A 57,671-nucleotide genomic window follows, 5' to 3' on the forward strand; every position below is an offset into this window, starting at 1 on the left:
CCTTAAGTGTTTTTGATAGCGTCACCCGAATCCGAGGTTGGCGATGAACAAGCGGCTCGACTGCGACGCGCACTACAAAAGAGGTTTCGATATTGATTTCTACGCGCTGCAACAGGCTGCGGCGCGCCAGAAATGGATTCTCGTCACGCCGCCTCTCGTCGTCTTCGTTTTGCTCTGCTTATGGTTTCTCCTGGTGCCGCCGACCTATACGGCAGTGGCGCGGATCGCCCGGCCAGCGCCTGAAAAGGTCGAGACCCTTGTATCGGAGCGTGAGCTGCCGCCCGAGCTCCAGGCTCAAAGCGATAATGAGCCCAACTCTCTCTCCGGGGACAGCGATGCCGGTTTGCATCCTGGCGGAGATAAACCACGGGATGATGGTCAGGCGCAGAGTGGCGCCTCGGCGTCTTTGATGGCCGCCCAAGCGGCCGCAGCAACTGCCACCATGGACCCAGCCGCTCTCTTGCGTAATCAGGCCGCCCGCCTTTCCTCCGAGGAATTTGCCCGCCGCGCCATTGCCCAATTGCGGGAGAGCACCGATTTTTCCGCCACCACGGACGCCATCGGATTTGATCTCGTGGCTGCTGAGGCCTGGCAGACGTTTGGAGCGTTCCTGCACCAGGCCGGGTTCAACGCTGTCATCGCCGGAGAGGCAAGGACCGGCGATCCTGCGCGAGACGATGATCTGGTCGCCTGGCTTCGCCGGAAATTGACCATTACCGTCAATGAAAGCGCGGGGGATATAGCCATCGCTTTCTCTGACAAGAACGCGATTCTTGCTGCGCGGATCGCCAATAAATTCGCCGAGCTTTTTCTCGACATCGATCCGCACGCGGGCAATGTCGCTGCCGCGGTTCCAGTGCGTCAGGCTGGCTTCGCGCAGGATCCGGCGCTTCTTGCCCTTGGCCCGTTTGCGGCCCTTCTGATGGGCGTCTCGGTACTGTTCACGCGCGAATGGCGTTCGGGCCGCCTTGTCGGCGGTGCTGATATGGTGCCACAGCGGCCCCGCGCGCTTGGCGAGGTCAAGCAATTGACACGCTTCGACCCTCTTACTCCCGCGCAAGGGGAAGATGCCGGCCAGCTTCTGCCGCTTCCCGCCGCACGCCGGGAGGAAACCGTCGATGTCGCCGATATTGCCGGGCGCATCCGCGCGAGCCGGCGTGACGGGCTTGCGGCGCATATCGTTTTTACAGGTGTCAACCTTGGCGGACGCAGCGGCCGTCCGCTCGTCGGGCTAGGGCGCCAGCTCGCGCAGGAGGGGCGTACGATCCTCATCGATCTTGGCGGCGTCTGGCAGAATGAGGCCACCGCCACGCAGCGCGATGGTGCGTCTCCTGGCCTCACAAAGGTGCTGAAAGGGGAAGCTTCGTTCGCGGAAGCCATCCGGCGCGATCCCATCTCGCGCCTGCATATTCTCTCCGGCGATCCCGAACAGCCTTTTGATCTCCACGCCTTCGATGTGGTTTTCGCGGCGCTCTCGCAAACCTATGATTATATTCTCTTGACGACACCACCGCTTGACCAGAGCCCGGTGGCGAGCAAACTGACCGCTCGGGCCGATCTGGTGATCCTGACGACGCTCGATCAGAACGAACGCATGGTCGCCTCGGCGCATAAGGAATTGTGCCAGAACGCGCATTGCGAGGTTCTGGTCATTGGTGTCGGTGGCAAGCTGATGCCGCGCCTCGTCGATACGGCCGCCTGATCCGGTTCAGCTGGCGTCCGGCCGTTCCATCCATTTGATGAGCGGCATGAGCGGGAAAATCCAGGCAATGCCGAGCAGGGCGTAGCCGATTCCCTGAAGGAGACCCGGCGCCTCCTGAAAGATGCGCGCCTGAGCCAGCGCCATGGCGACGAGCGCATAGGCGATGACGAAGCTCAGCATGAGCACGGCGCCGATGAATTTTCGCAGACGTCGGCGCATGAGGATCCTTTATCGGTTGCGCATGAGGGAACGCCGTCGCTATAGCGGAAACCACGCGGGGGCAAAAGCCGGTTCCCGCCTTTGCATGATCCAAACCCTCCGTCTTGCGGCATTTGACAGGTTGCATGTGCTGGTCGCGCGGATTATGCGTCGCGAGACTACGCCTATCCGCTTTTCCTGAATGGCTGCGCTCGGTCGCACAGATTCAGCCTGCGACGACCGCTTTGATCCATTTGCCGAACGAGATTTCATGAGCACTTTCGATCATGCTGCGCCGGAGCCCCTGTCTTTTCCGCGCGCGGCGACGGGCACCCGTGCCGTTGCCTTCTGGCTCTGGGTGCTTGCCGCCCTCGTCTTTCTCATGGTCATTGTCGGCGGCGCGACGCGCCTCACCGAATCCGGACTTTCCATCACTGAATGGAAGCCGATCAGCGGCGCGATCCCCCCGCTGACGGAGCGGGACTGGCAGGCGGAATTCGATAATTACAAGCGCATTCCTCAATATGCGGCGATCTTTCCGGATATGGATCTCGCCGGTTTCAAGTTCATCTTCTTCTTCGAATGGAGCCATCGGCTTCTCGGTCGGTTGATCGGGCTTGTCACCGCTCTGCCGCTCGTCTTTTTCTGGCTGCGCGGCATGCTGCCGCCGGGCTATAAGCCTCGGCTTCTCGCGCTTCTGGCGCTCGGCGGCCTGCAGGGTTTCGTCGGTTGGTGGATGGTGAAATCCGGCCTCTCCAACCGGATCGAGGTCGCTCAGGAGCGTCTCGCCATCCATCTGGTTCTGGCGTCGGTCACTTTCGCCTTCATCGTCTGGCTGGCCTCCGCTTTGCGCCGCCGTCCGCGTGAAATCGCGCCCTCGGTCTCCGCGCGCCTGAGCTTTGGCGCGGGTGTGTTTCTCGTGCTGGTACTGGCGCAGATCGGCCTTGGCGCGCTCGTCGCCGGTCTGCGCGCCGGGCGCGCCTATAATACCTGGCCGCTGATCGATGGACATTTTCTGCCGCGGACCGAAAGTCTTGCTCTCCTGCAACCTGTCTGGCGCAATTTCGTCGATAATCTGCTGACGGTGCAGTTCCAGCACCGCATGGCGGCCTATCTGGTGCTCGCTCTGGCTTTGTTGCAGGCCTGGTGGACCGTCCGCGAGATTGGCTCCCGGCTATCGGCTGCACGGCGGGCGCGGGCGCTCGCCGGTCTGACGCTCGTCCAGGTCCTGCTCGGCATCGTCACGCTGCTGCTGGTCGTGCCGCTTTGGGCCGGTCTTCTGCATCAGGCCTTCGCCATGCTGGTGCTCGGCATGGCGGTCGTTCATCTTCAGGCTCTGGTGCAAGGGCGCTGATCCGCTCCTGCTTAGAGCATGTTCGGATGTTTCCGAACTGCTCCACTTGGGAAAATTAGAGCGTTTTCAACTATTTTGAATCGCCTAGCGATGCAATCAGCACCAAAAACGCTCTAGGTCTTTCGCGTTTATGCCGCCAGCGCCTGATCGAGATCGGCAATAATATCGCGCGGATCCTCGATACCGATCGAAAGGCGGATCACTTCGGGCCCGGCCCCCGCCGCGATTTTCTGCGCATCGGTCAATTGCCGGTGCGTCGTCGAGGCCGGATGGATCACGAGAGAACGCGTATCGCCCACATTGGCAAGCAGCGAGAAGAGTTTCAGTTTCGAGACAGTCCGCAGCGCCGCTTCATAGCCGTCCTTGATACCGAAGGTGAAGACGGCTCCGGCGCCAAGCGGCGTATATTTCTTCGCCAGGGCATAATAGCGGTCCTCCGGCAGACCGGCATAGCTGACCCATTCGACCGCGCGGTGCTGGGCGAGATGCGTCGCTACCAGAAGCGCATTGTCGCAATGACGCTGCATACGCAAGGGCAGTGTCTCGATGCCGTTGAGCAGAAGGAAGGCATTGAATGGCGAGAGCGATGGCCCGAGATCGCGCAGGCTGAGAGCCCGCGCGGCAAGTGCAAAGGCGAAATGGGGGAATGTATCCGCGATGATGAGGCCGCCATATTCCGCATGCGGCTCACAGAGCATGGGATAGCGTTTGTCGCCGCGCCAATCGAACGTGCCGCCGTCGACGATCAGGCCGCCCATGGAATTGCCCTGGCCACCGAGGAATTTGGTCGCGGAATGGACGATGATGTCGGCGCCATGTTCGAAGGGCCGGATGAGATAGGGCGAGGCCAGCGTATTATCGACGATGAGCGGAATTTTATGGGCCTTGGCCACTTTCGCCACCGCTTCGAGATCGGTGATCGTGCCCCCGGGATTGGCGATCGATTCGACGAAGATTGCCTTGGTCTGCGGCGTCACGGCGGCGGCAAAGGCCTCGATGTCGTCGGTATCCGCGAAATTGACGTTCCAGCCGAAATTCTTGAACGAATGGGAGAGTTGATTGACCGTGCCGCCATAGAGCTTGGTCGCGGCGAGTATTGTATCGCCTGGCTGCATGAGATTGTGAAAGACGAGCAATTGCGCCGCATGTCCGGAAGCCACCGCCAGGGCGGCCGTGCCGCCTTCGAGAGCGGCGATGCGTTCTTCCAGCACGGCATTGGTCGGATTGGTGATCCGCGTGTAAATATTGCCGAATTCCTGCAAGCCGAACCGCGCTGCCGCCTGATCGGCATTGGCGAAGACATAGGATGTCGTCTGATAGATCGGGGTTGCCCTGGCTCCCGTCGTTGGGTCGGGCGCGGCACCCGCATGGACGGCAAGGGTTGCAAAACCCGGCAAGACTTCTGCGGACATGGGAATTCCTTGCGTTGACGGCGGCGATAGGGGTGAAAGGTTCAGGGCATGGGAGGCTTTTGCCTCGTGACGAGTTCAGCGAGTTGCGCAAAGGCGGCCATGTTGACGTCGCTTCCTCTTGGCGCTTCCTTTGCTTCTTGGCGCAGGACGATGAGCGGTACCTGGGTAAAACAGCACAAGGTTGCCAGCGTTTCATCAAGCGAAACGGTTGATGCGGCCGATTCATTGACGACGAGCGCGGAGAGCGTGAGACCGCGATGCTTCAGGACTTCGAGGGCGGTGAGACAATGGCTGATCGCGCCGAGATAGCTGCCGGTCACCAGGATGAGCGGATGGTTGAGGGCTACAATCCAGTCGAGCACCGTATGCCGCTCGTCTAAAGGCACCATGAGACCGCCGACGCCCTCGATCAGGAGCACGTCTCCGGCCTGCCTTTGCTCCTCGGCCTCTCGGCAGAAGGCGATGATCTCGTCGAAAGCGAGTATGCCGCCTTCCGCGCGCGCCGCCATATCCGGGGAAAGTGGCGCGCAAAACCGGAAGGGTGAAATGGCCTTGATAGATTCGAGCGTGGGCGTCAGACCCGCCGCTTCAATCAGCATGGCGGGGTCGCTGCCTGTGAAAGCCTCCGGATCGAAGCCGCTCACAACGGGTTTCAGCGCCGTCACGCGGCGGCCGGCCTTTATGAGAGCACGAATGAGACCGGCCGAGACATAGGTCTTGCCGATATCGGTGCCGGTGCCGGTAATGAAACATGTCGTCATGAAAAGCGTGCTCCGCCACGATCATGGCCTGTTGCCACCGTCCCGCGAAATCGGACGAAGGAAGGAAGTGGCAAGAAAAGGCGGAGGAGAATCAGCAGAGCCCGGAAAAGACATGAATCCATCATGCCGTTTCCATAAAATCTATCAAGTCTATAGATTTTTACTTATCGATTTTATCTCACCTTCATCCCTGCGACTGAAGGGTGGCGGCTTCCCGCTGAATCTCCACGATCCTGATAATTTGGATCATGGAGACGTGGCATTAATGGCACCGTCCTTCATCAAAGGCCCGACAGCCTCCGCAAGCCGTTCGATTTCTTCTCGAGGATGATTGGCGGTAAAGGCGAAGCGCAGCCGCGCTGTCCCCTCGGCGACTGTCGGCGGCCGGATCGGCATCACCAGAAATCCCTGGTCCGCCAGGCCGGACGCGGCTTTCATGACCCTCTCGACCGCGCCGAGAATGATCGGCACGATGGGGCTTTGCGCGGGCGGCAGGCCGAGTTTTGCGGTAAAAAGCCTTGCATTGGCGAGAGGTCGTTCGCTCAATCCCGGTTCGTTTTCGATAACCTCCAGCGCCGCCAGCGCGCCCGCCGCGAGCGCCGGAGGCATTCCGGTTGAATAGACGAAAGTGCGCGCGCGCGTCTTCATGAGATCGACGACCGGCTGCGAGGCGCAGAGATAGCCGCCATAGCCTCCGATTGCCTTGGACAATGTTCCCATCTGCAAGGGAATGATAGGCGGCGGATCGAAGGCATGCCGCGAGCCCCGCCCGCGACCGCGTGCGCCGAGCCCCAGAACACCGAGCCCATGGGCGTCGTCGCTCATCAGCCAGCAATCGTGAAGGGCGCAAAGCGCGGCGAGATCGGGCAGGGGAGCGAGATCGCCATCCATGGAGAAGACGCCATCGGTCAAAAGCAGCGCATGGCGATATTTATGGCGCTCACTTTTCAGCAGTGATTCGGCATGGGCGACATCGTTATGGCGAAAGATATGGATCGTTGCCGGCGAAAGCTGGGTGCCGGCAAACAGGCAGGCATGGGCGAGTTCGTCGATGAGGATCAGATCGCCTGTGCCGGCGAGCGTCGGCACGATGCCCGTATTGGCGAGATAGCCGGCGCCGAAGACGCAGGCCGCCTCGGCGCCCTTGAAAGCGGCGAGGCGCGCTTCGAGCTTTTCGAAAAGTGGATGATTGCCGGTGACGAGCCGCGACGCCCCGGACCCCAAGCCATAGGTTTCGAGCGCCTCGGCCGCCGCCGCCTTGACGGCGGGATGGTGAGTGAGATTGAGATAATCGTTGCAGGAGAAGGAAAGCAGCTTACGGCCTTCCACATGAATCCAAAGGCCATCTTCCCGAAAATTCGCGCGCAGGTTACGGCGCAGGCCACGTGTTTCGAGATCGGCCAGTTTGGCGGCGGCGAAAGCATCGAGCGAATTCATCAGCGGGCCCGGCAATCGTGAAAGATGGCTCGATGTAACGGGTTGGGCGCGCGCCTGGCAAACGGATCGGGGCTCGACTCTCGGCAGAGGCACTTTCTCAGGCCCCAATCGGGATCGATCGGCCAAAGCCAGAGCCGGACGGCACTATAGTTGGCAGGAAATTGACAGGCGATGACATTGGATTGGTTTCAAAAAGGCATGGCGCATATCTGGTTGCCCTATGCGCAGATGCAGACGGCTTTGCCCCCCCTGCCGGTTGCCTCCACGCAGGGCGCGCGTATCCATCTTGCCGATGGCCGCAGTCTGATCGATGGCATTGCGAGCTGGTGGACCGCTTGTCACGGCTATAATCACCCGGCGATTTTCGCCGCCCTTATGGATCAGGCTGGGCGTATGCCGCATGTCATGTTTGGCGGTCTCGTTCATGAACCCGCCCTGCGTCTTGCCACCCGTCTCTGCGATCTTCTGCCCGGCGATCTGTCGCATGTCTTCTTCACCGATAGCGGTTCCGTCGCCGTCGAGGTAGCGATGAAAATGGCCGTGCAATATTGGCTGAATCGGGGCGAGCGCGGGCGCAGCCGCTTCCTCAGTTTCAGACATGGCTATCATGGGGATACATTCGCGACGATGTCTGTATGCGATCCCGATGAAGGCATGCACAAACATTTTGCCGATGTTCTCATACACCAGCTCATTGGTGATCTGCCGCGTGACGATGAAGGGGAAGCGGCCTTGACCGCGCTGCTCGAACGTGAGGCAGGGACGCTCGCCGGCATCATTGTCGAGCCTCTGGTGCAGGGCGCTGGCGGCATGGTCTTTCATGATCCCACCACTTTGCGGCGTCTGCGCAAACTCGCCGATCGTTTTGGTCTGCTGCTCATCTTCGATGAAATCTTCACCGGCTTTGGACGCACTGGCACCCTCTTCGCCTGCGAGTCTGCCGCAATCGTGCCCGATATCATTACTCTGTCCAAGGCACTCACCGGTGGCACGCTGCCGCTGGCCGCCACGATCGCGCGGACACATGTTTTCAAGGCTTTTCTTTCTGACGAGGAGACCCATGCCCTGATGCATGGGCCGACCTTCATGGCCAATGCGCTCGCCTGCGCGGCGGCCAATGCCTCGCTCGACCTTTTCGCCAGCGAGCCACGTCTGCAGCAGGTGACAAACATTGCTCAATGGCTCGAGGAAGGTCTCGCGCCCTGCCGCGATCTGCCCTTTGTATGCGATGTCCGTGTCAAAGGCGCGATCGGTGTCGTCGAACTCGAAAGGATTGCCGATCTCAAGGGCCTGAAACAGGCATTGCTTGCGGAGGGTGTCTGGATACGGCCTTTTGGCCGGATCGTCTATCTGACACCGGCGCTGACGATCACGGAGGATGAGCTTGCCATTCTGACACGCGCGATTGTCACTGTGTTGAAACAGCGGGATTGGTCGAAACAGGGGTAGGCGTTTCGTGTGATAACAGGACGCTGCCTACGCGCAGGTTGTGTCAATTCTGCGGGATTGGCGGAATCTTCATCCAATGCGTCGCGCCGAAATAGGGCTCGGCATTGCGGTCGAGCCAGCTCTGCAGCACGAAGTTCCAGGAAATCATTTCAACGACTTCATCTGACCCGGCCTTGCAGGCGAGAATCTCCTGGCCATCCAGGGGTGCTGTGCCGATAGGTTGCCATTCGCTCATGGAAATCTCCGAAATTCGCTTCCGGGTGTAGCAAATGCCGTTCCCGTTGGGCCAGAGCGTTTCGGATATATCCGGAAACGCTCCACGAAAGAAAATTAGAGTATTTTCAAAACGATGGAATCGCGTAGCAATTCAACATTATCGGAAAATGCTCTAGGTAAGTCTTCAGCACGCGCATGCATTCGATCCGGCGGAACACATGCGCGTGATTCGATGACAATGTCATGATCGCTGTAGGCGGAGGCGCTGGCTACACATCAAGATTATGGACGTTGAGCGCATTATCCTGAATGAATTCGCGGCGCGGCTCGACGACATCGCCCATGAGTTTCACGAAGACATCGTCGGCGTCGTCGCCTTCCTTGATGCGGACCTGAAGCAGTGAGCGCGCCTCGCGATCGAGCGTGGTTTCCCACAATTGATCGGGGTTCATTTCGCCAAGGCCCTTGTAGCGCTGCATTTGCGAAATGCCCTTCTGACCAGCCGCCATGACGGCTTCGAGCAGGTCGGTCGGTCCGGCCACCTGTTTCTCGTCGTGATTGCGCAGGAAGACGGCCGGCTCGGCGAATGTTTCGTGGAGGGCTGGGGCCAGTTCGTTGAGCCGGCGCGCTTCCGCCGAAGCGAGGAGACCTGCATCGAGAATGGCTACCTGGCGGACGCCGCGCAAGGTGCGCTCGAACAGATAGCCGCCGTTGTCGATGCCACCGGTCCAACCGCGTTCCAATTCGTCGGCAAGGGCATCGAGCCGTGCCGCGACGGTCGTCGCGAGTGCGGGCGCCAGTTCCTCTTCGTTGGGGAGAATTGGCCGGAGAGCCCCGGCGATCGCCATTTGCTCGACGATGCGTCTGTCGTAACGGGAATGCAGCCCGGAGAGTACATGGCGTGCGACCTGCGCCTCTTCCACCAGTTTACGCAGATCGGCTCCGGCGCGGAGCTCGCCATTGGCGAGCCGCAGCATGGAATTATCGAGCCCGTTGTCGATCAGATAATCCTCGCGGGCGCGTTCATCCTTCAGATATTGCTCGGAGCTGCCGCGCTTGACCTTATAGAGCGGCGGCTGGGCGATATAGAGATGGCCGCGCTCGATCAGTGGGCGCATCTGGCGGAAGAAGAATGTCAGCAGCAGTGTGCGAATGTGCGAGCCGTCGACATCCGCATCGGTCATGATGATGATCTTGTGATAGCGCAGCTTGTCCGGATTGAAATCCTCGTGGCCGATGCCGGTGCCGAGCGCCGTGATGAGTGTGCCGATTTCCTGGCTCGACAGCATTTTGTCGAAACGCGCCCGTTCGACATTGAGGATCTTGCCGCGTAGCGGCAGCACCGCCTGATATTCGCGGTTGCGGCCCTGTTTCGCGGAGCCACCGGCGGAATCACCCTCGACCAGGAAGAGCTCAGCCTTGGCGGGGTCGCGTTCCTGACAATCGGCGAGCTTGCCGGGCAGGTTGGCGACGTCGAGCGCGCCCTTGCGGCGGGTCAGTTCGCGGGCCTTGCGCGCGGCCTCACGCGCCTGCGCTGCCTCGACGACCTTGCCGATGATCGCCTTGCCTTCCTGCGGATGTTCCTCGAACCATTGGCCGAGCTTGTCGTTGACGAGACTTTCGACGACAGGCCGCACTTCCGAGGAGACGAGCTTCTCCTTGGTCTGCGACGAGAATTTTGGATCGGGGACCTTGACCGAGAGAACGCAGGTGAGACCCTCGCGGCAATCATCCGGCGCGAGATCGACCTTTTCACGCTTGATGAGGCCGGAACGCTCGGCATAACCGGTGACCTGGCGCGTCAGCGCGCTGCGCAAGCCGGTCAGATGAGTGCCGCCATCGCGTTGGGGAATGTTGTTGGTGAAGGCGAGCACATGCTCGTGATAGGAATCATTCCACCAGAGCGCCGCCTCGACGGTGATCCCGTCGCGTTCGCCGCCGATCAGAATCGGCTGATCGAACAGGGAACTTTTGGTGCGGTCGAGGAACCGCACGAAGGCTTCGAGGCCGCCCTCGTAATGGAGTTCTTCGACTTTCGTTTCCGAGCCGCGGGCATCGGTCAGCAGAATGCGGACGCCAGAATTCAGAAAGGCGAGTTCGCGCAGGCGATGTTCGATCGTCGCATAGTTGAAATCGACCATGGTGAAGGTTTCGGGCGAAGGAAGAAATGTGACTTCCGTGCCGCGCTTCGGCTTGCCGTCGATGATGGGGGCAGGGCCGACGACCGCGAGAGACCCTTGCGCCACGCCATGCGCGAAAAGGATTTCATGCTCCTTGGCATCGCGCCAGATGCGCAATTTCAGCCAGGTGGAAAGGGCGTTGACGACGGAAACGCCGACGCCATGCAGGCCGCCAGACACTTTATAGGAATTCTGGTCGAATTTTCCGCCCGCATGCAGCTGGGTCATAATGACCTCGGCCGCTGAAACACCTTCCTCGGCGTGAATGTCGGTGGGAATGCCGCGCCCGTCGTCAGTGACGGTGACCGAGCCATCGGGATTAAGCGTCACTGTGACGCGGGTCGCATGGCCGGCCAGAGCCTCGTCGATGGCATTATCGACCACCTCATAGATCATATGATGCAGGCCGGAACCATCGTCCGTATCACCAATATACATGCCGGGCCGCTTGCGGACGGCATCGAGGCCGCGCAGCACCTTGATCGAATCGGCCCCATAGGCCTGTTCTTCAGTCGCGAGCGGAGCCGATGCGGGTTCATCCATGGAAATTGAAACTCTTATCTGGTTGGTGAGGTGCGCAAGCTTGTTCTTATAAACGGAAATGCGTCCCTGGTCATGTTTTCCAATATCGGCGGATAACATCCGGACCCTTGATTTATAAGGGAATAGGCTTGCCGGAAAATTATGCCTGCGTGAAATTTCCCCTCTTTGTTGCACCGAAATTGCTACGGCTGCAGGCGCAAAAAGAATGGGGCTGCCGCGCTTCTCCCCTTGAAATCCGCCCGGAACGACAGTGTATTCCTTCGGGACGATAGGCCGGGCATTTGAAACGTGCATCACGGGGGCGATGCCTTGCGTTTCGCTCCCCCGATAGACGGTCCGGACTGCGGGGGGAAGGGAGGCGCTCGAGCGTTTCGGAAGACGCTCTCGGGCGCATCGGTTCTCACGAATGCATCAGTCTGGTCTCAAATGGGCTTCATCCCGGACTTTGATGCTGAACCGACATGATTGTAAGGGAAACGACAATGACCGATGAAACAGAATATCCTGACGGCTTCTTTATCGATTGGGATGGCAAGACGAGGCCAATCGCTCATCCCGGCAAGGGCCTGCGTTGCGATGTCGATAAAAAATCCAAATATGTCATGGTCATGAATAAATATGGCGGCCTCGACCATGAATCAACCTGGTATCCGACGATTGCGGATGTCGAAAAGGCCGGAATCAAGGTCGTTCATGCCGATATCTCGGCTCCGATCAAGATCACGTCGCGGGATTGATAGGTGTAACAACCGCAAGGGCAGGGGAGGGGGATCGGGAATCCGGTCCGCTCTCTGCCTCCATCCTCTTTGGTGGACGTTATTTCCGGCCCATCATCCGGTCGCGCGGGCTGATGAACGGTTCCGGATGCGGTGCGTTGAGGCGGACCAGAAATTTGGTGATGCGAACCGGCGCGCCGACGGAACAGGAGACATCGGCGAATTTCACATCCATGTCGCCGGGGCCGGCGGAAAAGTCTGCGATGGTCACGCCGTCCGGCGTCAATGCGCGGACGAATAGCGGGACGCCGACATCCTGAGCTTTGGTGCTTTCTTCAAGGATTTTGATCTGGTCGCCTTCGAAAGCGGGAGAGGCGAGATGAAATTCCGCAAGGCAACGGTTGCGTTCGACGGATTTTTCGGGAGCAGCAGGCTGTGCGCAGGAGTAAACGCGCAAGGTGGCTCCGGATAGAACACTCTTGATCTCGTCGACAGTCGCTTTCGCGTAGGCTTCGGCCAGTTTCATCTTATGATCCTCTTCACGGGTTGCTCCTCTGAAGAAGGTCACGGTCCAAAGCCTAGATCAAGAGGCACTTGATTTCAAAGGGAACGACCAATGTCGCTCCCCTCGACGAATGTAGGCGGGTCGGCTTGCCCGTTCTCTTGCCCGACGATGATCAAATCCCCGGGCAAGCCAACCAAAAGGAATGATTACGCAGTCTTGCGCGACGCGAAGTCGGCATTCCAAGCATATTCCTTTTCATGGGAAATCTGGGTGAGGTCGAACTTTTCGACCATCTTGTCGCGCGGGCTGACCGGCATCACACCGTTTTCAGCGACGCGAACCTGGAACTTGGTGATCTTGACGGGGGCGCCCTTAGAGCAGGAAACTTCCGCAAGCTTGATGTCGGAATCGCCAGGGCCCGTGCTGAAATCGCCGATCACGGCACCGTCGGGGGTGGTGGCGCGGGAGAAAAGGGGTGTACCGACGTTCTTGGCGAGAACCGGTTCCTCGGCGACGGTTGCCTGATCACCATCGATCGAGCTGATCACGCATTCGGCAAGAAGGCCGTTGCGGATGATGGGCTTATCGGCATTTTCAGGCTGCGGGCAGGAATAGATACGCAAGGTCGCGCCAGCGAGCGCTGCCTTAACCTCGTCCAGGCTCTTGTTGGCATAGGCCTCTGCGAGCTGCATGTAAGCTTCTCCTCAATGTTGCAAGTTGCATTGTGGCGAGGCAAATAACAGACCAGGACCGGGCCAGCAAGGGCAAGTAATACATAAATTTGAAGGTTAAGGTGCCCGATTTTAAGCCGGAAAAACTAGTCCTTTGCTAGCAAGAGCGTCGTTTTTCCATAGCTATTCCCATAAGTATATCGCATGAATAGGGAAAGCCGCCCTTGAGGGCGGCTTTCCCATTGTAGCTGTACTTCAAACAGGGCTATTCAGCCGCTGCCGGCATGGGCTTGTCGCCAATCACAAGACCTTCGGGGCCGGCATTGATCGCGACGGATTCGCCATCGTGGATCGTGCCCGAGAGGATGAGTTCGGCCATAGGGTCCTGGACGTTCTTCTGGATGACCCGCTTGAGCGGGCGGGCCCCATAGGCAGGATCGTAACCCTTTTCCGCGAGCCAGGTCCGTGCCTCGGGAGAGAGGACAAGCTCGATCTTGCGCTCTTCCAGCAGTTTCTCGAGCCGCTGGAACTGAATATCGACGATCTTGTCCATGTCCTCGCGGCGCAGCCGGTGGAACAGAATGATTTCGTCGATCCGGTTGAGAAATTCAGGCCGGAAGTGATTGCGCACCACCTGCATGACTTCGTTCTGGACGGCCGAGGAATCCTCGCCTTCCTTCTGCAGCACTAGGAATTCGGCGCCGAGATTCGACGTCATCACGATGAGCACATTGCGGAAATCGACCGTGCGCCCTTGGCCATCGGTCAGACGGCCATCGTCGAGGACCTGGAGCAGCACGTTGAACACATCCGGATGTGCCTTCTCGATTTCGTCGAAAAGGACAACCTGATAGGGCCGCCGCCGGACCGCCTCGGTGAGGGCGCCCCCTTCCTCATAGCCGACATAGCCGGGAGGCGCGCCGATCAGCCGTGCGACCGAATGTTTCTCCATATATTCCGACATGTCGATCCGCAGCAGCGCCGATTCGTCATCGAACAGGAACCCGGCCAGCGCTTTCGTCAATTCCGTCTTGCCGACGCCGGTCGGGCCGAGGAACATGAAGGAACCGATCGGCCGGTTGGCATCCTGCAGACCGGCGCGAGCACGCCGGACCGCGGTGGAAACTGCCTTGACGGCCTCTTCCTGGCCGACGACGCGCTTGGCGAGAAAATCTTCCATATTGAGAAGTTTCTCGCGTTCACCCTCGAGCATTTTGTCGACCGGCACGCCCGTCCAGCGGGAGACGACCTGCGCGACATGATCAGCGGTGACGGCTTCCTCGACGAGGACTTCACCCCGTTTCTCCTGGATTTCCGCAAGCTGCTGTTCGAGCCCGGGAATGACGCCATAGGTCAATTCACCGGCGCGCTGGAATTCGCCGCGGCGTTGCGCCTGGGAGAGTTCATTGCGGGCGGCGTCGAGCTGTTCCTTGAGCTTCTGCTCGGAGCCCAATTTGTCCTTTTCGGCATGCCAGCGCGTGTTGAGCACGTCGGCGCGCTCCTGCAGCCCAGCGAGTTCCGATTCGAGCCGGATCAGGCGGTCTTTCGAGGCGCTATCATTCTCTTTCTTCAGGGCTTCCTGCTCGATCTTGAGCTGGATGATGCGCCGATCGAGTTCATCGAGTTCCTCGGGCTTGGAATCGACCTGCATGCGCAGACGCGAGCCCGCTTCGTCGATCAGGTCGATCGCTTTGTCCGGAAGGAAACGGTCGGTGATATAACGATTGGACAAGGTCGCGGCGGCGACGATGGCCGCATCGGTAATGCGGACACCGTGATGGACTTCGTATTTTTCCTTCAGGCCGCGGAGGATCGAAATCGTATCGGCCACGGTTGGCTCGGACACGAAAATCGGCTGGAAACGCCGGGCGAGCGCCGGATCCTTTTCCACATGCTTGCGATATTCGTCGAGCGTCGTTGCGCCGACGCAATGCAATTCGCCGCGCGCCAAAGCTGGTTTCAGGAGGTTCGATGCGTCCATGGCGCCATCGGTCTTGCCGGCGCCAACCAAAGTGTGCATCTCGTCGATGAACAGGATGATGCCGCCTTCGGCTGCGGTGACTTCGCCGAGAATCGACTTCAGGCGTTCCTCGAATTCGCCGCGATATTTCGCGCCGGCGATCAGCGAGCCCATATCGAGGGCGAGCAGGCGCTTGTCGCGCAGGCTCTCGGGGACGTCGCCATTGACAATGCGTAGGGCGAGACCTTCGACGATGGCAGTCTTGCCGACGCCCGGCTCACCAATCAGGACCGGATTGTTCTTGGTGCGGCGGGAAAGCACCTGAACCGTGCGGCGGATTTCCTCATCGCGTCCGATGACAGGGTCCAGCGCTCCCGAACGGGCGGCTTCGGTCAGATCACGGGCATATTTCTTCAAGGCGTCATAGGCATTTTCCGCCGTCGCGCTATCGGCGGTGCGGCCCTTGCGCAGAGCTTCGATCGCTGCGCCAAGGCTCTGCGGCGTGACGCCAGCCTTTTCGAGAATCTTGCCGGCTTCGGCGCTCTTTTCCATCGCGAGGGCGAGCAGAAGCCGTTCGACCGTCACAAAAGAATCACCAGCCTTCTGGGCGATTTTCTCCGCATTCTCGAAGACGCGCGCAGTGGTCGGCGCCAGATAAACCTGGCCCGCGCCGGAACCTTGGACTTTTGGCAGTTTGGCCAACGCCAGTTCGGTCTGCGTCAGCGCATCGCGTGAACGACCGCCCGCCCTGTCGATCAGGCCGGCAGCGAGGCCTTCCGGATCGTCGAGCAGCACCTTCAGGAGATGTTCGGGAGTAAATTGCTGGTGATTTTCACGCTGCGCCAGAGATTGCGCGCTCTGAATGAAACCACGGGTACGGTCGGTATATTTCTCGAAATTCATATTTATCCTCCAGCGCCATGAAAGATCCCGCAGCGATTATTCATGACGAACTAGACCTTGGTCCCTTACGGCAACCGTTGAGGGCCATGTAGGGAGCAGCTCACCTCTCGCCAAGTGGCGGAAAGCCGCGGCTGAAATATTTTCGCTTTAAAGAGGTATTTTATACCAAAGGGCGTTGAGCCTGACTCATCGCCCTTTGGTCCTCGCGACTCAAAGACGCTGAAATCATTTCAATTTTATGAGCCGTCCAGCAGGCGAAAAAGAAAACCCCGCCATTCGGCGGGGTTTCGCATAGCCGGGCAGGAAGACTGTCTTGAGACAGGGCTGCTGCCTATAGAACCTTTCCAAGTGGGGCACGTTCGGAAACATCCGAACATGCTCCAGATTTTCGATATCAATCGCTAACAGGGTCGGGGGCGTTCGCCTTGTCACTGGCGTAACCACGTTCCGCTGCCATTTCCGCCTTGGTGCGACGGCGGCGGCGCGGACGCAGATGAAACCCTGTGACTTCTTCGCTGCTATCCGCCGGAGAGCTGGCAAGGCCGGGAAGTGTATCCATGGCCTGATCCAGGCCCCGTTCCGGCTGCCGCGATTCTACCTGCCGATGCTCAGGCTGCCGATGTTCGGGTTGCAGACGGACCGGCGCGGTGATGAAGGCTGGAAGCGTGCCTTGCCCATCGGTGACCTCTGTCGGTACGGCCTCTTCCCGCTGCGCGAATCGCTCATTGCGCGCATTATCACCATAATAGTCACGCTGGTTGCGGCCACCGCGGCCACCGCGGTTTGTCTGTTCGCGCTGCGGACGGTCTTCACCGGCATTGCGCTCATCATTATGGCGCTCCCGCCGCTCCTGGAAGGAGCGTTCCTGGAACGAGCGGTCCTGAAAAGAGCGCTCCTGTCTCGCTTCCTGCCGGTGTTCCTGTCGATTGTCTTGCCGATTGTCTTGCCGCGGGCCGCGTTCGTGCCTCTCGCGCTCATTCCTCTCATAAGGCTGCCGTTCGCCATTGCTGCCGTAGAAGGAACGCTCCGCCGTATAGGGTTGGGCGCTGGCATGATGGCCCGTCGCGATCTGCGGTTGCGCCGATGGAAAACGTTCGAGGGGCGAAGCGAAACGATCCGGCACGCCGCCGAAATCATCCTCATCCTCATCCGTTTCGTCGATCTCATTATCCGCATTCGTGCGCTGGTAGCCGGTGGCCGCCTGTTGCTGGGCCAATTGCGCGGCAGCGATCAGACGAAAATAATGTTCGGCATGCTGGAGATAGCTTTCCGCCATGACCGGATCGCCGGCGGATTGCGCATCACGCGCCAGTTGCAGGTATTTCTCGCCTATATGATGAGCCGTGCCGCGAATTTTCACATCGGGTCCGTTCGACTCGTAGGAACGGGTGAGGGGATTGGGGCCCTTCCGGTTGTTCGGACGACCGCGCATGCGTTTATTCTGACCTGGTCTCATCGATGATCCTTGACTGGCATCGTAATCGCAACCTTTCAGCAGTGCTCCCGCTCTCTCTACCCTTCTCCGCTCGTGCCTTCGATAAGGACCCGGGCGGGGAATTGAGACGCGGCGGGCGTGTTCCACGCCGAGTTAAATGCTGGTTTTCGCCGAGGACGCCGGAACGTCCGCTTTGGCTCATCTTTAAGTAAGAAAATCAATGGGATGACATCATGTGTGATAAACACGCATAGAGACTGTCCCAAAGTACCTTCCTTCAGGATTGACTCCTGTATTATTCGAGTTTGTTGAAAACATTTTCTTTTGTCGTCTTGGAGCAGCACCGGGACAGCCGGCCTTGCTCTGAAGCATCAAACCGAAAAGGACCAGTCTTTCTGGCCATTTGGGCGCGTTTCAAAATCAAAGAGCATCGCTCTCGAGTTTGAGGAAGCAAATGGTGTTCATGCGCCCTTCCAATGCGCCTTTCGGTTGAACGGCATCGCTACGCGATCCTGGCCATCGTCTTGCGCATCTTTCTCTGCGGAGAATCGCTTCGCGATATCAAGGCATGAAAATACGCTACAATTTTCACACGGAGCGTTTCGGAAACTTCCCTAATGCTCCGGCTTGCCATGATCGCCCCGCCGATGATGGCGCTGGCCATGACAGACCTATTATCCTAGAGGGATCCGGCCTCACACGAAGGTTGCGTACTCGCCATAGCTTTGTTCCGCCGACAGTATTGCCAGCCAGAGAGAAGCATTGATTGTTTCAGCTCTCCTGAAAACATCCGTCAAAGTTCTGGGTGGACTGCCTGGGAACGCCTCGATCGAATCGCCAAACGTTCGAGTTCAATCTCTTCGCGATGCCGTTCCCAATTCTCTTCCTGTGATTCCCGCTCTTGTCTGTCCTGAGGGGGTGGATAGGGACCTGCCCAGCCGTTTTCAGAAATCACTCCGCTTTGAAACTTTTGCGCAAATCCAATTCGCTCGAACCGCATTAGCCGGAGCTAAAGAGGGTCCTCGTCCCCCGTGATTTGGCTTCGGAAGGCCGGCCTTGAAACGAATGTCGATCCTTTCGAGAGCGAACGGAGTTTAGCGCATGAAAAAAGAAGTCTTCATCACTCCGATGGAGGAAGCACATCTGGTTCGGCATCGCTAAGCGATCGGCTTGAGATGCAACCTGCTTTAACGACGAAAGCTTTTACCAAAATGGCGGTGGCTACCTCTACCGTTTGTGGAGATCATTCAATATCCGTACCAGAATTGCTGCGGTCAAGCTGAATTCCGAGTTACGTTGAGTACTCTCGACACTGATTACGGTAGAATATTGATCTCAAGCCGTTCCTTGGGGAAGGAAGCTAACTCTTTTCGGGGAAAACGCCAAGACCCTAATCGAGAATTTCTCACGCTCGCCGCAGTCGAAGATTTTCCTGATACGGATCGTCCAGATCCCCCAAGCCATCCCTTTAGGCGTCGAGTTCGCGTCCAATAGGAGCTCAATGAGCGTTCTCAATTGGAGCTCTCAGTTGGTGCTCCCAAGGGGGCGAGCAAGCACGACACGTTCGTGGCCGCCCAAATCAACTCCAACTGTGCCGGGCGTGAAGCCTGTCTGACGAAGAAGGTTCCGCAATTCCGGCATCTGGCCGGCGCCACATTCAAGCGCGATCAGTCCATTTTGAGCCAGAAGCGCGGGCAGCATTGGCAGCAGGGCCTGGTAGGCCGCAAAACCAATCCCGCCGCCATCAAGTGCCAGATGGGGATCGTGCAGGCGGACTTCCAGATCGAGCGTGCCGATTTCCTCCCGCGGAATATAGGGTGGATTGGAAACGATGAGATCGAATCGACCCTTGAGCGCGCTGCCCCAATCACCGCAAACAACGACGCTGCGGGAGCCGAAGCCAAGCCGGGTGAGATTGTCCGAGGCAATGACGCAGGCCATTGGCGAAAGATCAATGCCAATCCCGAAAGCCTCTGGCCATTCCTTTAGAAAGGCGGCGAGAATTGCCCCTGAACCGGTGCCGAAATCGAGAATCGTCGTGGGCCGTTGCCCGCTAGCCGCGACATCCTTCAATACGGTCTCGATCAGGGTTTCGGTGTCGGCGCGTGGATCGAGCACCGCCGGGCTGATCTGGAAATCGAGGCTCCAGAATTCGCGGTGGCCGAGAATGCGGGAAACCGGTTCATACGCCAGCCGGCGCAGGCAGAATTCGGCAAGCCGTCCGGCATCAGTGCCGAGCAGCCGATCTGGATCGCGTACGAGCGCCGCATGGTCGATGCCGAGCGCGCCACAGAGCAGCAGCCGCGCATCGAGGCCAGGAGTGGCGAGGCCCGCCTGGGTAAACAGGTTTGTCAGATGGCGCTGCGCCACGTCACGGCGCCACAAGGCTGCCCCTTCAAAACCCGGGGTGTTTGCCGGGAAAGAGGCGCCCGTATAGGCGCCTCTTTCCAATTTTGTTCTATCCTCTTGCATTTTCGCTTGCTCACACACCTGCTTTTTCGGCGGATTTGGCCGCCTTGAGCAGGATGCGGGTCAGGCGGCTCGCGAAATGCGGCGCATCGGCGGGCTGCTCTCCCTCCATCAGGCGCGCTTCATCGAAAAGAAGCCAGATGATGTCTTCAAGCTTCTCCTTGTCGGGACTCGCCAGGTCAGCATTCAATGCCTCGATCAGAGGATGAGCCGGGTTGACCTCGAAGATCGGTTTGGCGGCCTTGCCGAGGTGACCGTGTTCCGCCAGCATGCGCTCGACATGCCTGTCGGGGCCGAAATCGGAAGCAACGAGACAGGCCGGGCTTTCCGACAGGCGGTCGGAAGTGCGCACGTCCTCGACGTTCTCGCCGAGCGTCTGTTTCATGAAGGCGAAGAGCGCGGCGAGGCCGCCGGCATCCGCTGCGGCGGATCTATCCTCTTCACCTTCCGCGAGCGGTACGTTCTTGATATCCGCGGCACCCTGGGTGACCGATTTGAACGGCTTGCCGTCGAAGCCGACCGCCGTAGAGACCCAGAAGGCGTCGATATGGTCGGCAAGCAGCAGCACTTCGATCCCCCGCTTGCGGAAGCCTTCGAGTTGCGGGCTGGCGGCGAGCCGCTTCAGATCATCGCCAAGAAGATAATAAATCGCCGTCTGGTTTTCGCGCAGATTGGCGGCATAATCCTTCAATGCGCGTCCGCCATCGGTATGCGTCGAGGTGGCGAAGCGCGCGATCTTGAACAGGCCGTCGCGCCGCTCGGCGTCCTCGTACAGGCCTTCCTTGATGACGCTGCCGAAATGCTCCCAGATGGTGGCGAATTTTTCCGGCTCGTTTTCCGAGAGTTTCGTCAGTTCCTGAAGGATGCGGTTGGTGACGCCCTTCTTGATCGCCGCGAAGACTGGGCTTTCCTGAATCATCTCGCGCGAAACATTCAGCGGCAGATCGTTCGAATCGACGACCAGGCGGACGAAACGCAGCCAATGCGGCACAAGTTCGGCGTCCTGGGTGATGAGAACGCGGCGGACGTAAAGCCGTCCGCGCCCCTTGCGCGCGGGATCGAAAAGATCGAACGGCCGCAAGCTCGGGATGAAGGCGAGCACCGTATATTCATGGCGTCCTTCGGCCCGCCAGTGAATCGTCAGTGCGGGCTCATCGAACTGGCCGGCGACGTCGCGATAGAATTCCGTATATTGTTCAGGCGTGATAGCGCTTTTGGGCTTGGTCCATAGCGCGGCGCCATCGGTCAGGCGGCGTGTTTCCTCGCCCTTATTCTCTCCAGCCTTCTCGCCTTCTTCGGTTCCCTCTTCAGGCTTGGCTGGTTCGATGATTTCGATCGGCACGGCGAGGGCGCTTGAATGTTCCCGTACGATGCGTTCGATTTCATAAGGTTCGAGATAGTTTTGCGATGCATCGTTGATATGCAGGGTGACGCGCGTACCGGGGGCCGGCGCGTCCTCGAGCGGGACCGGCACGATGGTAAAGGTGCCCTTGCCGTCGGAGCTCCAGTTGAATGCCTGATCAGAACCAGCACGGCGGCTCGTGACATCGACTTTGTCGGCGACCATGAAGGCGGAATAAAAGCCGATGCCGAACTGGCCGATCAGATCGCTCGCAGGGCCGGTCTTCTGCGGCCTATCTGCCTCGGCCTCCCTTTCGGCCTCTTCCTGGACCTCAGCGGTCAGGGTGTCGAGGAAGGCCTTTGTTCCCGAGCGGGCGATCGTGCCGAGCGAATCCGCGAGATCCTCACGCGTCATGCCGATGCCATTGTCTTCGATCGTCAGCCGGCGATTTTCCTTGTCGGCCTTGATCTTGATCGCGAAGGGAGCGGGCGCGCGTTCGGGATGAGCTATGGCCTCATAGCGCAATTTCTCGCAGGCATCGGCGCCGTTCGAAAGTAATTCACGTAAAAATATATCACGGTCGGAATAGATGGAATGCACCATAAGATGCAAGAGCCTGGCGACATCGGCCTGGAACGCTTGCGATTCTCCAGACTTGTGCTCTGCCGCTTCGGTCATGGTCCGCTATCTCCTTTAAATAACACAATATGCAAATATGGCATTGACCAAGTTGGCACCGATCATGCGATGATGCGTGAAAGGATCGTCAGTGCCATGGACGAGTTCCGCCGCACGAAGCGACATATTGCGCAAAGTCCATGGATTCAAGGCTACAGCGTTTTGGATCTATCCGGAAACGCTCCAGTCAAAAAACAAGAGTATTTTCAAGGCTATGGAATCGCGAAGTGATTCAACCTTATCGGAAAATGCTCTAGCGCCTCTTCGGCTCGCTCCGAAACATCCTGTCGAGCAAAAGGAGTGCTTTTTCAAGATGTTTAAACCGCGAAGCGGTTTTAGCAGATTGAAATATGCTCTAAACAGCCTTGTGTGAAAAAACCAAGACTGATCTTGGTTTTTTCTTGTGCGCCATCAATGCAGCCGAGAACCTTGATGAAATCAGAATTTAAAGAAAGTTGCTTCTCATAAATCTCGAACTGCGCCATTTACTCGATTGATTCCTTTGGAGATATATCCTCGCAAGGCAGGCCGCGTGTGGGCGGAATCTCCTCGATCTTGACCGCTATGATAAGACATTGAAGCAGCGCCGCATATTCCACCGGCCGGCATATCGCTGGCGCCATAAGGTGGCCGCCAAAATGCGGGAATGTGTTGCGAGAGACCCCTTACGGCGGGGAATAATGTTCAACTAAGCAAGACAACAGGTTCGTTTCGTAACACACTGATTCATCAACCATAAGGCGTTTTGGTACCTGCCAAAGCGATGCGACAGGACAAGCGAATTGCGTATTCTCATTTCGATCCATCACGAGCTCGACCGGAATGCGGGAGCGCCCGGAGCGACCTGGCGCCTTTCCGAAGCCTATCGCGCGCTAGGCCATGATGTCGATCTCCTGTGTTTCGACGATATGACTGGCTCGGAAGGAACGAAACGATACCGTTTTCCGTGGTTCATCGCGTCGGAAATCGCGAGGCGCCCTGCCTATGATGTCTATGATCTTTCTTCGGGTGATGGATGGATTGTCGAAGCGTTGCGGCGGATGATCCTGCATGAACGCCCGGGCCAAAGCTCGCTCGTCGTCGCGCGCAGCCATGGTCTTGAACATGTCGTGCATGAAAGTCTGGTCGAAGATGCCCGTCAGACAGGTCAGAAATTGTCCTGGAAATATCCGATCTACAACGGCGGTTTCCGTTTGTGGGAATGCCGGCAATCCTTCAGGAATGCGGACCTTTCCCTTTTCCTCAACCAGTTCGATATTGATTACGCTGTCGAGAAACTGAAGGTTCCGCGCGAACGCACGGCGCTGGTGATCAATGGCGTCGATGATCCATTCATTCGGCGCGCACGAGAACTCGTGGCTGAGGGGAATATGGATCGTCCCCCCGTTGGCCCGAGACATGTTGCCTTTATCGGAACCTATATCGATCGCAAGGGCATTCGTTTTTTGCGTGATGCCATGGTTTCCGTGATGACGCGCTATAGCGATGCAACCCTTGGCTTTTTCGGCACCGGTGTCGATGATCAGACTATTCTCGATGATTATCCCGAGGCGCTCCGGGAGCGGATCAAGATCACGCGCCGTTACAACAATCAGCAATTGCCGCAACTCCTGAAAGATTACCATATTCAGGCTTTTCCGTCGCTCACGGAAGGTTTTCCTCTGTCGCCGATCGAGGCGATGTCCTGCGGTCTCGTCCCCATCATTTCCGATATTCCCGGACCGACAGGCATTGTCGCGCAGGAAAAGAATGGATTGGTCGTGCCTCGCGCCGACACCGAAAGCCTCATCGCCGCGATAACGCGATTGATGGATCATCCCGACCTCTGGACGCGACTGCGCGCGACGGGCCTTGCCGGAATCGGCAAATTTGCCTGGAAAACCATCGCCGTGGATACGCTCAAACTTTATGAGCAATTTCTCCACGACCGATCGCGATGAGGGAAAGCCGTCGCGATCAACGCGCTTTGGGGCGATGCGAATTGGCCCTTGGCCTGGAATTGGCTTTGGACTAGCATCTTATTTTTCAAGGCGATTTCGCTCGAAGAGGCTTGGGCAGGAGGCTGAGAGTGCTTTCGATCCTGATGGATCGTTTCGCATTCCAGCTTGTTGAAAATGCTGCGAGTTTCTTGGTGGAGCGGTTCCAGATCCATCGGAAACGCTCTAACTTGGGCCGAGAATGCAGGACAGGCCGATGAACGATATGTCGGAGGGCGACGATAAGCAGCCGCTTGGCCTCAACCGGCCAAAATCTTCCGCCAGGCTAACTGGTGTCCCTTCCGATCCCGCCGGGCAGGCAAATGCGGCTGAGATCGTTTCCTTCGATCGCAATGAATTGCGGGAGATTCTCAATCTTTACGGCCGCAAGGTGGCCGAGGGCGAGTGGCGCGATTACGCCCTTGATTTGATGCCGCAAAAGGCGGTTTTCTCGATTTTCCGCCGTGCCTCTGAAATGCCTCTCTACCGTATCGAGAAAAATCCAAAGCTTGCGCGAAAGCAGGGTGCCTTCAGCGTGATCACGCAGACGGGCCTCATCCTGAAGCGCGGCCATGAATTGAAGCGGGTGATCGATGTTCTCGACAGGAAGCTGAAACTGGTCTCGGGATGAATGCGCCTTCGTCGCTGACACCGGGAATTCACGAGAGTTTGTTGCGGTAAGCATCAATGAAAAAAGGCCCCGGTGAGGGGCCTTTCATTTTTCGGATTTGCGCCGGAGGATTAGTCGTTGCGCGTGCCGGTCAACATCAGCAGCGACTGGAAGATGTTGATGAAATCGAGATAGAGCATCAAAGCGCCATTGACCGATTTCTTGGTCGCGACTTCATAGCCGTCGCTTTCATAATACATCGACTTGATCGCCTGTGTGTCCCAGGCGGTGAGGCCGGAGAAGATCAGCACCGAGAGGATCGACAGGCCGAACTGGAAGGCGGTGCTCTGGACGAACAGGTTGACGAGGCTGGCGATGATGAGGCCGATCAGGCCCATGACCAGGAACGAACCGATCGGCGAGAGATCCCGCTTCGTGGTGTAGCCATAAAGGCTGAGGCCGCCGAAGGCCGCCGCCGTGATGAAGAAGGCCCGCGCGACCGAGGTGCCGGTGAATACCAGCAGCAGAGTCGAAAGCGACAGACCCATTGTCGCGGCAAAGGCGAAGAACAGCGTCCGCGCGGTCGAGGCCGCCATCTGTTCTATGCGGAAAGAGAAGAACAGGACGAAGCCGAGCGGCGCCAGCATGACGAGCCATTTCAGCGGTGTCGTGTAAAGGGCCTGACCGAAGGGCGTGAGGCCAATGATATGGCCGCTTGCGTCATGGACCACCGCCAGCATGTTCGCGCCGAGCGCGACAAGACCGGTGAGGGCAAGACCAATGACCATATTGTTGTAGACGCCCAGCATATAGGCGCGCAGACCCTGATCGATTGTGGTGCGACCGGCCCCTGCCAGACCCTGCCCCCAGCGGGCGCTAACGTTGCGGTCGAAATCAGACATGATTTCCTCAAAAGTTGACGAGGTTGGAGCGTCAAACCCTTTTTGCGTCGACGCCAGACCGAAACCAGAAGCATGGAGCCCAATATTTCATGCGCATCATGCCCGGTGCCATCGATCATTTACCTCTATGGCTCTATATCAGAGATAATATGGCGCAAACCCTCATGGAGACAAGTACCCGCTCCATGAACTCTCCTTAACCTTGGCATGATGTTACCGGCGGAGAAACCGTCGGGCATGTTTCGGGTTTCGCACGCATTCGCCAAAGCCTTGCGGGGGCAGGAGAATGCACGCCGTCAAAGATCGCGTAGATAGGGGGCAGGCTTCTGGCCAAGAACGCGCCACGTTCCGATCAATCCCAGAATGATGGTGAGCACTAGCGCTCCGAAGGCGGCAGCAAGCGCCTGAGGCCAGAGCCAGACGAACGAAAGATGCATGAGTCGCGTCGTGATCAGCGAAGCGGCGAAGCCGCCCGCGACAACGCCAAAAAGGGCCGTCAGCAAACCGATCACGCCATATTCCAACAGCAATATGGCAAGCAGTGTCTGACGCGTTGCGCCGAGCACTTTCAGGATGACGGCATCGCGTAGCCGCGCCTGGTGTCCTGCGGCCAAAGCACCTGAAAGGACGAGGACGGAGGAGAGAAGCGCAATGCCCGACAGGCCGCGAATGGCCAGCGCCAACTGCGACACGGCATTGCTGATCGCGTCGAGCGCCTCCTTCACCCGCAGGCTGGTCACGTTCGGAAAGTGTGCCGCCGCCTGGCGGGCGATTTCGGCGGCTGCGGGATCGTCGGGGCCGCCGGGCAGCGTCAGGGTCGCGAGTTCCGAAATCGGCGCGCCGGCGAAGCTCGAGGGAGAAAAGACCAGCACGAAATTGATGCCGAAACTTTGCCAGTTCACCCGCCGCAGATTGGCGATTCGTGCCTCGATTTCGCGCCCGAGCACATTGACGGTCAGGATATCGCCGACCTTCAGTCCCAATCCATGAGCAACCTCGGTTTCCATCGAGACAAGTGGCGGCCCCTTGTAATCCTGGGGCCACCATTGCCCTTCGGAGAGCGTGGAGCCTTGCGGCAGCGTCTCGGAGAATGTGATGCCGCGATCGCCCTGCAGCGCCCAGGCCGCTTCCGGCGCCGGGGTGACACTTTCGGCCGGCCGGCCAGCGAGAGCGATGATTCTGCCCCGCAGCATGGGAACGAGTTCAATATCTCCTTCGGGAGCGCGTTGTTCGAGGAATTCTATGAAGGACGGGACTTCGGCGCTCTGCACATTGATGAAGAAGAGGCTCGGCGTCTTCTGCCGCAACCCATAGTCCAGTACATTATGCAGATTGCCGTCGATGAGGGTTAAAGCGACGAGCAGCGCCAGCCCGAGGCCGAGAGAGAGCACGATGGAAGGGGTCGGTGCACCGGGCCGGCCGATATTGGCGAGCGCCAGCCGTTGCACGAGATAGGGCGCATGGTGGATTCTTCTCGTGCTCCACATGATGAGGAAGGCGACGGCCCGCAACAGAAGGAAGGAGCCGATAACCGCAACGGTAAACAGCAAGGTCACGCGCCGGTCGATGGAAAAGCCGAACAACATTGCAAAGAGCAGGAGACCCGTGAGCGCGGTCAGGGCGAGATAAACCGGTCTTGGCCGGGCAGGCAGCGGATCGATTGTTTCCCTGAACAGAGCCGCCACCGGTATGTCATGCGCTCGCCCGAGCGGCGCGAGCGAGAAAAGAAGCGCCGTCAAAAGGCCATAGAGGGCGCCGCTGACAATGGTGCCGGGATAAAAGCCGGCTTCGGCCGGGAAGGGCAGTACGGCCGAAAAGAGCGGCAGGAGGAAGGGCAGGGCCGTGCCGATCAGGGCTCCGATAGCAATGCCAATCAAAGTGATCAGCATGACTTCCGTCAGCATGAGCAGGAAGACGGCGGAACCCGGAGCCCCGAGTGCCTTCAAAGTGGCGATCACCGGTTTTTTGCGGGCGATGAAGGCATGGATCGCATTGGCGACACCGACCCCGCCAATCAGCAGCGAGGTGAGTCCGACGAGCGTGAGGAATTGCGTGAACCGCTCAAGGTTCCGGTTGAATTGTGGGGAGATGTTCTCGCGCGTGCGAATTTCCCAGCCGACACGCGGAAAATGCTCCTTGGCGTCGGTGACGAAACGATTGAGCTCCTCGGCAGAGGCGAGGGAGGCGGGATTCCCCGGGGCGGCAGGAAGAATGATGCGATAAAACCAATGGACCAGTGCGCCGGGAGCGAGCAGGGAAGTGGACCGCAACGCGGCTTCGCTCATGAGGACACGCGGGCCGAAGCCGAGACCGCCGGTGAGACGATCAGGTTCGCGCGTCAGCGTCGCACGCAGAACGAAGGTTCGATCGCCGATTTGAACAATGTCTCCGGTCTTGAGGCCGAGCCGCGTCAGGAGCTCCGGATCCGCGGCTATGCCGAAGGCTCCGTCGCGATTCTCCAGAATCTCGGACAAGGGTTGCGCGGGATTGAGCGAAACCGTGCCCGTGAGCGGATAGGCATTATCGACGGCCTTGATCTCGATGAGTAGAGCCTCGCCGGAATCGTTGCGGGCCATCGCGCGCAAAGTCGCGATCCGGGACAGTCTTCCGTGGCTGCGTAGAAAGTTTTCTTCCACTGCTCCCAGCTCATGCTGGACTGTCTCGAAGGTGGCATCCCCGCCAAGAATGATGCGCCCCTGCGCTGCGAGACCAGCTTCGAGCGCTCGCGACAAAGCCGAAACGCCGGTGATGGCGCCGACCCCCAAAGCGATACAGGTGAGGAAGATTCCAAACCCGCGAAGGCCACCGCGCAAATCACGCAGAGCGAGCCGCAGCAGGAGCCTGTATCCGTGCGCCGGCCGGGAAAGAGACAGGAACATTATGAGGCCTTAGGCTCGACCGATGGGAAAGTAAGGATCAATGCGGCGCCGTGGCGGAGGTCACGGCAGTGGTGGTGGCGTCGGTTTCGATTTCTCCCGAGCGTAGTGGAATCTTCCGGTCGCAGCGCTCGGCAAGGGCGAGATCATGAGTGACGAGGACCAGGGTCGCGCCCCTTTCGCGCCGCAGCGCGAACATCAGATCGATGATTTCGGTGCCCGTCGCACCATCGAGATTGCCGGTGGGTTCGTCTGCGATGAGAATGGACGGGGCCGGCGCCAGAGCGCGGGCAAGCGCGACGCGCTGCTGTTCACCGCCTGATAATTGCGCCGGATAATGATCGCGCCGGTGTGCGAGGCCGACGGCGGCGAGTTCGGCGGCAGCCTGTTCAAAGGGCCGTGGCCGCCCCGCGAGTTCGAGCGGAATTGCGACATTTTCAAGCGCGGTCATGGTCGGAATGAGGTGGAAGCTTTGAAACACGATGCCGATTTTCTCGCCGCGGAAACGGGCGAGCCTATCCTCATCCAAAGTCGCGAGCGCCTGTCCGTCGATTTTGAGGTCTCCGCGATCTGGACGTTCCAGCCCAGCCATGACCATCAGCAAGGTGGATTTGCCGGAGCCTGATGGCCCGACGAGGCCGATGGTCTCCCCCTGAGCGATCTGCAGGCTGATTCCCTTCAGAATATGGACGCGGGCCGCTCCCTGGCCCAGGCTCAGATGCACGTTGTGAAGTTCGATGGCGGCCGGCCCTGTCTTTTTGGCCTGTTGCATCAATGGTGCGTCCACGGCAACCTCATCGTCATTGGAACAAACTGTTTCAGCAATTATTTCGGGATCATCACTTCGGGATCTTCCCCCTGCAAGCGTTCCGGGGCTCGCCTGCAGGGTCAAATTTCCGTCAGCGCTGGTTTTGCTTTGAAATAACGAAATCAATCGTGTTTTTGATCTGTCACACTCTCGCGCGGTGTCCGCCGACCCAAGGCGCCTCTCAGGATGTGGGAATGACAAAGGGCGCACTATCTTTGCCACAGGCTATAGCATGAACCGGGATCTTTGGCTCGTGTGGGAAATGACCCTGTTTCCAAAAGACTCGATGCAATGGTCCACCCGCCGCAGATATCGCATTCAGCGGAGATCATGGCATTCTTTAGGAAAGGCAAAGGATTCGATATGCGAAACACAGAGAAGCTCAAGTTCACACGTGATGGCATAGCTTATCAGCGCCGCGCCTTTTTTTCCCTAGCCCTGAATGTATTGTCTTTTTCGGTGCTTTTCGTCGGCTTTGGTTCGACCATGAGTATGAGTGCTCCTGAACGTCCGCTGAAGATCATTGCTCTCGGCGACAGCCTGACGGCAGGTTATCAGCTACCGGGCTCCGCGGCTTTCCCGGCGGTGCTCGAAAAGGCCTTGCGCGCTAAAGGCTATGATGTGCATTTGGTCAATGCCGGTGTCTCGGGAGATACGGCCTCCGGTGGCCTTGCGCGTCTCGACTGGAGCCTTGGCGACAGCGCGGATGGCGTGATCCTCGAGCTCGGCGCCAATGACATGCTGCGCGGCGTCGATCCAGCCGCGACCAAGAAAGCTTTGACCGAGATCATGAGCCGGCTACGTAGCCACGGCATCAGGATACTCCTGGCCGGCATGCGCGCCGCACCAAATCTCGACAAATCCTATCGCGAGCAATTCGAAGCGATCTATCCTGCCCTCGCCAAGGAATTCGACGTTCCGCTCTATCCCTTTTTCCTTGATGGCGTCGCTGGTAATCCTTCATTGGAACTTGCGGATGGATTGCATCCGAATGCACAGGGCGTCGACCGCATTGTCGAAAAATTCCTGCCGATTGCCGAACGTTTTCTACAAAGTTTTCAAAGCTGACATTCGGCTTGAAAGCGGGTCCCTGCAAGTGTGGTCCGTCGCGATGAATGGGTCTCGTCGAGACCCGGTATCAGTTGGGAGTTGAGGCATGCCGCGTTTGTTCACTGGCCTCGAAATCCCTGCCGAACTCGCACAGGATTTATCGCTCATGCGGGGCGGCCTTACGGGCGCTCGCTGGATCGATGCCGAGAATTACCACTTCACCCTGCGTTTCATTGGCGATATTGATGATGCCATGGCGCGTGACGTTGCCGCGACGCTCGATCTGATCCGCAAGCCACCTCTAGCCGTCACGCTCGACGCCCTCGATTCCTTCGGCGGTGACAAACCGCGTTCGCTCATCGTCAAGGCGCGCAGCAACCCTGTTCTGAACGAATTGCAGGCCGAGCAGGAACGGCTGATGCGCCGTATTGGTCTGCCGCCGGAGCCACGCAAATTCACGCCCCATGTCACGCTGGCGCGGTTGCGGGCAACGCCTGCCGACGCGGTCGCACATTATATCGCCGAGCGGGGCTTGTTTGCGGCGCGGCGGTTCGAGGCGCGGCGTTTCGTGCTCTACTCGTCGCGCGCCTCGACGGGTGGCGGACCCTATCGCATTGAAGCGGCCTATCCATTAGGTGAGGAAGAATAAAAGAGACAGGCTGCCGTAGCGCGACGCGACAGACGCTTTCAGGCGCGGCGGCGCATGAGCATCGGCATACCGCCTTTTGGCCGCAAGGTGATGTGCTGGACCGGCTCGGCCTTAAAACCCTGTTTCGTGGAAAGACGGAACTCGCGCAGAATATGCGCCAGCACGAGTGTCGCCTCCTGCATGGCGAAGCCTGCGCCGATGCAGATACGCGGACCGGCTCCAAACGGGAGAAAGGCGAAACGATCGATCTTCTCGCGCCGCCCGGGCAGGAAGCGGGCAGGGTCGAAGCGATCCGGATCCTCCCACAGATGGCGGTGCCGGTGCAGGACCCATTGTGAAATCATGACGACCGTCCCCTTGCGGATACGGCGGCCGGCAAGGTCGTCATAATCCAGCGCCACGCGGCTCAGGCTTGCGACAGGCGGGTAAAGGCGCATAGCTTCTTCGACCACGGCTCGGGTCTCGTAAAGATGATCGGCCTGCTCGTGGAGGGGGCGCTCAAGGACCACCTCCGCTTCCTTTTCAAGCCGGCGGCGCCATTCCGGTGAAAGGGATAAAAGATAAAGTGACCATGTGAGCGCATTGGCGGTCGTTTCATGGCCCGCACCGATAAAGGCGATGATATTCGCCTCGATCTCCTTCTGCGAGAGCCCGCTATTGGTTTCGGGATCCTCGGCTTCGAGCAGAAGCGTAAGAAGATCGTGTGGAATGGTAGAAGACGCTCCGATGGCGTTTCCGGCCATGAGCCGCCGACGGCGCGCGATGAGCCCCTTGACGGTCTCGCCGAGGAAATCGAGCGCTGGCTGCGCGCGCCATTTTGTCGGACGCGGCAGCCATTCGGGAAAATCAAGAAGGTCGAAGGGATCGAGACTCCCGATTGTTTCGAAATAGTGCGTCATGGCTGCGGTAACTTCCTGCGGCTGGCGGCCAAGTCCGTCCGCGAACAACGTGCGGCCCAGGATCTCGAGGGTCAGCTGCGTCATTTCCGCGTGAATATCAACCATGGATGGTTGCTCGCGGCGTTTCCACCGCGCGAGCATCGCTGCGGTGCAGGCCTCCGTCGCCCCGGCGAAGGTTGCCACCATTTTTGGGGTGAAGAGCGGCGCCAGAAGGCGCCGCTGACGGCGCCAGTCGGCATCCTCCGCGGTCAGAACACTTTGGCCGAGCCCCGGCCCGAGCACGCGCTTCTGCAGCCGATCCTTATGATAATTGGCCGCATTTTCGACCAGGACGCGGCGAATGGCCGAGGGATCATTGATAAGGGCCATCTCGCCGATAATCGTCCGGCCCATGAGAATCGGCAGTTCGAAATGGGCCTCCGTCCAGGTTTCGATCGGATTGCGGCGCAAGTGGCGAAGCGTCGCAAAGGGGCCGAGGGGCGCTTTCTGCGGCTTTGGGGCCGGAGGATAGACGGGTTTTGCGGCGGGATGGAGCTCAGGCTCGGAACGCATCATGGGAGGGATGACCTTTGCCTCGGCATTGGGGACGTAGCCGCAGCCTCGTCCGGAAATTTTTGGGGATTTCCGATCAGATAAGTATCACGACTCAAGATAAGGAGATTGGTGGGAAACAATGAGTTTATCGCGATGAGAATGGGAGGCGAAGGTTTTGATCGTGCGACCGGGCTTGCCTTCGGAATCGGTGACCGTGACTAAAAAGCAGCCTGATGCGGTATCTTGCATCAACGGGCCTAAACGGGCTTGCGACTTGACCCCGCCCGTAATAAAAGCATTCATCTTCGATACGCTCCCATCGTCTAGCGGTCTAGGACGTCGCCCTCTCACGGCGAAAACAGGGGTTCGAGTCCCCTTGGGAGCGCCATATTTCCGCAAGATCAATTAGATATTTGCGCGGTATCTATTCGGTTGTCCACGCGGTATTACGTCGGCGGCGTTTTCTTTAGCTTCCTAGGCTCGCGCTCCGCCTTGACGCTGTAGCGTTTAGCCTCTTCTTTCGTGTCATGGCAAAATGCCGACATTGATTGCCTCGTTGTTCCTCCACTTTCGACGATTCGCTTGCCGAGGGCTTTCGAAGTCCATGGAGCGTGCATCCGGATATGAACGAATGGCTCATGCCATCAGTTCGAAGCTTTCCCCTCGCGTAATGAACGGATGCGCCCTGGCCCGTCTTGAAAATATTGCGCATGAATCACGGACATGAATCACGCATACGTGGATTGCTCCACACAATGATGTGACCCGGTGCCTGTGAGTGGTTGCGCTGGCGTTTTGTGCCGCGTCGGTAAGCATCTTCGCTTGCCCGTCGCATCTTGCCGGCACCTGCGTGCCATTCAGGTCGGTGTCAGCTTCGCGTGCTAGCTCACCCTCAACATACCTCTCTGCATAATCGACAGAGGTTATGAATGAGGTGAGAGAATGACTATAAGTAAGATTGATGACATCAAAAGCATGCGAATGGGCGGGCCGCTGGTCCTGATACTCTTCGCTGCCTTTTTGCAGATTTCCTTCCTGCAAACCCAGGCAGCGGCGGAGGCCCGCGCAACCTGTCGGACGGCCTGTCCAGTCAACATTGAAGTGGTGAGCGACTTTTATGGGGCATCGGATGATGAAATCATCGCGATCGTCGATTCCGCGCTTGCCTGTCACAAGGAAAGTGCCTCCCCGTCGCACAAATTTCCAATATCATTGAATGTCTATGTTTCGAGTTCGCCTCCACCACAGGCGCGCGGATATATCTCTATGACTTTGTACAGGAACGGCAGTATCATCGCCCGGCAATGGAAGACATTGTCTGCACTGGCGCAGGCAAGCCCGCATTTGCTAAAGGGCGATATCAGGGGGCTGGTAAAGAAGTTACCCTGGAGCTCTGTCGGAAATTGTGTCCCGTGAAATTATAGTCCCGTATGACACGTGATCCCTCGGCTCCTTTATTGCCCAGATCGGATAAATCAGTACGTATGACGATGCTCGCGACCATTCGATCTTTTGTGCCTTGTCTGGTGATGATTCTGTCGTGGCAATTATTGCTGCAGGGCCGTCTTCACGCGGCGCCCCTCACTTTTGAGCAGGCCGTTGAACTTGCCTGGAAGATTGACCCTGTCCGCCTGAATCTCCTCACCAACCGGCAATCGGCCAATGCCCGTGCCAAAGCTGCTGATTCCCTGTTTCCGGGTGGTCCTGTCGTCACCGGTGATTATTATTCCGATCACTTCGTTGGTAGTCGCCAGGGCTATGCGACATGGCAGGGAGGTCTCTCCGTTCCGCTCTGGCTCCCGGGGCAGAGCGAAGCCACCGTGCGTGTTGCGGAGGCGGAATCCGCGACGGTTCACGAACGTCTCGATGTCGAACACATGTCATTGTCGGTCCGTCTCCTCGATGCGACGGGTGCCGTCGTTGTCGCGCGGCGCAAGCAGGAGAGTGCGCGCCGTCTGCTGAATGCGATCAAACAGATCGCCGGATCTGTTGCCGATATGGTGAAGAGCGGGGAAGCGCCTTCGACCGACAAGGACGCGATCGAGGCCGAACTCGCAAATGCCAAATCCGAGCTTGATGTCGCGATCGAACAAACCTCCGTCACTTTGGCCAGCCTTGTGGAAATCCTCGGTCGCACGGACGCTCCGAATATTTCGAGCTTCGATGCGGCCGCGCTGCGCAAGGCGAAACTCGATCCGGCACGGCTCGATCCAGATAATGATCCGCGTGTACGCGCGGCCCACATGGCGGTGATGGCGGCGCGGGAAGGCATGCATCTCGCGCAGAAATCCTTCATGCCCAATCCGCAGATCGGGGTCGCCGCCATTCGCGATATCCAGTTCGGAAGCCCGTGGGATACGCGTACGGGTGTCACTTTGACCTTGCCCCTGCCGAGCGACGCGCAAAACGTGCCGCTGCTGGCAGAGGCGCGCAACAAACTGTCTGCGGCTGAAAGCGAGGAAAGTTTGGCGCGCCGTATGGTGCGCGTCGAACTCACTCAGGTGAGCGCCCGTCTCAAGGCCGCCACGGCGACTCTGACGAATGCGAAGACATCGGTGGATGCATTGAACCGGCGCGCTGCCGATTTCGAGAAGGCGTGGAAAGCCAAGGAAACGTCGCTGATCGAAACCTTGCGTGCCTATCAGGGTGCCTATGCCGCCATGCTGACGCATGATCAGGCTGAAACAGCGTGGCATGTCGCCATTGCGCGTGTGTTCATTGCTTCGGGACATTTGCAATGATGAAGAATGATCGACACGCAAATTTCCAATGGCTGTCGCTCGCAGCCGTGGGTCTTTCCGTATGTGTGGGATTTCAGGCGTCTTCCATGTCAGCGCAGGAGGCGGGTAATTCCGCCGCTTCGTCGAAGCCTGCTTACCGGCAGGTTCAGCTGGGTAAGGAGGCGCAGGAAAATGCCCAATTGACGAAAGTCATTGCCCATTCGGGCCAGCTCTCCCGCAGCATTCCGGCTCTGGCCTCGATCATGGCCGATGATACACGCATCATTCATCTGCGTCCCGCCGGTGCGGGAAAGGTCACAAACATTCATCTCGTCGTGGGCGCGCGCGTCAGAAGGAATGACGTTCTTCTGGAATACAGAAACAGTTCCCTGCGCGTGGCGAATGTCGAGCTTCTCCAGGCGGAAGCGGGACTCGCTTCGGCGCAGGCTCAGGAAGCGGAGGCGGAATCCTCCTATCAAAGGGCGAAGCAACTGGCAGGCGGTGCCTTGTCACGTGGTGAGGAACGCCGGCGTTATGCCCTTTTGCAGCAGGCAAAGAGCACGCTCGCCATGCGTGAGGCCGACATGACGAATGCGTCCAACCGCATCAAGGAATTCAACACGACTACGGAACGTGGAGATCAGCTCCAGACCTCGACGCTTGTCGCGCCGGTCGATGGTCTTGTTCTTTCGGTCAATACATCGATGGATGGCGATCTCACGCAAGGACAGGATGTCGCGACGATCATCGATCTGTCCTCCGTCTGGATCGTTTCGGAGATATTGCCGAGGGATGCGGCTTTCATCACCGTTGGGGCACGTCAATGGACTTCCCTTCCGGGTTCTCCGGAAAAGAAAATCGAGTCGACCGTCGAGATGATCGATGGTGTCGTCAATCCGGCGACGGGTCTCGTTCGTATCCGCAGCCATATTCCCAATGAGGATTATTCCCTGCGCCCGGGCATGATGCTCAATGCGCATGTGCAATCCACGACGAGGATCGACGGTATCATCATTCCCTCGGAAGCGGTTCAACGGATCGATGGCGTGGATGTCGTGTTCGTGCCGGTGGGTGGCGACAGTTTTCGGATGCGTCCAATCAAGATCGGCCTCGAAAGCGACGGATCGACGGTTGTCCTCGAGGGGTTGAAAGAGGGAGAACCCATCGTCACGCGCGGCAGTTTTACTTTGAAATCGGTCCTGACCCTGGCTGACGCGGCGGGTGGTGATTAAGGTGACACAATTTCTTTCCCGCTTACAGGACCATCGTCCGATCGTCATCGGACTCCTCATCATTCTCTGCCTCTTCGGAATCGCAGACATCAGCCGCCTGCCGGTTGAATCCGTGCCGGATATTTCGCCGCAGCAGGTTCTGGTCTCCGTCGTTGCGCCGGGCCTCGCCACCGAGGAGATCGAAAAACTCGTCACCTTTCCGATCGAGGCGGCCATGTCCGGTCTGCCGGATCTGGTCGATTTGCGGTCCGTTTCGCGTTCTGGCGTGAGCGTCGTCTATGTCCAATTCGCCGACGATACCGATATCAATCTCGACCGAACGCTTGTGTCGCAGCGTATTCAACAGGCGCGCGCCAATATTTCGGTGCCGGGCCTTTCGGTCAATATGGGACCCCTTGCGACGGGGCTCGGCGAGATCATGCAGATCGAGATTCGTGGCGCGGGGCAGACGCTCATGGATCTGAACCGTATCATGACATGGACTGTCGCACCGCAGTTGAAGTTGATAGCCGGTGTCGCCGATATCAATGTCAATGGTGGGGCGGAGGAAACCTTCGAGATTTCGCTCGATCCGTTGCGTCTCAACGCCTTTAATCTCTCCGTCGGCGATGTTTTCCGCGCCGTCGACGAGAACAATGCGGCCGCCGGCGGGGCCTGGATCGAACATTATGCGGAACAGCAAATCGTCGCCGGCCGTGGTCTCGTCCGCGATCTCAACGATTTCGGCGCCATTTTCGTGCGCACCGGTCCGAATGGCACGGCGCTTTATCTGCGCGATCTTGGAACCATATCGAAGGCGCCGCGAACCCGGCTCGGTGCGGTGACGCGTGATGGTGAGGGGGAAATCGTCACCGGAACCGTGATGATGCTCAAGGGTGCGAATTCCGGTGAAACCATCGCCGCGATTGAGGAAGCGCTGCCTTCCATCCAGAAATCGCTGCCTGCCGGTGTGATGCTCGAACCTTATTACAATCGTGGCACATTGACCGGGAAAACCATTCAGACGGTGAAGGAAAATCTGATCATCGGCGCCGCTCTGGTTCTGTTCGTCCTTCTCGTCGTGATCGGCGACTGGCGCGCCTCCTTGGTCATCGCTTCCGTAATTCCGTTTTCCCTGATCTGCGCCATGGTTGGAATGCACCATATCGGCATTTCCGCCAATCTGCTCAGTCTCGGGGCGATCGATTTCGGGATGATTGTCGATGGTTCGCTCGTCGTCGTGGAAAATACGATGGCGCGCCGCCTGTATGACCACAAAAAAGATTTCAGGGCCCTCGTCGTCGGCTCTGTCGCCCAGGTGTTGCGGCCGGTCAGTTTCGCCATTCTCATTATCATGATGGTCTATCTACCGATTCTGACCCTGAGCGGTATCGAGGGCAAGATGTTCCGGCCGATGGCGCAGACCGTCATCATCGCCTTGATGGCGTCCCTCATCTATGCGATCCTCTGCGTGCCGGTCCTGACGAGCCTGGTTCTGCCCTACAGCAAGCCGCATGGCGATACTCTCTTCATCAGAATATTGCGCCGCCGCTATGTTCCTCTGTCGCGCTGGTGCGATGCTCATCCTGTCATTCTGTTTGGCTCGACGCTCGGCATTTTTCTGTTTTCTGTATTTCTGGCGACGCGCCTTGGCGGCGAGTTCATTCCGCAACTTCAGGAAGGGTCACTCACCGTCAATCAGGTGCGCCTGCCAAGCGCCTCACTGGCGACATCGTTGCGCGCCGTGACGCTCGTCGAACGCACCTTGAAACGTTTTCCGGAGGTGCGCGCCGTCGTCAGCAGTACGGGCACGGCCGCCATCCCGACCGACCCGATGGGTTTGAACGAAACCGACACATTCGTGTTTCTCAAGGATTCCTCCGAATGGACGACCGCATCCACTCAGGAAGAATTGGTCACGATTTTTGATAAGGCTCTGAGGGAAGCCGTGCCTGAAGCGCAGCTTTCCTGGAGCCAGCCGGTTCAGATGCGCATGGATGATCTTCTGTCGGGCGTGCGCACCGAGATCGCCATCTCGATCTATGGCGATGATCTCGGCGTTCTTCAGTCGATCGGCAACAAAATCGTTGCCGTGCTCAACACTATTCCCGGCGCGGCGGATGTTGCTTCCCAGGGCAGCGGCAGCGTTCCCTTCGTGCATATCGATGTCGACCGGCTTGCGGCCGCGCGCCTCGATGTGCGTGTTCAGGATGTTCTCGATAGTGTCGAAGCGATAGGCGGTCATATCGGCAAACCTGTCGTCGTAAACAATGCCTTGATCAATACGCAGGTGCGCATGGATCCGCAGGCGGTGGCATCGCCGGACGAGATTGCCCATCTGCGGGTGAAACGCATGAATGGTGATACGGTCCTTCTATCGCAGGTCGCCAACATCACCGTCGAAGACGGGCCGCCGAGGATCACCCGCGACAGGATACAGAGGCGCATGATTGTTCAGGCCAATGTCCGTGGACGCGATCTCAATTCCTTCGTTCAGGAGGCACAGCGGGCTGTCGCGAAGGAGGTTGCGCTGCCACCGGGCTATCGGCTGTTCTGGGACGGCCAGTTCCGCAATCTGCAATCGGCCGTGCAGCGCCTTTCGATCGTGGTCCCGATCGCTTTGGCCCTTATCTTCTTCTTACTCGTTGTCGCGCTCGGTTCTGTCCGGCTAGCCCTGCTTGTCTTCGTCAACCTGCCGATCGCGGCGACAGGGGGAATCATCGCGCTGGTCCTGCGCGGGCTGCCGTTCAGCATTTCCGCAGGTATCGGTTTCATCGCGCTCTTCGGTGTCGCCATCCTGAATGGCGTCGTCTTGATCAGCTATGTGCAACAGCAGCGCCGCTCGGGCAAAAACGCCGTCGAGGCGGCCTTCATCGCAGCGGAAGAACGGTTTCGGCCTGTCATGGCCACGGCTTTGGTCGCCAGTCTTGGCTTTTTCCCGATGGCTTTTTCCTCCAATGCGGGGGCGGAAGTTGAACGGCCTCTGGCGACCGTCGTCATCGGCGGTCTTATCTCATCGACCTTGCTGACGCTGCTCGTCCTCCCATCTCTCTACATACGTTTCATGAGAAACAGTTCTCAGGAGAAAGTCCTTGAGGACGAATCTTTGAGCGCGCATTCGTGAATAATAGACGCAATTCCCGTGTGCCCCATGGGTCCCTTGTGTCCATGATCTTCGGGAAATGGTCATGCGCGTTTTGATCGTCGAAGACGAGGAAGCTTTGGGTTCGGCCGTGCGGGACCGTGTCCGTCAGGCCGGTCATACCGCTGATTGGTTAACGCGGCTCGATGAAGCCGAGGTCGCGCTCAAGACCACCCATTATGATCTTCTACTGTTGGATCTCGGGCTCCCTGACGGCAATGGGCTGGATCTTCTCAAGAAGATCCGCGCGGGCAAGGGGAGAATTGCGGTATTGATCGTTACCGCGCATGACCAGATCAGCGATCGCATCGCCGGTCTTGCCGCAGGGGCCGATGATTATATCGTCAAGCCTTTCGATCTCGACGAGCTTGTGGCCCGGATCGATGCTGTCTACCGTCGTTACATTCCCGTTGCCGAAAAGAGCCTGAGGATTGGCGATATCTCTCTCGACCTGCAGAGAAAAAATGTCATGAAAGGCGAGGTTCCGATCGAACTGACGGCGAAGGAATGGGCGATCCTCGAATTTCTGGCGCGTCATCCGGATATGATCAGTTCGAAGGAACGGATCGAGGAATCTCTCTATGGTTTCGATGAAGAGATTGAAAGCAATGCCATAGAAGTTTTCGTCAGCCGCATCCGCAAGAAGCTTGGCTCCTCGATCATCCGGACGGTGCGGGGCCGTGGCTATAGCCTCGGGAAATAGGACACAGCGGGAACAATATGAAACATTGGAGCCTCGCGGCGCGGATCATTGCCAGCGTTGTCATTGTCATTACAGCTTGTATCATTCCGCTGGCAATATCCGTTGGCTGGTTTACGCGCTATGAAGTCACCGAACGGCTGGATAATTCCCTGCAGGAAGTGGCGGAACGTCTCGAATTCGTCGCCGCCTCCATCCAGAAAAAGCCGGCGATGAACCAGGTTGCGTTTCTGCCGGGTATCGATCCGCGCTCGCTTGCCTATCAGATCGTGGATCCTGCCGGTGCGGTGTTACTCCGGTCGCAGAATGCGCCGGAAAGCGCCTATCAATGGCCGGTGGAGGAAGGTTTTCTCGATGCGAAACATTTCCGCGTTTTCGTGGCGCATTCCTCATCCACGCCCTATTATATTTTCGTCGGTGAGCCGCACCTTCATCGTTATGGCGCGTTGAGGCGGGCGGCTATCATTTCCATCCTGCCGATCCTGTTGTTCCTGCCCTGTGTTTGGCTTCTGGTCCGCTGGAGCGTTCATCGCGCCCTCAAGCCGTTGATAGAGCTGCAGGGGGAAATTGGCAGACGCGGCGACGCCAATCTCGAGCCCATTCCAGCCCTTGATCTTCCCGATGAAATTGCGCCGATCCGTGCCGCCGTCAATCTCCTTCTTGTGCGTCTCAAGAAAGCACTGGCGACCGAGCGTATGTTTGCGACAAACAGCGCGCATGAATTACGCAATCCCATCGCCGGGCTTCTGGCGCAGGCTCAGCTTCTCAACGAACAGCTTCGGACAAGTGAATTTGCGCCTCGCGCCCTTTCCATCTTCAATCAGGCGAAAAGAATTTCCCGGCTGACGGAAAAACTGCTGCAGCTTTCACGGGCTACTTCTGGCATTACGCTGAAAAGCGAGCGGTTCGACCTGCTTTCGGTTCTTTACGTTCTGGTCGATGAATATTCGGGTACGCGTCCCGGCAATCGGCAAATCAGGATCAACGAGAGTGATATCAAGCATTTCTACATTCAGGGCGATTTGGATACGGCGGCGATCCTCTTACGCAACCTGATTGAAAATGCCGTCAATCACGGCGATGTAAATTACCCGATCGATGTTACCGTTTCCGCGGATGGTTGCATCGAAGTCGCGAATGAATCCACGCCTATCAATCCCGGCCTCTTGACCGCACTGACGGATCCTTTTGTGCGTGGAAATGCTTCTTCGGAAGGCGGTGGTCTCGGGTTGGCGATCGTCTCCAATATCGTGTCACAAATGAACGGGCATATGACGATCAACTCGCCGATACCCGGAACAAAAAGCGGATTTTCTATAAAGATTTGTTTTCACCAGGTCACGATCATCAAGAATGATGATGTCTCGAATGATTTCAATGAGACTGCATCCAATTCGGTACAATAACGGTATTCTGTGGAAAAAACTTCAAGGTGTCAGCGCGACCATCCAGGCCATTGTTTCCTTGCCGATGAACGTTCATGCATGGAATGGCCTGTTTCTCGAGAGTGACTTGGATCGGAAGGTTGGAAATCGGCATGCGACGAGAGCAACATTATATCGATCGTATCGGATGGCTGCGCGCGGCTATCCTCGGAGCCAATGATGGGATCATCTCGACATCCAGCCTCATTCTTGGCGTTGCCTCGGCGTCAGTCCCGCAACAGAATATTCTTTTGACAGGCGTGGCCGGCCTGATCGCCGGTGCCATGTCGATGGCCGCTGGAGAATATGTCTCGGTGAGTTCGCAGGCGGATACGGAAAAGGCCGATCTCGCCCGTGAAAAGCGCGAACTTCATGATGATCCCGAATTCGAAAAAAAGGAGCTGGCCCGCATTTATGTCGGGCGCGGCGTCGACGCTGGTCTTGCTCAACAGGTTGCGGAACAGCTCATGGCCAAGGATGCGTTGAGTGCGCATGCGCGGGACGAGCTTGGCATTTCAGACGCAAATGGCGCGCGGCCCCTTCAGGCGGCCTTGGCGTCGGCCGTCAGCTTTTCAGCAGGTGCGGCCGCGCCGCTCCTGCTGGTGCTTTTTTCACCGCCGCACATATTGATGTGGGTTGTGGGTGGCGGCTCGCTCATTTTTCTGGCGGCGCTTGGCGTGGTCGGTGCAAAGGCTGGCGGTGTGCCGGTGCTGCAGCCCACGGCCAGGGTTACCTTTTGGGGCGCCTTTGCGATGGCGATCACGGCTGCGATCGGCGCCTTGTTCGGCACATCGGTTTAAGAGTGCTCAGGCCGACAAGCTCGGTGTCGGTCAGAGGAACATTCCGGCCACGGCCCCGCTCATACAGGTGGCCAATGTGCCGGAAATCAGGGAACGCGGCGCGAGATTGGCGATCTCCTTTCTGCGTTCCGGAATCATCGCGCTGATACCGCCGATCATAATGCCGAGACTGCCGAAATTTGCGAAACCGCAAAGAGAATAAGTGAGAATGATGCGGGAGCGCGGCGTCAGGCTCTCGGACGGCAGATGGGCAAGGTCCAGATAGGCGACGAATTCATTGAGGACCGTCTTGGTGCCCATGAGCCGGGCGGCCGTCTCTATATCCTCGCCGGGGATGCCGATCAGCCACATAATGGGCTTGAAGAGCCAGCCGAACAGCGCCTGAAGCGTGAGGGGCTCGGCCAATGACAACGGCAGCGTGGCGAGACTGGCGTTGACGAGCGTCACCAGGGCGACCAGAACGATCAACATTCCAATAATGCCGGCGAGGAAGCCGACACCGTCCAAAGTGCCTTGCGCGATCGCTTCCATGCTGCTCGATGCCGTTTCGAACTGTTGGAGCGTTGCTTCTTCGCCCTGTTGTGGATTGAAAGGAACCATCAGCGAGGCGACAGCAAGCGCCGCCGGCGTCGAAATCAGCGAAGCGATGAGAATATTGCCGAGTGCCTCGGGGATGACGGGTTCCAGCAGGCTTGCATAAATGACCATGACCGTGCCGGCGATGCCCGCCATGCCGCAGCTCATCAGAGCGAAAAGTTCGCCTCGTTGCATGGTTTTGAGATAGGGGCGCACGAGGAGCGGCGCCTCGATCATGCCGACGAAAATATGTACGGCTGCTCCAAGCCCGAGTGCGCCGCCGATGCCGAGGCTGCGCTGCAGGCAGAAGGCGAGGGCTCCGACGATTTTCTGCAAAACACCCCAATAGAGCAGAAGCGATGCGAGCGCGCTGATGACGAGGACGAGTGGAAAGGCGCGAAAACCGAGCAGAAAACTTGCGCCTGGATTAACCTCCGTAAAGGGAAGTGTCCCGCCGGCGAGATAGCCAAAGACGAGACGTGTTCCCGCATCGGTCGCCTCCTGAAGCGCATGCACGCCTTTGGTGAGCCAGGCGAATAATGTGAGTGCCGGGGGAAATTTCGCCAAAAGCAGCGCGAGGGCGATCTGGAGGGTAACACCGCCAAGCACAAGCCGCGGCCGGACCTTCCACCGATCCTCACTGAAAAGCCAGGCGATGGTCAGCAGGCCAAGAAGGCCGAAAAACCCATGAAGTAGAGCCATTGAGGAAGCCGGAAAGAATGTCGGGCCGGTACGGCGGGCATCATCTTCGAACAAAAGCCAAGATTATGCCAGCTCTGTACACGGAGCTTCCGGAATCAACCTCCCCGATATCAAGTCTCGATATTCCAATTTATTGGGATTATTGAGGTCCGGTGGGAAGCCACCCCCGTAGTTGCCGGGGCCAAGTCGCGGGCCAAAGCCGCAATGAATCATTCTCATTACGGTTTGGTATCAAGCCCACCGTGACATTCGCTTCTCAGCCGCGGCCGACGAAGGGCATTTTCGTCGCCATGACGGTCATGAACAGTACATTCGCATCGAGCGGCAGGCTCGCCATATAGGCCACGGCGCGGGCGGCTTCCTTTACATCCATCACCGGCTCGGCCCGCACCGACCCATCGGGCTGCAGAATGCCTTTCGCCATCCGCTCAGTCATCTCCGTTGCGGCATTGCCGATATCGATCTGGCCGACGGCGATATCATAGGCGCGTCCATCGAGGGATGCGGATTTGGTGAGGCCGGTCACGCCGTGTTTCGTCGCCGTATAGGGTGATGAAAAGGGGCGGGGCGCTTCCGCTGAAATGGATCCATTGTTGATGATGCGGCCGCCGCGCGGCACCTGTTCCTTCATCAGGCGGAAGGCCTGCTGAATGCAGAGAAAAGTGCCGGTGAGGTTGACGTCCACAACCGCGCGCCATTGAGCATAGGTGAGCTCTTCAAACGGCACCGGCGGGGCGCCGGTGCCCGCATTGTTGAACAGAAGATCGAGACGGCCGAATCGGGACCGACAGGCTTCAAAGGCGACCACGACCTGTTCGGGATCACTCACATCGGCGGCAAAACAGGCGATATCGGCTTTTCCGGTTTGAGCGGCGATTGCTGCTGTCTCATCGAGTTTTTCAAGCCGGCGGCCGACGAGAAACAGGGAATAGCCTTCCCCATGCAGGGCGAGCGCGACCGCGCGGCCGATGCCGGAGCCCGCGCCCGTGATCAAGGCGATTTTGCCGGTGCCGCTTGCGCCCATAAGTTTAATCCCGTTTTGATGCTGTGAGAGCCGTGAGCCAGGAAAGGCCCTCGCGTGTGCCGGCGCGCGGTCGGTATTCGCAGCCGATAAAACCGTCATAGCCAAGACGGTCGATTTCGTCGAAGAGAAAAGCGGCATTCAGCTCTTCGCTAACAGGTTCGTGACGCGAGGGCACGCTCGCCACCTGAATGTGACCGATAAGGGGTATGAGTTGCCGAAGGGCCATGGCGACGTCGCCGTGAAGAATCTGGCGATGATAGATGTCGAATTGCAGTTTGAGATTAGGCAGGTGGAGCCGCTCGATGAGGGCTGCGGCATAGGCGAAATCATCGAGGAAGTAACCCGGCATGTCGCGCCGGTTGATGGGCTCGATCAGCAGCGTAATGCCTTTTGGTTCCAACTGCCCGGCTGTATGAACGAGCGCCTCTTCGTAAGCATGGCAGGCTTTCGGATCGTTACGGTCGGCGATTCCTGCCATGAGATGCAGCCGTTTCGTTCCTGCGGCTTCAGCATGGCGCAGAGCGTTGTTGATCCCCTCACGCAGACGCGTCGCGGCTTCGGGAAGCGCGGCAAGACCGCGCTCGCCCGCCGCCCAATCACCGGGTGGCAAATTGAAGAGTACGCAGGTGAGCTTGTTGGCGACGAGCCGCGCCGCGACCGCTTCCGGGTCTTCCTCATAGGGGAACATATATTCCACAGCCGTGAAGCCGGCATCGGCCGCCGCATCGAAACGATCGAGGAAGGGAAGTTCGGTGAAAAGGAATGACAGATTGGCGGCGAAGACAGGCATGCAAGCTCGCTGGGAATGAGCCTTGATCTGGATAGGGATCGGCCAAGGCTCAGGAGCTATAGGCTTGGCGTCACAGGCATTTTTTTAGCCGCGATTTCGTCGTGCGAACGGCTGATGGTGCCGTCAGCTTGCGGGCAGGCCGTTCAAATGAGACCGATCAGGCGAGATTGAGTGACGCGACGGCGTGCCACAATTGATCGTAATGGCTGATGACTTTGTCCGGCTTGTAATAAGCGATTGGTTGATCGGTATAGCCAAAATCCACGGCAATGACCGGCACGGCCGCGTTGCGTGCTGTCTCGACATCGACTTTCGTGTCGCCGACCATGATTGTCCGGTGCGCATCGCCTCCCGCCCGCGCGATGGTCTGCAACAGCGCCCCTCCATCCGGCTTCGAGACCGCGAAAGTATTCTTGCCGCAGATGGCCTTGAACCTTTCCTTGACGCCGAGTTGATCGAGGAGAAGCCTTGAGGGATGTTCGATTTTGTTGGTGCAGACCGCGAAGATCCAACCGTTCTGCTCAAATCTGTCGAGTGCCGCAGAGACACCCGGATAGAGCTGCGTGGCGTCGCAAATATGCGCCTCGTAATGCGCCAGATAGGCGTCGAACATTTCTTCGAGCTTGGCTTCCGAAACGGTGACGCCGCTGGCTTTGAGGCCGCGCTCTATGAGTGCTCTGGCTCCCGCGCCCACCATCGGCCTTGCCTGTTCCGTCGGCAGCGGAGGCAGATTTTCCCGGCCGAGAATGACGTTCAGGGTGGCGATGAGATCGATCGCCGTATCGGCCAGAGTGCCGTCGAGATCGAACACAAGGAGTGGAGCGGAACGGATGTCGGACATGCCTTGAGCGTAGTGTCGAATTGTCGCGGGATCAACCCGTCTGCTATGCGGGAAATGCAGCTATAGGGTTCCCTCCGGTCTCGTGCCTTCCGGGGCAGAGGGCCCAGGTGCACAAGGTAGAGGGACACAAAGCAGGAGGATCCTTGAGGGTTCTCATTCTGAAGAGCTGATATAAAAGGCGATACGGCCGATGGCCGTTGGAGAAGCACCCGGATAACAGACGATGAGACCATTCGCCTCTTTTCTTTCCAGCTTTTGTATCTGCCGGAAACCGCTCGCATTATTGGCTTTGGCCGCAATGGTTGCGAGTTTTGCGGGGCCCACCCGCGCGGCCAATTATGAATTCCTTGCCGCTCCCGATATCGCGCTCAACCGAATTTATCGTCTCGATCGCGCCACCGGCGAAGTAGGGGCTTGCCAATATGGGCTGAGCGAGAAGGAAGGCACCGTTGGGGTGACGCTCTGTTATCCCCCGGGCCAGGGTGCCGGACCGCAGGCATCGAGCGAATATGCATTGATCGCTTCGCATCACGAAAAAGAAGGTGGCGTGTTTCGTGTCGACGTGCGCACCGGCACGATGTCGATCTGCTATGTTCTGAACGATGTCGTCGTCTGCACCGCCCAAGCGCGATAATGCCGGATCTCATAGGGCATGATTCCTTGAGACTGACCTCATCGCGACCTGAAGCATTTTCCCTTTTCGTTGAATCGCCTCGCGATTTCATACCTTTGAAAATGCTTTATTTTCTTCCATGAAGCATTTCCGGATATATCCGAAATGCTTTAGCTCCCCGCAACTGCGGGGTGGTGGTTCACAAGCCCGACCGTATGGATTCCGATAAATTGGGATTCATGAGCCTTGGTATAGGCCGTTTGTCTTGGTGACTGCCGTCACCGTTTGCAACGGGGGGCTTGACGGAAGCGGGGTTCCGGCGCAAATGCCTCGGCGCAAAGGGGACTTGCGAGGCACTCTGTCTTGTGCTCCTTTCACGGCCTCCCTTTCGAGAACCATCATGGCCTCCCTGAATCCCGACGACGCGAAACGCCTTGCCGCGGCCAAGGCTCTGGAACTGGTGAAGCCGGGCATGCGTCTCGGCCTTGGCACCGGAACGACGGCAGCGCATTTCGTTGATCTTTTGGGCGCCAAAGTCGCGGAGGGACTCGATGTGCGTTGCGTTCCGACTTCGGAACGGACCCGCACCCAGGCCGCCTCCTTTCAGATCCCGCTGACGACGCTCGATGAAATGCCGCAGCTCGATCTCACTGTCGATGGCGCGGATGAATTCGATCCGCATCTCCGGCTCATCAAAGGCGGTGGCGGCGCGCATTTGCGCGAGAAAATAGTGGCCTGCGCTTCGGAGCGTCTCGTCATTATCACCGATGCGTCCAAGGCGGTGCAAACGCTCGGCAAATTTCCGTTACCGGTCGAGATCAACGTGTTCGGCAACGAAGCGACGCGCCAGATGATCCAGCGTGTGGCATCGGCCTGCAGCTGCGAGGGTGAAGTCAAATTCCGGCTGAACCCGAGTGGGCATCCCTTCGTTACCGACAATGGACATTATATCGTCGACTGTTTTTTCGGGGCGATACCCGACCCCGAAAAGCTTTCCTGCGCGCTTCTCGAGATTCCCGGCGTGATTGAACACGGACTCTTTTTGGGACTGGCCAAGGCGGTGATTTGCGCCGGGCCGGAAGGTATCGAGATTTTTGGCCAGATCGATTGAGGCATAGGCTGGTTTCTTTATGCATTTTGCTCCTCGCGTTGCCTGTTTTGCCGTTGTTCTGTCCACCGTGATTGCCTTGCCAGGCGCCATGCGGGATGCACGCGCAGAGCAGGCCACTTCCGCCGCGCCAATGCCGGCAAAAGCACCCATGACAGCGGATGCCGTGCAGACGCCTGGCGACGATCCGGCCAGTCTGGTGCTGGCCCGGCAGCTCGTCGTCGCATCCGGCATGTCTCGCTCTTTCGCGGTGATGATTCCGCAATATATGGATCAGATTTCGACTGCCCTGACGCAGACGCGTCCGGAACTCATTCGTGATTTGAATGATGTCATGCTCACGCTGAAGCCTGAATTCGACAAGCAGGCGGATGAGATGATCGATCTTGCGGCCCATATATACCTGCGGCTCCTGAGCGAGCAGGATATCAAGGTCGCCTTGAACTTCTATCAAAGCGCAAGCGGGCGCCGGTTTGTCGAGACGCAACCGGTCTTTCTCAACGAACTGCTGACCGTCATGCAGGGATGGCAGAGCAAGGTCTCCGCCGATATGATGACGCGCGTGCGCATCGAGATGAAGAAAAAAGGCCACGAATTATAAAGGGCTGCAAGCTCCATCCGTAAGGGCCCGATCGCGACCCTCATGAGGCCGAGACCTGCTGCTGGTTGTCTTCTTGCATGAAGCTGACGCTAAAAGCGCGCCGTGCCGTGTTGGATTTGAGCGGTGCCTGCCATTGTGGCGCCACGATTCTCGAACGGCCGAGCGAGTTTACCTGTCCGAGGGCGGAATTGAGGTCCTCTTGTGAGGACGAGGTCAATACTGCGAAGACTTTCGCCGCTGGCGAGAATTTCAACGCGAATGTCAAATGGGGCAGGGAAACCTGCTTAGGGGAAGGCAATCATGGCCGATTACGATGTGGATCTGTTCGTCATCGGAGCCGGATCGGGAGGCGTGCGTGCGGCGCGCGTTGCCGCAGGCTATGGCGCGCGCGTAATGATCGCCGAAGAGTTTCGTATTGGCGGCACCTGCGTTATTCGCGGCTGTGTGCCGAAAAAGCTGATGGTTTACGCGAGCCGGTTTCACGACGAATTCAAGGATGCTGCCGGATTCGGTTGGACCGTTCCGGAGCCGAGCTTCGATTGGTCCAAACTCGTCGCCGCCAAGGAAAAGGAAATCTCTCGGCTTTCGGCGATTTATCGGACCAATCTGGAAAAATCCGGGGTCGTCATCGTCGAATCGCGTGCCGAGATCGAGGATGCCCATACGCTTGTTCTGAAAGCCGATGGCCGCCGTGTCACGGCTCGGACGATTCTGGTGGCGACCGGTGGCACGCCGGTTTTGGAGCCGGATATTCCGGGGCGTGAACTGGCCATCACTTCGAACGAGATTTTCGATTTGCCGGTCTTTCCCAACCGGCTGCTCGTCGTTGGCGGAGGCTATATCGGGGTCGAATTCGCCAGTGTTTTTGCCCGGCTCGGTAGCAAAGTGACGCTGGTCCAGCGCGGTGAAAATGTCTTGCGCGGCTTTGACGAGGATATGCGCAACGGTGTCCGCGATGCCCTGATCCATGCCGGCGTGGAGGTGAAGGCCGGCCTTTTGCCGACGCGTATCGACAGGAGCGGCGATGCCTTGCGCGTCACTCTCACCAAGGAGACTGAAGTCGAGGTGGATCAGATCCTGATCGCGACTGGACGGCGTCCGCATACATTGGGCCTCGGTCTGGAAAAGGCCGGTGTCGTGATGGATAAAGTGGGTGCGATCAAGGTGGATGCCTTTTCGCAGACCAATGTCGAATCCATTTACGCTGTCGGCGACGTGACCAATCGGTTGGCGCTGACGCCTGTGGCGATCCGCGAAGGCCATGCTTTGGCCGACATGCTGTTTGGCAACAAGAAAGTGGCCGTCAACCACACCAATGTCGCGACGGCGGTTTTCACGACGCCGGAACTCGGCACGATCGGTTTGACCGAGGACGAAGCGCGGGCAATCTATGATTGCGTCGATATTTATCTGGCAAGCTTCCGGCCGCTGAAGGCAACGCTTTCGGGAAATCCAGAAAAGACGGTCATGAAGATCGTCGTCGATGGGCAGACCGACAAGATTCTCGGTGTGCATATTCTCGGCGAAGGCGCTGGAGAAATGGCGCAGATTCTCGGAATCGCCGTCACGGCGGGCGCGACGAAAGCCGATTTCGATGCGACCATGGCGGTGCATCCGACGTCGGCGGAAGAACTTGTCACCATGCGTACCCGCACCGCCCGTTATGAGCGTCCGCAGCAGGGAAAGGATGAGATCCCGGGCGTAGCGGATCTCTGACACCCGGAAACGCTGCATCCGGACATCGGACTGGAGCAGCGGGAGCGGATTCTTCTTCAATCATTGATGCGTTGGCGGCACGATTTTGTGTCGCCTCGCCCTTTGCCTTCCGGCAAGGGTCTTCGACTGACGCGCCTGATCGACAATATCCGAGCGATATTTGGGTCTCATTGATCATGCTTTCTGCGATCAATGAGATTGGCTCCGCGAGCCATGATCATCTGTTCCGGCGATCACATTTCAGTGGCTCGCAGCTTCACATTTTATGACACTGATTTGATGGCGGCAGTTTATCGTGATCTGTTCCTGCCTCGAACGCTACGTCATGTCGCTGCTATTGGCGTCATTGAGGATAGTGCGCCAAGTCCTCCGGTAACCTTCACACTGATTGAAATGTATTACGAGGGCTCGATACAGGGCAGTAGCCGAGCTTCCATCTTCGTCACCTTAAAGAAAGTAATGAAAAATACACTCGAATTTTTTCTTGTACTATTTGCAATAGAGTGAACAACTTTAAATATTAAAACCCGCTATATTCGAAATTTCGTTTGATTGTTAAAAATTTTATCCTATAAATTAGAAAAATAATTTGAGATCAATATTACGATATTTTCTGTTGAAACTGTTTCCTTTCTTTATTTCAGGCCGGCTTGGCAGAGAACTCGAAAAAGACATCGAAGAGTCGGTTATTGTCTATGAGGCATTTGATGAACAATGTTCAGAAGCGTGATGGTGCTGCCCTGCGTGCTCCTGCTCGGCCATTTCGGGAGAGTGCGATGGAAACACGCACTCACGCGGCGGCGCCGTCTCCCGCCAATAACGACGTACGTCCCGTTTACCTTGAAGCATTGACTTTGGTCGAACGCCTTCACCGGCGTCTGCTCGATATCATCAAGGATGAATTTGACCGCCGTGGCCGCAGCGACATCAATTCCGTTCAGGCGCTGCTGCTCTACAATATCGGTGACAAGGAATTGACTGCGGGAGAGTTACGCACACGCGGCTATTATCTCGGCTCGAATGTCTCTTATAATGTCAAAAAGCTCGTTGACGGGGGCTATTTGCATCATACGCGCTCGCGTATCGACCGTCGTTCGGTCCGCATCAGCTTGACGGAAAAAGGCCGAGCCGTGCATGAGATTGTCTCGGCCCTCTACGACAAACATGTTTTGACGGTCGAGCAAATCGGTGGCTTGTCCGTGGATGAGTTCAACAAGCTTAACTTGGCCTTGCTGCGGCTCGAGCGTTTCTGGACTGATCAGATCCGCTATCGCCTCTGAAAAACCCAACTTGCTCATGTGCATGCAACGCCTTCACGATGCAAGACACCAATCCCGTAGAGCCCAATTCAGGCCAGTGTGCATGGATCACGACTTGTCGTGATCCATTTATTTCGAGGCAAGCCTCCGCCCCGCAGTCGCGGGGGTCAAAGAGGGATGGGCCGATCCCATAGACCTTTAATATTGGCGTATCCCATCGTCTCTGGAAACAGACTGCGGTGCGTCGGCTTGGTGCCGAGCGTCGTTCATCACAAAGCGGTGCGATTGATGCAGTGAAGTATAGTCAAGCTTGTGCTTCTTCCCTTACTTGCAACCAAGCATGCTCTCCAAAATTTGCTTACACTTCTAAATTTGGGCAGCATTGATTTTGCTTTTAGATAGTAAAATCAATCGCGGCTTTCTCCGCGCAAGGCTGTTTTGGGGTGGGGGCAGTTCCATCGGCGGCCATCACCGCATTCCGGCGGATGGGACAAGGAAAAAAGGTTTACAGCTAAGGTTGCTGCTGGATGCTTGTTGAGCGATGTCCCAGTCACATTGGGACTCGCGTCACGAAGGTGCCGATGTCACAAATTTGCCGCTCTATTCGTTCCTTTTTAACCTTTGTGATGATAAGACTTGATTGGAACTCGGATGGTTTTTATTAACCATCCCGAATTTAAAGAGCTGATGGTGTCAGCAGGGTCCCGGGCTCATGGATACTCCTGATGAAGGGAGGGCCCGACGTCGATATTTGCAGCTCGAAGATGCATTGTGTCGCAGCCTCACATTGAAGCAGATGGTTGTTCCCATAGCTGGTTCTGATGAGGACTAGAGCATTTTCCGATCCCGGTGAATCGCTTAGCGATTTCATTCCGTTGAAAATGCACTAACTTTTCAGGTGGAGCAGTTCGGAAACATCCGGACATGCTCTACGGATTGGACCGGATTGCCATCGCCGCGCGGGGCAGCCGATTGGTATCGCAATCCTTGAGCAGGTTTGGAATTTTCCGATCTGCTCGGGTACAATCAGGGTCTGTTCAGGCGATTGGTGGTGCATCAAGGTTCTTGACGAATCGAAGGTGCTCCAGGCCTCTTTCTGTGGTCCAAACGCTTGCATTCGAAATTGGGCTAATAAAATCGTGTGCGTCTGTCCTGCCACGGCATCCGTGCAGGGTCGCCAATTTAATCCGAGGCATGTGGACAGAGACCGGAAACGGCTCTTCCGGCTTCATTCAAGGTCGGTTCGTTCGTTTGCAGGCCATTCGCTATGCACTTCGAGCATGCATCCGTTAATGGAGTTCCTGAACCGGAATTCTACGAATTGGAGTTCAAGGTGACGAAGGCTTTATTCTCTCCCGCGACCTTCCAGTCCTTTTGCCGGTCCCTGGCACGGAAAGATCCGGTGACGGCAATGCATGGCAAACGTAACATTCTCGTGATTTTGGGTCTTTGCGTGGCCCAGGCTTCCGCCGCCACTTTAGCCGTCGCTGCTGGTTTCGATCAGGCCGAATGGGCGCAACGCTATGATATGGATGCCAATCTGGCGGTGTCGCGGTCCAATGTACCGGTGCTTTCCACGCAGACGCTGAATGCCACGGAACAGGCGATTGAAGCCTATCGCGGTATTGTTGCGCGGGGCGGGTGGAACCGTGTCCCTGGTGGTGCGACGCTGAAACTCGGCTCGGCAAGCCCCGCCGTTGGGGAATTGCGCAAACGGCTGATTCTGACCGGTGACCTCGACGGCTCGGCGGGAACGTCGACGGTTTTCGATTCCTATGTCGATGCCGGCGTCCGGCATTTCCAGGCACGTCATGGCCTGACGCAGACTGGTATCGTCAATCGCGAGACGCTTGCCGCCATGAATGTGCCGGCCGATGTCCGGCTGCATCAGCTCGAAGTCAATCTCGTGCGGCTGCGTTCCTATAGCGGCAATCTCGGTGAACGCTTCGTCATGGCCAATATTCCGGCGCAGGCGGTCGAGACGGTGGAAAATGGCGTCGTGGCCACCCATCACAATGCCGGCGTCGGCAAGATAGACCGGCAATCGCCGGTCATGATGACCAGAGCGCTCGACATCAACTTCAATCCTTACTGGACCGTGCCGGCCTCGATCATCCGCAAGGATCTGATCCCGCGCATGCAGAAGGATCCGAATTATCTCAGCGATCACAAGATCCGCATCTTCAATAAAGACGGTCAGGAATTACAGGCGAGCCAGGTCAACTGGAATTCGCTCGAAGCGACGAATTACAAATTCCGCCAGGATCCTGGCGGAGACATCAATTCGCTCGGTGTGGTGCGCATCAATATCGCCAATCCCTATGGCGTTTACATGCATGATACGCCGGAAAAGGGTGTTTTTGGAGATGATGATCGCTTCGTCTCCTCGGGTTGTATGCGTGTGCAGAATGTCCGCGATTATGTGACATGGCTGCTCAAGGATACACCTGGTTGGGATCGTGCGCATGTCGACGAAGCCATCCGTTCCGGCCAGCGTATCGATGTGAAAATCGCCTCCTCGATTCCGGTTTATTGGGTTTATGTCACCGCTTGGGCAGCGCCGGATGGGCTGGTGCAGTTCCGTGAAGACATCTATCAGCGCGATGGTTTTGGCGGCACTGTCGCCGACAATGCGCCGGCGCAGCAGGTCACCAATGTCCGTTCCTCGGATTTGGCGCCGATGAACGATGACGAATGATGATTGGATAGCACGTTTTCCAATTAACATGCTCTCGGAAAAGCAAGACGCTGAAGTGGTGACACCGCTTCAGCGTTTTTCCATTCGTATTTCTGGATTGGAAACCTCCGCGATCAAAAAGAGGTTTCATGCTAATTCCGGCATGCGTCATTGTGGCTTCATCGTATCGCCAATATGTTCCCCGAGCGCATTGATCTGGTCGCCATAATGTTCCCGCGTTGCGGGATCGATGACTGCGACCGGCGCTGAAACGGCGAGACCTGCCACCGTGCCGACTGACGTCGCGGCATCGGTTGCCCGCTCAATGATCAGATCACCAAGTCCGGCGCGTGAATCCGAAATCGTCTGACCTTGCAGGATGCGGGTGCCGATCAATTGCACGATTTCAGGATCCTGTGCGAACGTACCGTGATTGAGCGGATCCGATGACTTTATATCAGTCATATTGACGACCTTGATCCGTTCTTGCTCCAGCGTACTATGCATGGGCTCGACGTCGGGATTGACCGCGCCGAGGCGCGGGCCACCCCATATGCGCTGGCTGACCTGGAGTGCGTGATCGTTCTGCGCAACGAAAAGAACGAAACGGGGGCGATTGGGGCCCATATCGTTGATCTGTTCCCGCGCATTGTCGACATCAACATCCGGAGATGCGAGCAGAACATTGCGGATCTTCGGGGCAATGCGACCGTCGCGAATGGCCATCTGGCGCAGGGCTTCAAGCGCTACCCAATTCCCCATTGAATGGGCAAGGATGGACACTTCCTGGACATCAGGATCCTTGGCGAGGAAACGCAGCGTGTCCTCAAGCGCCGTACGGGAGAAATTGGCGCTTTCACGATCATAGCCATAGGCGAGAATGCTGCCGCGCGACGGCCATGTGAACAGTACTGGTGTGACTTGCGCGTTCGAATCATGAATGATTTGAGCGAAGCGGAACACGGCATCATCGAATTTGTTGTTAAACCCATGTACGAAGAGGAGTACATGCCGTCTGTGTGTACGCACGATCGACTCGTGAAGATGACGTATGGCCGTGTCGCGATCGACGATATCGGTCCGCACTGCGACAAAATCCGTCAACGGATTGCCGGGCTGTGTGCGTGGCCACTGGACCTCACCAATTTGCCGGTTACTGTCCGGCGGGATCGAAATCGTAATATCCGCGAAAGAGGCTTTGGGTGCGCGCGCACCGGAGAAGAGGACACCTGGGGCCTTCGTCGGCAGTCGTGTTGTGACGACCAGGAGGTCGACATGGCTCGTTCCGGGCACCGAAGCCGCGACGGGTGTCAAAAAGCCCTCCATGTCGCGTGCGCATCCGCCCAAGCATGCCGCTAGGGCGAGGGCTAAACCAATTTTTGGAGCGACAGGGCGTGGCTTTCCATATCTGGCCGCGTTACCGAGCATGGTGTTTCCCGATGGATGGAAGCCCGGCGCCGACGGACGGCCGCTGCCTCTTTGCCAATGCATTGCACCCGAAAAGAGCGCTTTCGGATGCCATACGGGAACGACATTGCGCTTAATTGAAATCTGCCGTCAAGTTTCCAAAAAATTACGTATAGGTCAGTTTCGCATCACCCTGTGAGAGAGGCGACGTGGCGCTCTGGAATTGTCGCCGGAGCGTATTTTCGGCGTTTATGCGCTCCGGCGAAGTATTTGCTGCAAATCTTCTTCGGTGACTTCTTCCGTCCATACCTTGAACCTTGTCAGCTGATGGGGCCCGAACGAGGTGGCAAGAGGAATATCCGTGGCGTCGCGTCCGCGCGCGACTGTGATGCGGCCGATCCGTGGAATATTATGCCGGGCGTCGAAGGTGAACCACCTGCCATCCAGGAACACTTCGAACCAGGCATTATAATCCATTGGCGCGGGATCAGGCGGTACGCCGATGTCACCAAGAAACCCGTTGGCGTAGCGGGCGGGGATATTCATGCAGCGGCAGAAGGTGACAGCGAGATGCGCGAAATCACGGCAGACGCCACGGCGCTCTTCGAAAGCCTCGAAGGCGGTGCGCGTGGCCCGCGCATATTCATAGCCGAATGTCAGGTGATCGCAGACGAAATCACAGATGGCCTGTACCCGTTGCCAGCCCCGTGGCGTCGAGCCGAACAAATCCCAGGCGATATTGTTAAGTTTGTCGGTTTCGCAATAACGACTGCCCAGGAGAAAAATCAGATAGTCATTGGGAACATCTTCGAGTGGGACTTCCTGCGCGTCGAGCACGAGGGGATCCGGCAAACCACTATCTTCGATGACGGCATCGGCCGTCATCATGATGTCGCCGGGAGGCGCAATAAATTTCCGCACATAATTGCCGAAGGAATCCGTGTAAATTATTGACGCAACGGGCGGATGGAAACTCGGCGCGACTTCGTAGCGGATCTCTTGCGAACGCTCGGGATGCGCGTCAAGAAGGCAGAGCATAAGCGTCGGCTGAGGACAATTGAACGATAATTCGTAGCCGTACCGAATGAGCATGAAAGGTGCCTTCGTAAGCTGGGCAGAAACCGGCGAGGACAGGCCATCTGGCCCGCGAAGGATGCGGTGAAGACCGCTTTTGCCGGCATGAGCAAAATGTCGGTGAGGCAGGCGAGGGAACGCAAGTCCTTCCTGCAATGTCCGCCACCTAATTCTTGATCCGCGCTTTGGTTCCCCTGAAGCTTTGCCGTGGAGGGTGGCGCGCAGGCGAAACAGCCTCCCTCCGGCTCATGCTGGATGACGGGCGCCGGCAGAATCGTGAAAATGTCTTCACAGTCAGAGACGGCAAAAGCTTGGAATGATTGCCGTTTCCTCGGCCATGAAGACGAAGCTGGCGCAAGCGATGCTATGATTCTTCGTTCGCCGCGAGCTGGGCCGCCTGATGATCGGTGATCAGGGCGTCGATCACTTCGTCGAGAGCCTCACCCGTAATCACCTTGTCGAGCTTATAGAGCGTGAGATTGATGCGGTGATCGGTCAGGCGTCCTTGCGGGAAATTATAAGTGCGGATGCGTTCCGACCGGTCACCCGAGCCGACCTGCGCCTTGCGGTCAGCCGCCCGCTCGGCATCCAGCTTTTGCCTTTTGGCATCATAGATGCGCGAGCGCAGGAGCGCCATGGCGCGTGCCCTGTTCTTGTGCTGGGAGCGCTCCTCCTGCACGAATATGACGGTGCCGGTCGGGATATGGGTAATGCGGATCGCCGATTCGGTCTTGTTCACATGTTGTCCGCCAGCCCCCTGGGCGCGCATCGTGTCGATCTTCAAATCGGCTTCATTGATATCGACATCGACATCCTCGGCCTCTGGAAGCACGGCGACGGTTGCCGCGGAAGTATGGATGCGGCCCTGTGTCTCCGTGTCGGGAACGCGCTGGACGCGGTGCGTTCCGGATTCGAATTTCAACCGCGCGAAGACGCCGCGTCCGGAAATTTCGGCGATGATTTCCTTGAAGCCGCCAGCCGTTCCTTCGCTGCTCGACAGAATTTCAACCGACCAGCCTTTGGATTCCGCATAACGCTGATACATACGGAA

The 57,671-nt window shown here is 57.9% G+C and carries 47 protein-coding genes and 1 tRNA gene (1 of these 48 running past the window's edge); 23 read left to right on the forward strand and 25 right to left on the reverse strand.

Going from position 1 to position 57,671, the window contains the following annotated elements; genetic code table 11:
• The first annotated feature begins 43 nt into the window (after positions 1–43).
• Positions 44–1,702, forward strand: coding sequence for a P-loop NTPase family protein (locus tag DL88_RS06465; protein ID WP_034993553.1), 1,659 nt, complete (start codon positions 44–46; stop codon positions 1,700–1,702).
• Positions 1,703–1,708: 6 nt separating this feature from the next.
• Here the strand turns inward: DL88_RS06465 and DL88_RS06470 are convergent, their stop codons facing one another.
• On the reverse strand, positions 1,709–1,921 hold the full coding sequence (locus tag DL88_RS06470; protein ID WP_034993555.1) for a DUF2842 domain-containing protein: 213 nt from the start codon (positions 1,919–1,921) through the stop codon (positions 1,709–1,711).
• Between the two features lie 250 nt (positions 1,922–2,171).
• Here DL88_RS06470 and DL88_RS06480 point away from each other — a divergent pair, with 250 nt between their 5' ends.
• On the forward strand, positions 2,172–3,254 hold the full coding sequence (locus DL88_RS06480) for a COX15/CtaA family protein (RefSeq protein ID WP_084705020.1): 1,083 nt from the start codon (positions 2,172–2,174) through the stop codon (positions 3,252–3,254).
• Positions 3,255–3,382: 128 nt separating this feature from the next.
• Here DL88_RS06480 and DL88_RS06485 read toward each other — a convergent pair whose 3' ends face one another.
• From DL88_RS06485 to DL88_RS06495, 3 genes are all read right to left on the reverse strand, one after another.
• Positions 3,383–4,666: an O-acetylhomoserine aminocarboxypropyltransferase gene (locus DL88_RS06485; RefSeq protein ID WP_034993560.1), complete on the reverse strand. Its 1,284-nt coding sequence runs from the start codon at positions 4,664–4,666 to the stop codon at positions 3,383–3,385.
• Positions 4,667–4,707: 41 nt separating this feature from the next.
• A complete protein-coding gene (gene bioD, locus DL88_RS06490) occupies positions 4,708–5,427 on the reverse strand; it encodes a dethiobiotin synthase (protein ID WP_084705008.1) in 720 nt (239 codons plus the stop codon).
• A gap of 246 nt (positions 5,428–5,673) precedes the next feature.
• Entirely contained in the window at positions 5,674–6,864 is a 1,191-nt protein-coding gene (locus DL88_RS06495) for an aminotransferase class I/II-fold pyridoxal phosphate-dependent enzyme (RefSeq protein ID WP_034993562.1), read from the reverse strand.
• Positions 6,865–7,035: 171 nt separating this feature from the next.
• On the opposite strand from DL88_RS06495, the gene DL88_RS06500 reads away from it, so the two are divergent.
• Positions 7,036–8,313, forward strand: coding sequence for an adenosylmethionine--8-amino-7-oxononanoate transaminase (locus DL88_RS06500; RefSeq protein ID WP_034993564.1), 1,278 nt, complete (start codon positions 7,036–7,038; stop codon positions 8,311–8,313).
• A gap of 43 nt (positions 8,314–8,356) precedes the next feature.
• On the opposite strand, the gene DL88_RS06505 is transcribed toward DL88_RS06500, so the two are convergent.
• Both DL88_RS06505 and gyrB read right to left on the reverse strand, forming a co-directional pair.
• Entirely contained in the window at positions 8,357–8,548 is a 192-nt protein-coding gene (locus tag DL88_RS06505) for a hypothetical protein (RefSeq protein ID WP_034993565.1), read from the reverse strand.
• 250 nt (positions 8,549–8,798) lie between these two features.
• A complete protein-coding gene (gene gyrB / locus DL88_RS06510) occupies positions 8,799–11,252 on the reverse strand; it encodes a DNA topoisomerase (ATP-hydrolyzing) subunit B (protein ID WP_034993817.1) in 2,454 nt (817 codons plus the stop codon).
• A gap of 482 nt (positions 11,253–11,734) precedes the next feature.
• On the opposite strand from gyrB, the gene DL88_RS06515 reads away from it, so the two are divergent.
• Complete coding sequence (locus DL88_RS06515; protein WP_034993566.1) at positions 11,735–11,989, forward strand: hypothetical protein; 255 nt, start codon at positions 11,735–11,737, stop codon at positions 11,987–11,989.
• A 79-nt stretch (positions 11,990–12,068) separates the two neighbouring features.
• Here the strand turns inward: DL88_RS06515 and DL88_RS06520 are convergent, their stop codons facing one another.
• From DL88_RS06520 to DL88_RS20195, 7 genes are all read right to left on the reverse strand, one after another.
• Complete coding sequence (locus DL88_RS06520; RefSeq protein WP_034993568.1) at positions 12,069–12,494, reverse strand: hypothetical protein; 426 nt, start codon at positions 12,492–12,494, stop codon at positions 12,069–12,071.
• A 185-nt stretch (positions 12,495–12,679) separates the two neighbouring features.
• The gene (locus DL88_RS06525; protein WP_034993571.1) at positions 12,680–13,165 is read right to left on the reverse strand and encodes a hypothetical protein; all 486 of its coding nucleotides are present in this window, start codon (positions 13,163–13,165) and stop codon (positions 12,680–12,682) included.
• A gap of 244 nt (positions 13,166–13,409) precedes the next feature.
• Positions 13,410–16,007 carry an ATP-dependent chaperone ClpB gene (gene clpB, locus DL88_RS06530; protein WP_034993573.1) on the reverse strand — a complete coding sequence of 866 codons (2,598 nt, stop codon included), beginning with the start codon at positions 16,005–16,007 and terminating at the stop codon, positions 13,410–13,412.
• 394 nt (positions 16,008–16,401) lie between these two features.
• Positions 16,402–17,439 carry a DUF4167 domain-containing protein gene (locus DL88_RS06535; protein ID WP_051955669.1) on the reverse strand — a complete coding sequence of 346 codons (1,038 nt, stop codon included), beginning with the start codon at positions 17,437–17,439 and terminating at the stop codon, positions 16,402–16,404.
• Between the two features lie 1,527 nt (positions 17,440–18,966).
• Positions 18,967–19,893, reverse strand: coding sequence for a peptide chain release factor N(5)-glutamine methyltransferase (gene prmC / locus DL88_RS06545; protein ID WP_245270657.1), 927 nt, complete (start codon positions 19,891–19,893; stop codon positions 18,967–18,969).
• 31 nt (positions 19,894–19,924) lie between these two features.
• Entirely contained in the window at positions 19,925–21,931 is a 2,007-nt protein-coding gene (htpG, locus tag DL88_RS06550; protein ID WP_034993579.1) for a molecular chaperone HtpG, read from the reverse strand.
• Between the two features lie 335 nt (positions 21,932–22,266).
• Positions 22,267–22,416 carry a hypothetical protein gene (locus tag DL88_RS20195; protein WP_156970967.1) on the reverse strand — a complete coding sequence of 50 codons (150 nt, stop codon included), beginning with the start codon at positions 22,414–22,416 and terminating at the stop codon, positions 22,267–22,269.
• Positions 22,417–22,713: 297 nt separating this feature from the next.
• Here DL88_RS20195 and DL88_RS06555 point away from each other — a divergent pair, with 297 nt between their 5' ends.
• Positions 22,714–23,871, forward strand: coding sequence for a glycosyltransferase family 4 protein (locus DL88_RS06555; protein ID WP_034993582.1), 1,158 nt, complete (start codon positions 22,714–22,716; stop codon positions 23,869–23,871).
• A 262-nt stretch (positions 23,872–24,133) separates the two neighbouring features.
• Positions 24,134–24,538 (forward strand): DUF2794 domain-containing protein, encoded by a 405-nt coding sequence (locus DL88_RS06560; RefSeq protein WP_084705021.1) that lies wholly within the window; start codon positions 24,134–24,136, stop codon positions 24,536–24,538.
• Positions 24,539–24,648: 110 nt separating this feature from the next.
• Here DL88_RS06560 and DL88_RS06565 read toward each other — a convergent pair whose 3' ends face one another.
• The 3 genes from DL88_RS06565 to DL88_RS06575 all read right to left on the reverse strand — a co-directional run bounded on the left by DL88_RS06565 (position 24,649) and on the right by DL88_RS06575 (position 29,067).
• Complete coding sequence (locus DL88_RS06565; protein WP_034993585.1) at positions 24,649–25,419, reverse strand: Bax inhibitor-1/YccA family protein; 771 nt, start codon at positions 25,417–25,419, stop codon at positions 24,649–24,651.
• 296 nt (positions 25,420–25,715) lie between these two features.
• Positions 25,716–28,298 (reverse strand): ABC transporter permease, encoded by a 2,583-nt coding sequence (locus DL88_RS06570; RefSeq protein ID WP_034993588.1) that lies wholly within the window; start codon positions 28,296–28,298, stop codon positions 25,716–25,718.
• 37 nt (positions 28,299–28,335) lie between these two features.
• On the reverse strand, positions 28,336–29,067 hold the full coding sequence (locus DL88_RS06575; RefSeq protein ID WP_210165281.1) for an ABC transporter ATP-binding protein: 732 nt from the start codon (positions 29,065–29,067) through the stop codon (positions 28,336–28,338).
• A gap of 522 nt (positions 29,068–29,589) precedes the next feature.
• On the opposite strand from DL88_RS06575, the gene DL88_RS06580 reads away from it, so the two are divergent.
• Both DL88_RS06580 and thpR read left to right on the forward strand, forming a co-directional pair.
• The gene (locus DL88_RS06580) at positions 29,590–30,171 is read left to right on the forward strand and encodes an arylesterase (RefSeq protein WP_034993832.1); all 582 of its coding nucleotides are present in this window, start codon (positions 29,590–29,592) and stop codon (positions 30,169–30,171) included.
• A gap of 88 nt (positions 30,172–30,259) precedes the next feature.
• Positions 30,260–30,802 carry an RNA 2',3'-cyclic phosphodiesterase gene (gene thpR / locus DL88_RS06585; RefSeq protein WP_034993591.1) on the forward strand — a complete coding sequence of 181 codons (543 nt, stop codon included), beginning with the start codon at positions 30,260–30,262 and terminating at the stop codon, positions 30,800–30,802.
• Positions 30,803–30,840: 38 nt separating this feature from the next.
• Here the strand turns inward: thpR and DL88_RS06590 are convergent, their stop codons facing one another.
• Both DL88_RS06590 and DL88_RS20200 read right to left on the reverse strand, forming a co-directional pair.
• Positions 30,841–32,256, reverse strand: a complete 1,416-nt coding sequence (locus DL88_RS06590; protein WP_034993594.1) for a cytochrome P450 — start codon at positions 32,254–32,256, stop codon at positions 30,841–30,843.
• Positions 32,257–32,340: 84 nt separating this feature from the next.
• On the reverse strand, positions 32,341–32,538 hold the full coding sequence (locus DL88_RS20200) for a hypothetical protein (RefSeq protein ID WP_156970968.1): 198 nt from the start codon (positions 32,536–32,538) through the stop codon (positions 32,341–32,343).
• 9 nt (positions 32,539–32,547) lie between these two features.
• Here DL88_RS20200 and DL88_RS06595 point away from each other — a divergent pair.
• The 8 genes from DL88_RS06595 to DL88_RS06630 all read left to right on the forward strand — a co-directional run bounded on the left by DL88_RS06595 (position 32,548) and on the right by DL88_RS06630 (position 42,232).
• Positions 32,548–32,623, forward strand: a tRNA-Glu gene (locus tag DL88_RS06595).
• A 593-nt stretch (positions 32,624–33,216) separates the two neighbouring features.
• On the forward strand, positions 33,217–33,651 hold the full coding sequence (locus DL88_RS06600; RefSeq protein ID WP_156970969.1) for a hypothetical protein: 435 nt from the start codon (positions 33,217–33,219) through the stop codon (positions 33,649–33,651).
• A gap of 68 nt (positions 33,652–33,719) precedes the next feature.
• Complete coding sequence (locus DL88_RS06605; RefSeq protein WP_051955671.1) at positions 33,720–34,976, forward strand: TolC family protein; 1,257 nt, start codon at positions 33,720–33,722, stop codon at positions 34,974–34,976.
• Positions 34,973–36,187: an efflux RND transporter periplasmic adaptor subunit gene (locus DL88_RS06610; protein WP_084705010.1), complete on the forward strand. Its 1,215-nt coding sequence runs from the start codon at positions 34,973–34,975 to the stop codon at positions 36,185–36,187. The genes DL88_RS06605 and DL88_RS06610 overlap by 4 nt, the downstream gene beginning before the upstream one ends.
• Position 36,188: 1 nt before the next feature.
• Positions 36,189–39,290, forward strand: coding sequence for an efflux RND transporter permease subunit (locus DL88_RS06615; protein ID WP_051955684.1), 3,102 nt, complete (start codon positions 36,189–36,191; stop codon positions 39,288–39,290).
• Between the two features lie 64 nt (positions 39,291–39,354).
• Positions 39,355–40,011, forward strand: coding sequence for a response regulator (locus DL88_RS06620; RefSeq protein WP_034993597.1), 657 nt, complete (start codon positions 39,355–39,357; stop codon positions 40,009–40,011).
• A gap of 17 nt (positions 40,012–40,028) precedes the next feature.
• The gene (locus tag DL88_RS06625; protein ID WP_084705011.1) at positions 40,029–41,414 is read left to right on the forward strand and encodes a sensor histidine kinase; all 1,386 of its coding nucleotides are present in this window, start codon (positions 40,029–40,031) and stop codon (positions 41,412–41,414) included.
• Between the two features lie 131 nt (positions 41,415–41,545).
• Positions 41,546–42,232: a VIT1/CCC1 transporter family protein gene (locus DL88_RS06630; protein ID WP_034993598.1), complete on the forward strand. Its 687-nt coding sequence runs from the start codon at positions 41,546–41,548 to the stop codon at positions 42,230–42,232.
• A 30-nt stretch (positions 42,233–42,262) separates the two neighbouring features.
• On the opposite strand, the gene DL88_RS06635 is transcribed toward DL88_RS06630, so the two are convergent.
• The 4 genes from DL88_RS06635 to DL88_RS06650 form a co-directional block, all read right to left on the reverse strand.
• On the reverse strand, positions 42,263–43,510 hold the full coding sequence (locus DL88_RS06635) for a NupC/NupG family nucleoside CNT transporter (RefSeq protein ID WP_034993845.1): 1,248 nt from the start codon (positions 43,508–43,510) through the stop codon (positions 42,263–42,265).
• 256 nt (positions 43,511–43,766) lie between these two features.
• Positions 43,767–44,534, reverse strand: coding sequence for an SDR family oxidoreductase (locus tag DL88_RS06640; protein ID WP_034993599.1), 768 nt, complete (start codon positions 44,532–44,534; stop codon positions 43,767–43,769).
• Positions 44,535–44,538: 4 nt separating this feature from the next.
• The gene (otnI, locus tag DL88_RS06645; protein ID WP_034993601.1) at positions 44,539–45,324 is read right to left on the reverse strand and encodes a 2-oxo-tetronate isomerase; all 786 of its coding nucleotides are present in this window, start codon (positions 45,322–45,324) and stop codon (positions 44,539–44,541) included.
• Positions 45,325–45,481: 157 nt separating this feature from the next.
• A complete protein-coding gene (locus tag DL88_RS06650) occupies positions 45,482–46,165 on the reverse strand; it encodes an HAD-IA family hydrolase (RefSeq protein WP_034993602.1) in 684 nt (227 codons plus the stop codon).
• A 223-nt stretch (positions 46,166–46,388) separates the two neighbouring features.
• Between DL88_RS06650 and DL88_RS06655 the strand changes: the two genes are divergently transcribed.
• From DL88_RS06655 to DL88_RS06690, 7 genes are all read left to right on the forward strand, one after another.
• Complete coding sequence (locus DL88_RS06655) at positions 46,389–46,799, forward strand: hypothetical protein (protein WP_034993605.1); 411 nt, start codon at positions 46,389–46,391, stop codon at positions 46,797–46,799.
• A 379-nt stretch (positions 46,800–47,178) separates the two neighbouring features.
• Positions 47,179–47,889, forward strand: coding sequence for a ribose-5-phosphate isomerase RpiA (gene rpiA, locus DL88_RS06660; RefSeq protein WP_034993608.1), 711 nt, complete (start codon positions 47,179–47,181; stop codon positions 47,887–47,889).
• A 19-nt stretch (positions 47,890–47,908) separates the two neighbouring features.
• On the forward strand, positions 47,909–48,487 hold the full coding sequence (locus DL88_RS06665) for a DUF2059 domain-containing protein (RefSeq protein ID WP_034993611.1): 579 nt from the start codon (positions 47,909–47,911) through the stop codon (positions 48,485–48,487).
• Positions 48,488–48,787: 300 nt separating this feature from the next.
• Complete coding sequence (gene gor / locus DL88_RS06675; RefSeq protein ID WP_034993615.1) at positions 48,788–50,203, forward strand: glutathione-disulfide reductase; 1,416 nt, start codon at positions 48,788–48,790, stop codon at positions 50,201–50,203.
• A 213-nt stretch (positions 50,204–50,416) separates the two neighbouring features.
• Positions 50,417–50,710 (forward strand): hypothetical protein, encoded by a 294-nt coding sequence (locus DL88_RS06680; protein ID WP_034993618.1) that lies wholly within the window; start codon positions 50,417–50,419, stop codon positions 50,708–50,710.
• 269 nt (positions 50,711–50,979) lie between these two features.
• Positions 50,980–51,483 (forward strand): transcriptional regulator LdtR, encoded by a 504-nt coding sequence (gene ldtR, locus DL88_RS06685; protein ID WP_034993619.1) that lies wholly within the window; start codon positions 50,980–50,982, stop codon positions 51,481–51,483.
• 1,390 nt (positions 51,484–52,873) lie between these two features.
• Entirely contained in the window at positions 52,874–54,160 is a 1,287-nt protein-coding gene (locus DL88_RS06690) for a L,D-transpeptidase family protein (RefSeq protein WP_034993848.1), read from the forward strand.
• A gap of 147 nt (positions 54,161–54,307) precedes the next feature.
• On the opposite strand, the gene DL88_RS06695 is transcribed toward DL88_RS06690, so the two are convergent.
• From DL88_RS06695 to prfA, 3 genes are all read right to left on the reverse strand, one after another.
• Positions 54,308–55,465: an alpha/beta hydrolase gene (locus tag DL88_RS06695; protein ID WP_245270658.1), complete on the reverse strand. Its 1,158-nt coding sequence runs from the start codon at positions 55,463–55,465 to the stop codon at positions 54,308–54,310.
• Positions 55,466–55,795: 330 nt separating this feature from the next.
• Positions 55,796–56,638, reverse strand: coding sequence for a transglutaminase-like domain-containing protein (locus tag DL88_RS06700; RefSeq protein WP_034993851.1), 843 nt, complete (start codon positions 56,636–56,638; stop codon positions 55,796–55,798).
• Positions 56,639–56,984: 346 nt separating this feature from the next.
• Positions 56,985–57,671, reverse strand: partial view of a peptide chain release factor 1 gene (gene prfA / locus DL88_RS06705; protein WP_034993854.1) — the 3' portion only. 390 nt of this gene lie beyond the right edge of the window; only the last 687 of its 1,077 coding nucleotides appear in the window; the start codon falls outside the window, past its right edge — the gene reads right to left on this strand; its stop codon occupies positions 56,985–56,987.

Source organism: Beijerinckia mobilis, assembly GCF_000745425.1.
In the GTDB taxonomy this organism is placed as follows: domain Bacteria; phylum Pseudomonadota; class Alphaproteobacteria; order Rhizobiales; family Beijerinckiaceae; genus Beijerinckia; species Beijerinckia mobilis.

Excerpts from the sequence above, each read along its gene's own strand:
- DL88_RS06465 (WP_034993553.1), top strand. The coding sequence starts at position 44 with ATGAACAAGCGGCTCGACTGCGACGCGCACTACAAAAGAGGTTTCGAT.
- DL88_RS06470 (WP_034993555.1), bottom strand. The coding sequence starts at position 1,921 with ATGCGCCGACGTCTGCGAAAATTCATCGGCGCCGTGCTCATGCTGAGC.
- DL88_RS06480 (WP_084705020.1), top strand. The coding sequence starts at position 2,172 with ATGAGCACTTTCGATCATGCTGCGCCGGAGCCCCTGTCTTTTCCGCGC.
- DL88_RS06485 (WP_034993560.1), bottom strand. The coding sequence starts at position 4,666 with ATGTCCGCAGAAGTCTTGCCGGGTTTTGCAACCCTTGCCGTCCATGCG.
- bioD (WP_084705008.1), bottom strand. The coding sequence starts at position 5,427 with ATGACGACATGTTTCATTACCGGCACCGGCACCGATATCGGCAAGACC.
- DL88_RS06495 (WP_034993562.1), bottom strand. The coding sequence starts at position 6,864 with ATGAATTCGCTCGATGCTTTCGCCGCCGCCAAACTGGCCGATCTCGAA.
- DL88_RS06500 (WP_034993564.1), top strand. The coding sequence starts at position 7,036 with ATGACATTGGATTGGTTTCAAAAAGGCATGGCGCATATCTGGTTGCCC.
- DL88_RS06505 (WP_034993565.1), bottom strand. The coding sequence starts at position 8,548 with ATGAGCGAATGGCAACCTATCGGCACAGCACCCCTGGATGGCCAGGAG.
- gyrB (WP_034993817.1), bottom strand. The coding sequence starts at position 11,252 with ATGGATGAACCCGCATCGGCTCCGCTCGCGACTGAAGAACAGGCCTAT.
- DL88_RS06515 (WP_034993566.1), top strand. The coding sequence starts at position 11,735 with ATGACCGATGAAACAGAATATCCTGACGGCTTCTTTATCGATTGGGAT.
- DL88_RS06520 (WP_034993568.1), bottom strand. The coding sequence starts at position 12,494 with ATGAAACTGGCCGAAGCCTACGCGAAAGCGACTGTCGACGAGATCAAG.
- DL88_RS06525 (WP_034993571.1), bottom strand. The coding sequence starts at position 13,165 with ATGCAGCTCGCAGAGGCCTATGCCAACAAGAGCCTGGACGAGGTTAAG.
- clpB (WP_034993573.1), bottom strand. The coding sequence starts at position 16,007 with ATGAATTTCGAGAAATATACCGACCGTACCCGTGGTTTCATTCAGAGC.
- DL88_RS06535 (WP_051955669.1), bottom strand. The coding sequence starts at position 17,439 with ATGCGCGGTCGTCCGAACAACCGGAAGGGCCCCAATCCCCTCACCCGT.
- htpG (WP_034993579.1), bottom strand. The coding sequence starts at position 21,931 with ATGACCGAAGCGGCAGAGCACAAGTCTGGAGAATCGCAAGCGTTCCAG.
- DL88_RS20195 (WP_156970967.1), bottom strand. The coding sequence starts at position 22,416 with ATGGCGCAGTTCGAGATTTATGAGAAGCAACTTTCTTTAAATTCTGAT.
- DL88_RS06560 (WP_084705021.1), top strand. The coding sequence starts at position 24,134 with ATGTCGGAGGGCGACGATAAGCAGCCGCTTGGCCTCAACCGGCCAAAA.
- DL88_RS06565 (WP_034993585.1), bottom strand. The coding sequence starts at position 25,419 with ATGTCTGATTTCGACCGCAACGTTAGCGCCCGCTGGGGGCAGGGTCTG.
- DL88_RS06570 (WP_034993588.1), bottom strand. The coding sequence starts at position 28,298 with ATGTTCCTGTCTCTTTCCCGGCCGGCGCACGGATACAGGCTCCTGCTG.
- DL88_RS06575 (WP_210165281.1), bottom strand. The coding sequence starts at position 29,067 with ATGCAACAGGCCAAAAAGACAGGGCCGGCCGCCATCGAACTTCACAAC.
- DL88_RS06580 (WP_034993832.1), top strand. The coding sequence starts at position 29,590 with ATGAGTATGAGTGCTCCTGAACGTCCGCTGAAGATCATTGCTCTCGGC.
- thpR (WP_034993591.1), top strand. The coding sequence starts at position 30,260 with ATGCCGCGTTTGTTCACTGGCCTCGAAATCCCTGCCGAACTCGCACAG.
- DL88_RS06590 (WP_034993594.1), bottom strand. The coding sequence starts at position 32,256 with ATGATGCGTTCCGAGCCTGAGCTCCATCCCGCCGCAAAACCCGTCTAT.
- DL88_RS20200 (WP_156970968.1), bottom strand. The coding sequence starts at position 32,538 with ATGAATGCTTTTATTACGGGCGGGGTCAAGTCGCAAGCCCGTTTAGGC.
- DL88_RS06600 (WP_156970969.1), top strand. The coding sequence starts at position 33,217 with ATGGGCGGGCCGCTGGTCCTGATACTCTTCGCTGCCTTTTTGCAGATT.
- DL88_RS06605 (WP_051955671.1), top strand. The coding sequence starts at position 33,720 with ATGACGATGCTCGCGACCATTCGATCTTTTGTGCCTTGTCTGGTGATG.
- DL88_RS06610 (WP_084705010.1), top strand. The coding sequence starts at position 34,973 with ATGATGAAGAATGATCGACACGCAAATTTCCAATGGCTGTCGCTCGCA.
- DL88_RS06620 (WP_034993597.1), top strand. The coding sequence starts at position 39,355 with ATGCGCGTTTTGATCGTCGAAGACGAGGAAGCTTTGGGTTCGGCCGTG.
- DL88_RS06625 (WP_084705011.1), top strand. The coding sequence starts at position 40,029 with ATGAAACATTGGAGCCTCGCGGCGCGGATCATTGCCAGCGTTGTCATT.
- DL88_RS06630 (WP_034993598.1), top strand. The coding sequence starts at position 41,546 with ATGCGACGAGAGCAACATTATATCGATCGTATCGGATGGCTGCGCGCG.
- DL88_RS06635 (WP_034993845.1), bottom strand. The coding sequence starts at position 43,510 with ATGGCTCTACTTCATGGGTTTTTCGGCCTTCTTGGCCTGCTGACCATC.
- DL88_RS06640 (WP_034993599.1), bottom strand. The coding sequence starts at position 44,534 with ATGGGCGCAAGCGGCACCGGCAAAATCGCCTTGATCACGGGCGCGGGC.
- otnI (WP_034993601.1), bottom strand. The coding sequence starts at position 45,324 with ATGCCTGTCTTCGCCGCCAATCTGTCATTCCTTTTCACCGAACTTCCC.
- DL88_RS06650 (WP_034993602.1), bottom strand. The coding sequence starts at position 46,165 with ATGTCCGACATCCGTTCCGCTCCACTCCTTGTGTTCGATCTCGACGGC.
- DL88_RS06655 (WP_034993605.1), top strand. The coding sequence starts at position 46,389 with ATGAGACCATTCGCCTCTTTTCTTTCCAGCTTTTGTATCTGCCGGAAA.
- rpiA (WP_034993608.1), top strand. The coding sequence starts at position 47,179 with ATGGCCTCCCTGAATCCCGACGACGCGAAACGCCTTGCCGCGGCCAAG.
- DL88_RS06665 (WP_034993611.1), top strand. The coding sequence starts at position 47,909 with ATGCATTTTGCTCCTCGCGTTGCCTGTTTTGCCGTTGTTCTGTCCACC.
- gor (WP_034993615.1), top strand. The coding sequence starts at position 48,788 with ATGGCCGATTACGATGTGGATCTGTTCGTCATCGGAGCCGGATCGGGA.
- DL88_RS06680 (WP_034993618.1), top strand. The coding sequence starts at position 50,417 with ATGATCATCTGTTCCGGCGATCACATTTCAGTGGCTCGCAGCTTCACA.
- ldtR (WP_034993619.1), top strand. The coding sequence starts at position 50,980 with ATGGAAACACGCACTCACGCGGCGGCGCCGTCTCCCGCCAATAACGAC.
- DL88_RS06690 (WP_034993848.1), top strand. The coding sequence starts at position 52,874 with ATGCATGGCAAACGTAACATTCTCGTGATTTTGGGTCTTTGCGTGGCC.
- DL88_RS06695 (WP_245270658.1), bottom strand. The coding sequence starts at position 55,465 with ATGGAGGGCTTTTTGACACCCGTCGCGGCTTCGGTGCCCGGAACGAGC.
- DL88_RS06700 (WP_034993851.1), bottom strand. The coding sequence starts at position 56,638 with ATGCTCATTCGGTACGGCTACGAATTATCGTTCAATTGTCCTCAGCCG.